This window comes from Acidobacteriota bacterium, assembly GCA_016195325.1.
Classification (GTDB): domain Bacteria; phylum Acidobacteriota; class Polarisedimenticolia; order JACPZX01; family JACPZX01; genus JACPZX01.
On record JACPZX010000023.1, the window covers coordinates 57,672 to 115,342 of the forward strand.

Genomic DNA, 57,671 nt, shown 5'->3' on the forward strand with positions numbered 1-57,671 from the left:
GCCCACCTGGCGCGGGCCGGCGACGAAGACCATCCTCGAGGGGAGATCGGCGGCGACGAGGGGCTCGAGATAGCGTGCTCTGTCCATGTGCGGATCTTGCCACAAAGCAAAAAAAGTCTCAACTTTTTTTGCCTATAGGCAAAATCCGCCAGCCCCCGCCTCCCTCAGTTCACGCAGACGTACCCGAACGTCCCCGTCGTCCCCTTCGCCTGGAACCCGACCGTCCCCGCCGGCACCGCGCGCTTCGGCGTGAGGCTCATGAGCGGCGTGACGAGATCGTCCACGAAGACGTCGAACTTCGTCCCGTCGAAGGTGACCCTCACCGTGTAGAAGACGTTCACGTCGATCGGCTTCTTCGCCTTCGCGATCGCGACGATCGAGCCGCCGACCCTCTCCGCGAGCTTCCACAGGTCGGTCCCCGCCGCGGCCGAGAGCTCCATCGTGTTCTTCTTGTCGGCGAACCAGCCGAGAAGGACGATCTTCGTCTTCGCCGCCTTCGAGGTCTCCATGAGCGCTTCGACCGAGCAGTTGACGCACCCGGCGAAGGCCGGCGCCGCGACGGTCATCGCCTTCTTCGACGACATCCCGACGAGGTTCCCGTTCGACTCGCTCCACGCCGGCTTCACGTACGTCCAGTTCGGATCGAGGACGCCGTCCTCGAAGGCGTCGCCGAAGAGATTGCAGTTCGTGCCGCGGAAGTCCGGGAGGATCGTCACGGTGTAGTCGAGGGACGAGGCGCACGCCGCCGCGTCGGTGGCGGTGACGGTGAAGGTGAAGTCCCCAGTGGTCGTAGGCGTGCCCGAGAGGGCGCCGGTCACCGCGTCGAGCGCGAGCCCGGGAGGTAGGGCGCCGGCCGTCACGGTGTACGAGACGGGCGGGATCGCGGTCGTCGCGAGAATTGTCTGGTCGTACGGCATCCCGCGGGAGCCGTTGGGGAGGATCGGCGGGAAGAGGCCCAAGGAGCCGCAGACCGATGGCGCCACCAGGACCGAGTAGGCGGCGGTTCCGGTGCACATGTTCGCGTCGGTGGCCGCGGCGGTGAAGTCGAAGATGCCGGAGACGAGTGGGGTCCCCGAGATCAGTCCCGAGCCGCCGAGCATGACGCCGGTGGGAAGCGCCCCCCCGGCGACCTGGAAGGCGTACGACGGCGCCCCGCCGGAGGCCATCAGATTCTGGTTGTATGCGGATCCCTCGACACCGTTCGGGATGGTTGTTGGCGTGATCGCGATCGCCGGGCACGCGGCCGGGTTGACGACGAGGAAGAAGTCGCGAGAGACGGAGCACGATCCGTTCGTGGCCGCGAGCGTGAAGCTCGAGATCCCGGGCGCGGACGCGGCGCCGTCGATGAGGCCGATCCCCGAGAGGGCGTTCGGATCGAGGTTCAGCCCCGCCGGGAACGCTCCACCCGTCAGCGAGAAGGTGATCGGCGCGGTCCCGCCGGTCGCCAGGACCATCGTGCTGTAGGGCGTGTTCGCGATCGCGGTCGGGAGGGTGGTCGTCGTGATCGTGAGGCAAGGGTCGACGACGAGGATGTAGCCGAGGAGCCCTGTGCAGAAGTTCTCGTCGGTCGCCTGGACCACGAACGTGTACGTCCCCGGCGCCGTCGGCGTCCCCGCGAGAACGCCGGGGCCGGTGAGGCTGAGGCCCGGCGGGATCGCGCCGCTGACGACGGCGAAGGCGATCGGGCTCGTCCCGCCCGAGGTGACGGCGACGTTCTGGAGATACGCCGTCCCCTCCACGGCCGAGGGGAGGCGCGTCGGCGAGAAGGTGAAGAAGCAGCGCACCTGAAGGGTGTATCCCTGGCTCCTCGTGCAGGCGTCGGCGTCGGTGGCCGTCGCGACGAAGACGAAGGTCCCGGAGACGGTCGGCGTTCCGGCGAGGATCCCCGTGTTCGGATCGAGCGCGAGCCCCGGCGGCAGGACGCCGTCCGTCACGCTGTAGAGATACGGCCCCGTCCCTCCCGAGGCGACGAGGGGCTGGGAGTAGACCTCACCCGGGTTCGCCGCAGGGAGCGTTGACGGCGTGAGGGCGACCGTCGATCCCGAGCAGTTCACGCTGGAGGCGACAGTGATGGTGAGATCGAGAGTCCCTCGGCAGAGGTTGCCGTCGAAGGCCGCGACGGTGAAGTTGCTCCCGCCCGCGCTCGTCGGCACTCCGGACAGCTCGCCGGTGAGCGGGTTGAGCGCGACCCCTGTGGGAGGTGCGCCGCTCACGATTGCGAAGCGGTAGGGGGGAACGCCTCCCGACGGGGCGAGCGTCTCCGTGTAGAAGGCCCCGGCGGTTCCGTCGGGAAGCGTCGTCGGTCCGACCGTCACCGCGGGGCAGCTCGGGAAGACCTCGACGGAGCCCTCGTCGCACGCGGATCCCTGCGGGCGGAGGAGGCCTCTCTGGTCCGTCGCCTCGCACGCCGCGCCCGAAGCTCCGGTGTCGAGCGCCGGGGAGCCGGGGAGCGGCAGCCGGGTGAGATTCCGGCCGCCGTTGTTCTGGAGCGGGCCGAGGACCGGGTCGAGCAGTGTCACGTCGTTTGCGCCGAGTCCGGTGCACCCGTCGGCGTCCTTCACGAGGTTGCTTCCGAGCGAGGTCATCGCCCCCTCGCAGTCGTCGTTCGGACCCGAGGCGGTGTTCCCGGCCATGATGGTGTTCGAGAGGATCACCGCGCTGTTCGGGTCGGCGTTGATGCCGCCACCCCCGACGCCTCCCGTCGAGGAATTCCCGATCAGGGTGACGTTGTTGAGGATGAGCGTCGCCCCCGGGGCGTTGTAGATGCCGCCACCCCCTTCGGTCGAGGAGTTCCCGCTCAGCGTGCAGTTGGTGACGGTCATCGTGCCGGCGTTGAGGACGGCGCCGCCGCGGCTCGTGCCGACCGCCGAGTTCGTCGTGAGCGTGGATGCGTTGAGGGACAGCGTCCCCGCGTTGAAGATGCCGCCCCCTCCGCCCTGGGCCTGGTTGATCGTCATGGTGCACTGGGTCAACGTCAGCGTGCTCCCCGCCTCGTTGTGCACGGCGCCGCCCGCGCGGCCGCTCCCCGGGTCATTGTTCGCATCCCCCTGGGAGAGCCTGAGCCCGATGATCGAGACGTTGCCCGAGAGGACGTGCAGGATGCGCCCGACGCTGCTCTGGATGTCCGTCGTGCCGATGCCGATGATGGTGACGTCGTCGGTGATGTCGAGGTCCCCCGTGAGGCCGAGGTCCTCGTCCGCGCCCGAGATCGTGAGGTTGTACGTCCCCGGCGGCAGGTTGATGACGTCGGGCCCCGGGAGGAAATTCGCCTCCTGGATCGCCTCCCTCAGCGAGCAGGAGTCGCAGACTCCGTCGGGGGTCGGATCCGAGATGTCCGCGTACGTCGTGACGTTGAAGGTCGCCGATCCGGCGAGGGTCGACGAGGCGAGGAGCGCGGCACAAACGACGGCGAGAAGTGTCCTGTTCACGTGGCGTCTCCTTTTCAATTCACCGGCCCGCCGCCCCCCGGGGGAGCCGGCGCCTCGGTGACCGCGCCGTAGTGAGCCTCGTACCGCGCGATGTTCTCGGCTAGGGCGCGGGAGATGCGCTTCATGTGCCCCGGGCTCACGATGACGCGCGCCGAGAGCTTCCCCGCCTCGGGGAGCATGCTGAAGAAGTCGATGAAGAACTCCTCCTGCGTGTGCGACACGATCATGTGGTTCGAGTAGACGCCCCCCACGATGTCGTCGGTGACCTTGATCGGGATCTGCCTCTGCTTGGGCGCTTCGTCGCTCATCGTCGTGCTCCTCCGGTCGGGCGATTCAACGGCCGGGCCGTGTCGGCACGAGCCGCGTCAGCGTCGCGTACGTTCGCGCCGGGAAGTCCGGCGCGCGCCGTGCCTTCATCCGGCGCAGGTCCTCGAACAGCCGGGCGACGTCCTCCGGCGTGTCGACATCGTGCCACATCCCGAGATCGACGTACGGGGTCCCGCTCCTCTTGAGACGCGCGCGCGTCGCCCCGAGGACGCCGTCCGATCCCCACTCGATCCCGCGGAAGATCTCCACGTGGAGGCGCGACATCCCGACGAGGTAGTAGCCGCCGTCGTCGCTCGGCCCGAGGACGACGTCGGCCTCGCGGAGGGCGTCGAAGGCGGCGAGAAGATGATCGGCGGGAAGGGTGGGCGAGTCGCTGCCGAGGAGGACGGCGCGACGGTAGCCCGCGCGGAGCTTTCCCTGCATCGCGAAGGCCATCCTCTCGCCGAGGTCCCCCGACGACTGGGCCTCGACGACGACGCCCGACGGCACGGCGTCGACCGCGGCGCCCGCCGCGACGGGCTCGCTCCACGCGAGGAAGAGATCGGCCGTGCCGCCGACCGCGCGCGCGGATCGCTCGACGACGTCGGCGACGAGGGCCCGGTGGATCTCGCAGGCTTCGTCGGGAGAATAGTCGGGAGAGAGGCGCGTCTTCACGCGCCCCGGCACGGGGACTCGGGCGAAGATCACGAGAGCGTTTTCGGCGTGCGTCACGGTTGACCGACCTCGTCGGCGCGATGATAACATCCGGATTCCCCCCGCCATCCCACGGAGCGATCAGATGACAGAGCCGACGGGTCCCGTCTCGACCGGCGTTCCCGGCGTGCCCGAGCCCTCGCGCGACGAGCCCGCGCCCGGCTTCGCGCGCGAGATGTCGCGCCTCTTCATCATCCCGGCGGCGATCGTCCTCCTGTGCGTGGGAGTCTTCGTCCTCTTCGGCCTCGTCGCGTCGGAGGGGAGGACCGCAGGCGACTACCTCCAGGAGATTCGCCAGGGGGCGGAGGGGCGCAGATGGCAGGCGGCCTACGAGCTGTCGCGCCTCCTCTCGCGGAACCCCGAGGACCAGCGCAAGGCGGGGGTCGGAACCGACATCGCGGCGATCCTCGCGGACCCGAAGACGACCGACCCCCTCGTGAAGCGGTACCTCGTCGTCGCCCTCGAGGCGATCGCGGACCCGGCCACGGCCCCGGCGCTTGAGGGGCTTCTGGCCGACCAGGATCTCGAGGTGCGCCTCTACGCCGCGCGCGCCCTCGGGCGCCTGGGGAGCCCAACGTCTGTGAAGCCGCTCGTCGCCCTTCTCGACAACGAGGAGCCCGCGCTCCGGAAGATCGCCCTCTACTCGCTGGGGCGCGTCGGCGACGGCTCGGCCGTCCCCGCGATGCGCCCGAGGCTCGAGGACAGCGTCGAGGAGGTGCGATGGAACGCCGCCCTCTCCCTCGCCGTCCTCGGCGACGGATCGGGCGCCGTCATCCTGAAGGAGATGCTCGACCCCGCGCATCTCGACAGGGTCGCCGGCATCACCGAGGAGCAGAAGCTCGAGGCGCGCGTCAATGCCCTGCAGGCGGTCCTGAAGCTGAAGGATCCGACGCTGCGCCCCCTCGTGGAGGACGTGAGCCGCAACGACCCGAGCCTTCACGTGCGGGACATCGCGCTGAAGGTTCTCGACAAGTGGAGTTAGGCGTGTCTTTTGTTGACTCCCATCCCGCTTCTGCCTAGAATCCGACCGTTTTTGAAGAGCGCGGATCTGCCGCGCGATCCCTCCCGAAAGACGGCCCGCGTCCTCTCAGGAGATGGTGCCGGGGGAAGGACTGTACCGGGGCGAGAGCCCGCGGTGATGAGCGAAGCCGAGTGAGCGACGAGAAGATCGACAAGGGCGCGGTCGTCACCGCCGGAACGATCACCAAAGGCGCCGATCCAGGTGCGGGCGCCTCGAAGACCGCGGCCTCCGTCCCGACGTCGAAGACCAACCAGCCCGCCGCGCCGTCGGGACCTCAGCCCCACGGCATCACGCGCCGCAGCTTCTTCTCCACGCTCGGCATCGGGTGGGTCGCTTTCAGCGGCGCGATGGGCGCGGGGCTCACCGCGACGGCGCGCTTCATGTTCCCGAACGTCCTCTTCGAGCCGGTGCAGAGCTTCAAGGCGGGCTTCCCGAGCGACTACACCGTCGGCAAGGTCGACGAGCGGTGGAAGGAAGCGTACGGCACGTGGCTCGTCCGAACCGACGACGGCCTGTACGCCCTCTCGACCACCTGCACGCACCTCGGGTGCACGCCGAACTGGCTCCCGGCCGAGAACAAGTTCAAGTGCCCGTGCCACGGGAGCGGCTTCTACCCGTCGGGGATCAACTTCGAGGGGCCCGCGCCGAGACCGCTGGAGCGCTACAAGATCGTCCTCGGCGACGACGGGCAGATCTTCATCGACAAGAACCAGAAGTACCAGCAGGAAAAGGGACAGTGGACCGATCCCGACGCATTCCTCAGGTTCACGGGCTGAGGGGAACGGAAAAAGATGGCCGACGGACCGCCGATCAACACGTCAGAGGTCAAGAAGAAAGACCTCGTCACGTACGTGCGCGAGAGCCAGATCTGGAACTCCATCTTCCGGCATGGCCCTCCCAACAACGACCGGAACCGGGCGCTGGCCGTCATCACGAACGTCTTCCTGCACCTCCACCCGGTGCGCGTCCGGAAATCGGGGCTGAGGCTCAAGTACACCTGGTGCATGGGCGGCGTGACCTTCTTCCTCTTCATCGTGGAGACGATCACCGGCCTCCTCCTCATGTTCTACTACCGGCCGACGGTCGAATACGCCTACGCCGACATCTGGGATCTCAGGGAGCAGGTTCCCCTCGGCGTCATGCGCGAGCTGCACCGCTGGGGCGCGCACGCCATGGTCATCGCCGTCTGGCTTCACATGTTCCGCGTCTTCATGACGGGCTCGTACAAGCCGCCGCGCGAGTTCAACTGGAACGTCGGCGTCATCCTGCTCGTGCTGACGCTGATGCTTTCGTTCACCGGGTACCTCCTGCCGTGGGACCAGCTCGCGATGTGGGCCATCACCGTCGGGTCGAACATGGCCCGCGCGACCCCCTTCTTAGGATACGAGGGGCCGGGGGCGGCGCTCTTATCGCTGGGAGACGTGAGGCTGGTCAACGTGGGGAGCGACGCGCGCTTCGGGCTCCTGGCCGGGCGCTTCGTCGGCGCGGGCGCGCTCCTGCGCTTCTACGTCCTGCACTGCGTGGCGCTCCCGCTCGTCGTGGCGACGCTCATCGCCATTCACTTCTGGCGCGTCCGCAAGGACGGCGGCATCTCGGGACCTCTCTAGATGCAGATTCTGAAGGACCTCATCAACTGGGCCGCAGCGCCTGTCCAGTTCTTCACCCTCAGCACGCTCGCCTTCTTCGCGATGCTCCGCTTCAAGGGGTGGGTGAAGCCGCGGAACGCGACGCTCATCCTGCTCGCGGCGCTGGGGTTCTTCCTCATCAGCATGATCGACCCGAACTTCAGGCTGATCGTGGTGAAGGCCGACAACATCCCCATCGCCTTCATGCTCTTCATCGTGGGCTTTTTCCTCTGGCTCTCCCTCAGGCAGGCCTTCGCCAACGACGAGCGCATCGCGAAGGGACTGCCGCCGGCCGAGGCGGTCGAGACGAAGGACAAGCTGATGGTGTGGCCGCACCTGGTCTACACCGAGTTCATCTGCCTCATCCTCCTGACCGTCGTCCTCATCGTCTGGTCGATCCTCATCCAGGCGCCGATCGAGGAGCCGGCCAACCCGACGAACTCGCCGAACCCCTCCAAGGCGCCGTGGTACTTCCTCGGCCTCCAGGAGATGCTCGTCTACTTCGATCCGTGGATGGCGGGGGTCGTGCTGCCGGGGCTCATCATCGTGGGGCTGATGGCGATCCCGTACATCGACACGAACCCGAAGGGGAACGGGTACTACACCTTCGCCGAGCGGAAGTGGGAGGTCGGGATCTTCCTGTTCGGCTTCATCATCCTCTGGATCCTGCTCGTCGTCGCCGGCACCTTCTTACGCGGGCCCAACTGGAACTTCTTCGGGCCGTACCAGTACTGGGACATCCACAAGGTCGAGCCGCTGGTGAACATCCACCTGTCGGAGATCTTCTGGGTGAGGCTGCTGCACCGGGCTCTGCCGTCGTTCTGGCTGGTGCGCGAGCTGCCCGGCATCCTCATCGCGCTCTTCTACGTGGCCGCGCTGCCGCCGATCCTCGCGCGCACCCTGTTGAAGCGCTTCTACGACAGGCTCGGCTTCGCGCGCTACTCGGTCTTCGTCTTCCTGCTGTTGATGATGATGAGCCTCCCGATCAAGATGTACCTGCGCTGGGCCTTCAACTTCAAGTACCTCGTGAACCTGTCCGAGTTCTTCTTCAACATCTGAGGCATTCAGGGGTCATCCTTGGCCGTCATACACTCTGAGGCTCCTCCGGTTCACCGCCCGTCGCGGCGGAACTTCTGGTTCGCCGTCAGCAGCATCCTGATGCTCGTCGTGACGGTTTGGATGTTCTACGCCGACTACAACCGCGAGTGGAAGAGCTACCAGAGGGAGTTCCGTGCCCTCGACCTGCAGCGCGCGGCGAAGAAGGTCGCCGAGCTCGACGGCCAGTACAAGAACAGCAAGGATCTGGTGAAGCTGGAGTCCGCCCTCGACGCCGCCCGGAAAGACGTCGCCTCGAAGGCGGGCGACATCGACAGGGCGAAGGCCGCCGTCGCCGAGGCCGACCACAAGCACTTCCTCGCGGAGAGCGAGTGGAAGGTCTCGAAGTCGTACTTCGACGCCTTCAAGTTCGAGGTCGAGGAGGCGCGGGAGACGGGGCGCGGCGTCGCGAAGGCCGAGAAGGAGTACACCGAGTCGAAGGAGCGCTACGAGAAGTCGGTCGTGGTCCTCGGTGACGTCGACAAGGAGAAGGACGCCGCCGACCGGAATCTCAGGGCCCTGACCGCGACCTTCGACGACGTCCAGCGCAAGATCACGACGCTCACCGAGACGCGCACGCGCCTCCAGAAAAAGCTCCAGAACTTCGGCCCCAACGCCGCGAACGAGTTCCGCGACCGCCCCGTCGTGGACTTCATGAACCCGTCGATCAGGGTCCAGCAGGTGCAGCTCCCGACCCTGCAGAACGACGTCAACTTCATGAAGATCCCGAAGGTCGATCGATGCACGACCTGCCACCTCGCGGCCACCGAGAAGGGATACGACGACCTCAAGCAGCCCTTCAGGTCGCACTCGCACCTCGAGCTCATCGCCAACACCGCCTCGAAGCACCCGTACGAGAGGTTCGGCTGCACGACCTGCCATTACGGGCTCGACCGCGCCACCTACTTCGAGAGCGCGGTCCACACGCCCGGGAGCGACAAGCAGCGCGAGGAGTGGAGGAAGACCCACCACTGGGAGCAGCCCGAGTTCTCCGACATCCCGATGCTCCCCACGGCGCACACCGAGGGGGCCTGCCTGAAGTGCCACCGGCAGGAGGTGAGGATCGCCGGGGCGCCGCGGCTGAACAAGTCGCTCGACATGCTCGATCGAGCGGGCTGCTTCGGCTGCCACAAGATCGCGGGGACGGAGGGGCTGAGGAAGCCCGGGCCGGATCTGCGCCGGATCGCGTCGAAGGTGACCCCCGAGTGGGCGGCCCAGTGGGTGTCGAACCCGCGCGCCTACCGCCCCACGACCTGGATGCCGAAATTCTTCAACCTCTCGAACACCAGCGCCCCCGACGACCAGGTGCGCAACCGCGTCGAGATCGACGCGATCGTGACGTACCTCTTCAAGCACTCGTCGGCGTACACGCTCGATCCGATCCCCGCGAAGGGGGACGCCTCCCGCGGGCGCGAGACGATGAGCGAGCGCGGATGCCTCGGCTGCCATCGCGTCGGCGAGAACCCGACGGCGCGCGGCGCGTACGGCCGCGACTTCGGCCCGGCCCTCGATCGCGTCGGCGACAAGATGAGCGAGGTGTGGGTCTACAACTGGGTGAAGAACCCGACGCGGTACTTCCCCGAGAGCTACATGCCGGACCTGAGGCTGACCGATCAGGAGGCCGCCGACGTCGCGTCCTATCTCATGACGCTCAAGGGGCCGGCCGGAGCGCCCCTCCCGGCCGTCGATCCGGGGGTCCTCGACTCGGTGACGGTCGAGTACCTCAAGGCGCGCATGACCGAGGCCGACGCGCAGTCGAAGCTCAAGTCGATGTCCACCGAGGACAAGAAGCTCTACCTGGGCGACAAGCTCATCAACCGCTACGGCTGCTTCGGGTGCCACCGCATCGAGGGGTACGACAAGGCTCTCCCGATCGGCACCGAGCTGACGCAGGAGGGGAGCAAGCTCGTCTCGCGCCTCGACTTCGGCTTTGCGAAGATCGAGCGCACGCGGCAGGACTGGTTCTTCCAGAAGCTGAAGGAGCCTCGGATCTTCGACAAGGGGAAGGTCAAGACTCCCCAGGAAAAGCTCAAGATGCCCGACTTCGGCTTCACCGACGAGGAAGGGGAGCAGATGGTGACGCTTCTCCTCGGCCTCGTGAAGGACGAGCCGATCCTCGAGGCGCGCAAGATTCTGAGCGAGCGCGAGGCCGCCATCGAGGACGGAAGGCGCATCGCGCAGCACCGGAACTGTCGCGGCTGCCACATCCTCGAGGGGACGGGCGGCGCGATCCGCGAGACGATCAAGGACGCCGGCTTCTATCCGCCAAACCTGATCGGCGAGGGGGGGAAGGTCCAGAGCGACTGGCTCTTCTCGTTCCTCAAGGGGCCCCAGCCGATAAGGCCGTGGCTGAAGGTGCACATGCCGACCTTCAGCTTCGACGATCGCGAGGCCGCCTCGGTGGCCCGCTACTTCGCCTCGCTCGACGACGCGATCTACCCGTTCGAGACGGCCGCCGGCGCGAGGCCCACGGCCGCGCACCTCGCCGACGGGAAGGCCCTCTTCACGCAGTTCAAGTGCCTCCAGTGCCACGTCGTCGGCGCCCCGGGCGCATCGGTCTCCGCGGCGGAGCTCGCCCCGAACCTCCTCATGGCCCGATCGCGGCTGAGGCGCGACTGGATCCCGAAGTGGCTCACGGATCCGCAGAAACAGTACCCCGGGACGAAGATGCCCAGCTTCTTCTACTCCGACGGCGACCCGCTCATGGAAGACCCCGACACGAAGATCATCGCCATCCGCGACTACCTCTTCACGCTCGGCGAGGAGGGGAGCGGCAGGTCCGGACCCACGGCGAAGTCCGCGAGCAGCTCGAGCCCGACGGCCGCCGCCTCCGGAAGGTAGCGGATGAGCCCGACCGCGCGCGCCCGGCTCGCGCCCCTCCTCGCGACCGTCGCCGCCCTCGCGATCGCCGGGGCCGCAGCCACCGCAAGCCCGGCGGAAGGAGAAGCTCCGGCGTACGCTCCGGCGTACGAAGGAGGGGCGGTGACGGGCGGCGGCACCCTTCTGGGCGTCGTCCGCGGGCCGGCTCCCGCGTTCCCGTACCCCGACGCGATCGTGACGAAGGACGGGACGATCTGCGGCTCGAGGAAGTCGTCCGAGGCGCTGATCCGAGCGGCCGACGGCGCGATCAGGAACGCCGTGGTGTCGATCGAGGGGATCACGAAGGGGAAGCCGATCGATCTGAGCGCGACCGTCTCGCTCGTCAACTCGGGGTGCCGGTTCGTGCCCCACGTCGTCGCGATGAGCGTCGGCCAGAGGATTTCGATCGTCAACGGCGATCCGATCCTCCACAACACGCACGCCTACCTCGACGGCACGCAGACGATCTTCAACATCGCCCTCCCCGTCCAGAACCAGAAGGTGCCGAAGACCATCCGGAAGCCCGGGATCATGTCGGTTCAGTGCGACGCCGGCCACGCCTGGATGACCGGGTGGATTCACGCCTTCGACCACCCCTACTTCGCCGTCACGGACGAGAAGGGATCGTTCAGGATCGACCAGATCCCTCCGGGGAGGTACCGGGTCACCGCCTGGCAGGAAGAGCTCGGGACGCAGACTCAGGAAGTGACGATTGCGGCAGGCGGGGAGTCGACGCTCGCCTTCGACCGCCTCGCGAAGCCGACCCCCTCGCCTTAGCCCCTACCGGGACTCGAGCCCGGCCAACTCACGGCGCACCCGATCGGCGTCCCGGCCGTACGGCTCGATGGCGAGCGCCGACTCGTAGAGGGCTCGCGCCCGCGCACGCCCCTCGGGAGTGCCGCGCCTCTTCGCGAGATCCCCGAGCGCCGCGCGCGCCGGGGCGAACTCGGGGGAGAGGCGCACCGCTTCGGCGAAGACGCTCTGCGCATCGTCCCATCGGCCCGTCGCGACGAGGAGACGCCCGAGGTTGAAACTCGCGACGGCGCTCTTCGGATCGATCGCCACCGCGTTCCGGAGGAGCATCTCGGCCTCGAGCGCGCGACCTCTCCACAGGAGCGTGGCGGCGATCATGACGCGCTCGCGCGCCCCGGAGGCGAGCGGTGCCGGCACGTAAAGGAGCACCCCCGCCGACACCGCCACGACGAGAGGCCACACCGCCGCGGCGGTCCGGCCAGACCTGGCCCTCGCCGCGATCTCGGTGGCGGCGCCGGCGCCGAGCACGACGATCCACCCGGCGGCCGGGAGCCGGAAGCGGTCGGCCACGAAGAAGATCGCGCACGCGCCGTTGTACGCGGCGACGAGGATCGCGAGGACGATGACCCTGCGATCGTGAAACGCGCCGCCAACGACCAGCGCGAGGCCGCAGAGCGCGGCGGGGCCCGCGAGGGCGAAGGGGACCACGGCGGCGGAAAGCGATGGCGAGGCCGGGCGGAAGACCTCGAAGTCGAGGTGGTTCGGCGTCTCTCGTGGCGACCAGAAGAGGGCGACTTTCCGAGCGAGAAGAGCGCCCCACGCCGCCGGATCCGCTTCGATCTCGCGGAGCGTTTCTCCCCACCAGAATTGCGAGACCTCCGATTCGGAGAGCGGCCGCTTCTCCATCGCCTCCGGGTATGCGTGCGCCGCCTCCTTGAGGTCGACGTCGTTCCGGAGCCCCTTCCCGGGAGGAAACTCGAGGTTCCCGCTCGCGCCACGGTGGTTTCCCAGGTACGCGTTCAGCCCCGAGTACGGCGACACCAGGACCATCTCCCCGGAGGCGGCGAGGTTGCGCGCGAGCGAGAGGCCGAGAGGGAGAATCGCCCCGAGGCATAGGAGGGCGGTGGCCCGCCGGCGCTCCTCGAGCGGCGCCAGCCACGCTGCGCCAGCGATCGCGATCGGCAGCACGAGGAAAAAGTGAGGGCGCAGGAGAACCGCGGCGGCGAGAGCTGTTCCGGTGACGAGGCGGCGCGAGGTGCTCGTCGGCGCGCGGACCGCGAGATAGAGGAAGAGACTGGCGAAGAACGCCGCCGCCGTCGCCTCCATCAGATCGGCGGTGAAGAAGACGGCGAGCCCGTACGCCGCCCACGCGAGTCCCGCGACCCAGCCGGCCGCGCGCCCGAAGAGGGCCGCCGCCGTCCGCTTGATGAGGACGGCGCTCGCCGCGTCGAGAAGCGCCTGAAGGAGATAGACGCCGGCGAAGGCCGCGCGTCCGGACATCAGGAAGAAGGGGGCGATCAGGTACGGGTAGAGAGGGCTGCTCGGGTAGGCCAGCCCGGACCCGACGACGTGGCCGGCGGCGATGTCGGCGGCCGTGCGGGCGTAGAAGAGCGAGTCGCTCGTCGGCATGTCGAAGAAGGGGAGGGCCGACATCTCGCGCGCCCAGGCGAGGCGGAGCGCGAGCGCCCCCAGGAGGAGGCAGAGATCGCCGCGCCTGCGGTCAGGCATTCGGCGCGGCGGTGGTCTCGCCCGGCGGCATCGTCGACGGCAGCATGAGGGGCTTCGGGGCGGCGGTCGCGCTCAGGAGCGCGAGCCCGCAGACGGCGAGGAGATGCTCGTAGGCGACGCGGTGCGGATGCCCCGAGAGGAGAATGAAGGCGAGGCCGTAAGCGGTGAGGCGCGTGTCGGGGCGCGCGAAGCACCGGCACGCCGTCAGGACCGTCAGGAAGAGGGCCGTCGCCGCCGCCGCCGTCCTCAGCACCACCGGCAGCGAGAGGGCCGGCCCCACGCCGAGGGCCGCACCGACGCGGCTGAGGGAGGCGGGGTGAACGACCGCGCCGAGGATGAGCGTGAAGGCCGACGCCGCCGAGAAGCCGAATCCCGCCGCCCGCTCGAGAGGTCTCTCGACGCTTTCCATGGCGGGCGCGAAGGCCGGGAAGGCGGCCAGACCCGCGAGGATGAGCAGCCACCGCGCCGCGGCCGCCATCGCGAGGGGAGGGAAGGGGGCGCGGAACGGCGCCATCTGGTTCGCGAGCTCGGCCGCCCCCGAGAGCGCTGCGGTGATCACATGCGCGCCGAGGAGTACCGCGAAGAGCCGCCCCGCCAGGTCGGCCCGGGTCTCGTACAGGCTCGCGAGCATCAGGAGCGAGAGGAAAGCCGTGAGCAGCGCGAAGCCGAGGGCGAAGACCGGGCCGCGGGGGCCGAAGGCCGCCGAGACACCGAGCGCCGCGGCCGCCAGGAGCCCGATCGAGACGAGCGGGTTCATCCCGTGGGGCCACGCCGGCGCGCGGAGCGCGGCGTACGCGATGGCGATGAGCGCCGGCACGAGGAGCGCGAAGCCGATCATGAACATCAGGAGGCCGGCCCTCGAGGTCGAGCCCTGCACGTCGCCCGACCAGGCGCTCGAGAGGCCGGGCGGAAGTGTGAGGAGCCGGTAGAAGATCGCCTCGAGGACCGTGGTGAAGAGGAGGGTGCGAAGCAGGGCCCGAACGAGCGGAATCTCGAGGAACGCGGCGCTCGACATCGCCGGATTATAGATCACGCCCCTGGAGGCGCCTCGTTTGACATGCCGGAGAGCCGGTCGATACGATGAGGCTTTCCCCATCGCGAGGGCCGCCACTCCGCGATCATGAGCACCGACTCCGGCATCCGGATTCCCCTTTCCACCGTCCTCCACTCCGTGGAGATCTTCCACACCCTCGGTGAGGAGGAGCGCCAGGCAATCGCCTCGAGGCTCGAGCGCCGCCGGTTCCGCGTCGGCGAGCCGGTCTTCCGCGAGGGGGAGCCGAGCGACGGGCTCTACGTCGTCCACTCGGGCGAGGTGGCGATCGTCGCGGAGGGGTCGGGGAAGAGGCGGGTCCTGGCCCGGCTCGGCGCCGGCGAATGCTTCGGGGAGATGTCGCTCCTCACCGGCGAGCCGCGATCGACGTCGGTCTACGCGACCCTCGACGCCGATCTCCTCTTCCTCGGCGAATCGGCGTTCGACGATCTCATCCGGCGCTACCCGGTCGTCGCGATGGCGATCGGGCGGACCCTCTCATTGCGGCTGCGCCGCGCCAACCTCCCGCCGCGCGAGGAGTCGCAGTCGCGGATCATCCTCTGCGTCTCGACCGCCGCGTCGGTCGACGCCGAGAGCTTCGCGTCCGGGATGGCCGCGGCCCTCGCCGCCTGCCGGAAGCGGAGCGTCCTCATGATCCGTCTGGGCCCCGGGGCGGCGGTGCAGGGGGCGACGCAGCCGGCGCGGGATCTGCGGCGTGCCCTCCGGGCGGGCGAGACCCCCGATCTCCTCCCGTTCACGGCGCCGCTTGCGGACGGGGTGAGGATTCTCGCCATCTCCCCGGACCCGGCGGATCGCGATCCGCGGGTCCTCGGGCCCCTCCTCGGCGTGGCCCTGGCGCAGTTCGGCGGCGCCGTCGCGGCGGCGGAGAGCGCGGGGGAGCGGGGAGAGGCGGCGGCGATCATCGCCCCGTTCACCGACGAGGCTCTGAGGCAGTGCGACACCGTCCTGGCCCTCGTCGACGGATCGCAGCCGAGCGTGGAGCGGGCCCGCACGATCCTGTCGAAACTCGCGGCCCCGCATCCGGACGGCGCGTCGCCGGCCCGCGTGGTGCTGGCCCGGGGCGCCACGATCGCCGCCGGCGCCGTCTCGGCGATCGAGGACCGGCTTCGCGCGCGCGTCGCGCACCAGGTGCGCCTCGCCGCGGAGTCCCGCGGGCTCGAGCCGGCCGGCCTCATGGCCGTGGCGCGGCGACTCTCCCGCCGCGGCCTCGGCGTCGCGCTCGGCGGCGGCGGGGCGCGGGGCCTCGCCCACATCGGCGTCCTCGACGTCTTCCAGGCCGAAGGGATTCCGATCGACGTCATCGGCGGGACGAGCATCGGCTCCATCATCGCCGCGCTGCACGCCGTCTCGAACCCCGCCGCCGACGTCGCGGCGATCTTCCGGCGCGAGTGGGTGGATCGAAATCCGTTGAACGACTTCACGCTGCCGAAATCGGCCTTCATCCGGGGGCGGCGGGGCGAGCGCGTCCTGAGGCGCGTCCTCGGCGAGGTGCACATCGAGGACCTGGAGCGCCCCTATTTCGCCGTCGCCGCCGACCTCGTGACCGCCGAGGAGGTCGTGCTCGACCGCGGCCCGCTCTGGCTCGCCGTGCGCGCCAGCGGCTCGATCCCGGTCCTCCTCAACCCGGTGAAGATCGACCGGCGGTTTCTCGTGGACGGCGGGGTGATCAACAACGTCCCCGGCGACCACCTCGGCCGGCACGGCGCCGACATCTCGATCGCGATCGACGTGTCGCCTCGCAGGGAGCCGTACTTCGAGAAGCTCCTCGACCGTCCTCTCAAGGCGGGATGGTTCGGCCGGCTCGCGAGGCGAAGCGGTCTCCTGGCCGAGCTGCTCGACTACCCGAGCCTGCTCCGGACGCTGCGGCGCGTCATCGCCATCGAGGGGTACGAGATCATGAAGACGAAGTCGGCGGCCTTCGATCTCTGCATCCAGCCCGCGGTGGAGGGGTTCGATCTCCTCGATTTCAGCCGGATCGATCGCCTGATGGACGCCGGGCGCGAGGCCGCGACGAAGGCGCTGCCGAAGATCCGGCAGCGCCTTGACGGGGCTCCGGAGGCGGTCCGGAAACTGGTCTGAGGCGCGGGAAAACGCCTACTGCGAGTGGCGCGTGCGGGCGTTCGTCACCGATTTCGCGAGGCTCTTGTAGAGCGCTCCGACCCGCGGGTCCCGGGGTGCCGACGAGATCTTCCGATCGAGATCGCGCTTCATCTTCGTGAGAATCTCGGCCACCTTGAGCTTCTGGTGCCGCTTGCCGTCCGAGGTCCACAGCGTGACCGTTCCCGACGCCAGCAGCTCGCGCCCCTCTCGCCCCGCGGGATCGATCTCGCGGAGGACGCGCCGGCCGATCGATTCAGTGATGGGGAGGATCCTGCCGTCGGCGCAGATGAGCGCGGTGTAGCTCTTGTGGATGCGCGCGGGAGCGTCGTCGTGATGTCTCTTCATGGCGCCACCTCGTGGGGGTCCTGCCCTCACGATAGTCCGCCGGGGGAATCGTATCAAACGGGCGGCGTCCCCGATGTCGGGACAATCGGCTTCGTCACGGGGCCGGCGCGGAGGGCGGAGGGAGCTTGCCTTCCGCCCAGTTGACCGCCCGCGCCTCGTACGTCTGCGCCGTCAGCAGCTCGTAGGGGCCGTGAGCGGGATGCGGGGGCACGCCTCGAAAACAGGCCTTGCAGACGTAGCAGACCGAGACGCGCGGCAGGAACTGGTAGAGGATGAAATCGAGGAGAGCCATCACGGCCAGGCTGATGCCGTACGTCCACGGCGTCAAGACGGCGCCGAGCGCCACCATCGCGCACCCCAGCTTCTGATTGAAGTCCTTCCGCCAATAAAGATGCCGGCTGCCGCAGACAGGGCACACCTCGGGGGCCGAGCGGCTGACGGGAGGTCCTCCAAGGAAGGTGACGACCCTCCCGCATCTCGGGCAGGGGGCCGGCCCGACGGGGATCGCCGCCTCGAGAGGCCAGGGGGTTCCGCACTCCGGACAGGGGATGGAGGTGCGAGGGGCAGCTTCCGGGGGCAGCGGTCGCTCCTTGACAGCCCTGAGGGTGTGCCGTACGCTAAATACGACTTAATCGGTCCTGTATCGTTCGAAGCCCGGAGATTCGTGACCCGATGGGCGGGGGCGGGCGTGCCGCCGGTCCGCACCTTGCGGGGACGCGTTCGATGCTGCGACTCACACGAGAAGCCGAGTACGGGCTCCTGGCGATGGCCTACATCGCGACGCGCCCCGACGGCGAGCTGGCTTACCGGCGGGAGATCGCCGAGCACCATAACATACCGCGGGAATTCCTCGCGAAGGTGCTCCAGAAGCTCTCGAAGCAGGGGCTCATCAAGTCGTACCGGGGGATCCGCGGGGGATACCTTCTGGCGCGGATCGCGTCGGAGATCTCGATCGCGGACGTCGTGAGCGCGGTGGACGGGCCGATGGCCCTCGTCGAGTGCGCGAGGCCCGACGGCTCGTGTCCCCAGCAGGATCTCTGCGGATTCCAGAGCGTCCTGTGGGATCTCCAGGACGACATCGTCGGCATGTTGAGGAAGATCACCGTGAAGGACCTGTCCACGAAGCTGACCGCGAGCCGGGAGGGGCTCATCCCGATGTCGTCCGTCATCGCGGGGCCGAGGACGAAGCCGGGCGGCGCCACGTGACGACGCTCCCGAGCTACATGGATCATCACGCGACGACCCCGGTGCTCCCGGAGGTCCTCGACGCGATGCTCCCGTTCCTCAAGGAGGACTTCGGGAACGCGTCGAGCACGACGCACCTCTACGGCAAGCGGGCGTCCGACGCGGTCGAGGCGGCGCGCCGCCACGTCGCGGATCTGTTCTCTGCGTCCCCTTCGGAGATCGTGTTCACCAGCGGCGCGACCGAATCGGACAACCTCGCGATCCGCGGCGCCGCGCGCGCGGCGCGCGCGAAGGGCGACCACATCGTCACCTGCGCCATCGAGCACGAGGCGGTTCTCGAGACCTGCCACGAGCTCGAGAGCGAGGGGTTCCGCGTCACCCGCCTGCCGGTCGACCGGCATGGATGGGTCGACCCGGAGTCGGTGCTCCGGGCGCTGACGCCTCGGACGATCCTCGTCAGCATTCACGCCGCGAACAACGAGATCGGGACCATCGAGCCGATCGCCGACATCGGGCGGATTGCGCGCGAGCGCGGCCTGCTCTTCCACACCGACGCCGCGCAGGCGGCGGGGCGGATCCCCCTCGACGTGGAGGCGATGAGCGTGGATCTCCTCGCCATGTCCGCGCACAAGATGTACGGTCCCAAGGGTGTGGGCGCCCTGTACGTGAGGAAGCGGACTCCCCTCGAGGCGCAGGTGCACGGCGGCGGGCAGGAGAAGAAACGGCGCTCCGGGACGCTGAACGTCCCGGGGATCGTCGGGCTCGGGAAGGCCGCGGAGGTGGCGATGCGCGACATGACCGGGGAGAGCGCGCGCCTCGCGGCCCTGCGCGACGATCTCTGGCGCCGGATCTCGAGCTCGATCGAGGGCGTCACGATGAACGGCCACCCGGTGCACCGGCTCCCCAACAATCTCAACGTCACCGTGAAGCACGCCGAGGGTGAGGCGATGCTGATGGCGCTTCGCGACGCGGCCGCCCTCAGCACGGGATCGGCGTGCGCTTCGGGGGCGATGCGCGGGTCGTACGTGCTCCGCGCGCTCGGCGTGGCGGAGGACGACGCGCACAGCGCGCTCCGGTTCGGGCTCGGGCGATCGAACACCGCCGAACAGATCGAGACGATCGCCGGGCGGTTGCAGAGGGCGGTCGCCCGGCTGCGCGCCCTGTCTCCCTTCCACGAGGGGGCGGAGGCGCGGGGGGGCGCGACGCGTGTCGTCTAGCTACGCCGACTACGGGGAGATCGTGCTCGATCACTACGAGAACCCGCGAAACGTGGGGGAGTTCGAGCAGCCGGACGCCGTGGCGCTCGTCGGGAACCCCGCGTGCGGCGACCAGATGAAGATGTCCCTGAGGATCCGCGACGGAGTGGTCGAGGAGGCGAGGTTCAAGGCGTTCGGATGCGGGGCCGCGATCGCGGCGTCGTCGATGACGACCACGCTGATCCGCGGGATGAAGCTCGAAGATCTCGAAAAGATCACGAACAGAACGGTGGCGGAGGCCCTGGGCGGGCTGCCGCCGGCGAAACTACATTGTTCGGTGCTCGCCGAGGAGGCAATCCGGGAGGCACTGGCGGATTACCGCCGGCGTGCCCCCGGGCGCTTGGCGGCGCCGGACCGTTCGAGGGTCCCGATGGGCCCCGGGTCGACAGACCAGACAGGAGCGGAGCGAAAATGATCCAGGTCACCGAAGTTGCCGCGGAAAAGATCCGTGAGGCGATGCTCGCGGAGGGGAAGGAGAATCTCGCCCTGAGGATTTACGTCGAGGGAGGCGGGTGCTCGGGGCTGCAGTACGGCCTCGTCTTCGAGGACGCCGAGAAGGACGGGGACGCGACGTTCGACATCAACGGCATCCGGGTCCTCGTGGATCGGTTCAGCTCCCCGTACCTCGAGAACATCCAGATCGACTACGCCACGACGCTTCAGGGCGCGGGGTTCAAGATCAACAACCCTCAGGCGACGGGCAGCTGCGGCTGCGGGCACTCGTTCTCGGCGTGAGCCGCCGGATGGTCGGGGCCAGGGGAGAGACGGTGGAGGCCAGGCGATTCACGGTCGTGCAGGCCAACGAGGCCCTGCCGGCCCTGCGCGACATCGTGGGGACGATCCAGGATCGCCTGACGTGGCTCGGGGCGCACAAGCCCGAGTTTCGTTACGCCGTCAGGGAGATGAAGATCCTCCTCGACGCGCCCGTCTCGCCGGACTATTTCGAGAGGCTTCTCGAGATCAAGGCGGCGCTCGGCGAGGTCGACTCGATGGGATGCCAGATCAAGGACGTCCGCGCGGGGCTGGTCGATTTCCCGGCGCGCCTCTACGGGAAGGAGGTCCTTCTCTGCTGGAAGGTCGGCGAGGATTCGGTCGCGTACTACCACGATCTCGAGTCGGGGTACTCCGGCCGCCGGCCGATCCCCGACGAGGCGCGCGGCCCCGAGGGCGCCACCGAGGGGCCGTCGGAGAAGAATCATAGCTAGCCCGGCGGAGATCCCGGGGCGCCGCGAGGCCGAGGCCGAGATCGAGGCCACCGCGCCGCCCGGCTCCGCCCGCCTCCGGGGGAAGATAGCGCTGGTCACGGGCGGTGGCTCCGGCATCGGCCGGGCCGTCGCAGAACTCTTCGCGCGCGAAGGGGCGAGGATCGTCGTCGCCGGGCGCCGCGCCGAGCCGCTCCAGGAGGTCGTTGGCCAGATTCGGCGCGACGGCGGCGTCGCCACGTTCACGCGCGGCGATGTGACCAGGGGCGACCGCGTCGAGCTCCTCGTGCAGGGAGCGATCTACAATTTCGGCGGGCTCGACATCCTGGTGAACGCGGCCGGGGCCCGGGAGCCCGGGACCATCCTCGAGACCGACGAGAAGCGATGGGATCGGATGATCCAGGCCAACCTCAAGGGCCCGTACATGGTCTCGCGGCTGGCCGTGATCCCGATGAGGGCCCGCGGAGGCGGCAGCATCGTCAACGTCGCCTCGTCGGCGGCGATCCACGGGGCGCGGGGCGCCTCCGCGTACGCGGCCGCGAAGGGGGGGCTCGTCGCCTTGACGAAGAGCATGGCGCTCGACTTCGCGCAGGATCGGATCCGCGTCAACGCCGTCTGCCCGGGGCTCGTCGCGTCGCCGTCGTCTCCGGTGGCGCCGCAGGCGGGGGACGGCGGCGCGCTCCCCGAGGCGCCGCTGGGGCGCGCGGGGACTCCCGAGGACGTCGCGCGGCTCGCGCTCTACCTGGCCTCGGACGAATCGGCCTGGGTGACCGGGGCCGTCATCTCCGTGGACGGCGGCCAATCGTCTCGTTGAGCGCGGGGAAGCCGATGGACATCGATCTCGATCTGTTCGACCCCTTCGATCGGCTGATCAAGATATCCGTCCGCGGGAAGGAGACGGAGATCCCCGAGAACAACAGCCTGCTCCGGGGCTTCCAGTACCTGCTGGGCGACGCCATCGCGTCGGGGCGCTTCTGCTGGAACAACGAGTGCGGCAACTGCGAGATCACCTGCCGCGTCCCGGGCGCGGCGGCGGCGAAAAAGCTCCGCGGCTGCCAGGTGGTCGCCGAGGAGGGGATGGAGATCGTCGAGCTCTCTCCCGATCTCGACCTCCTTCTCGGCCGGTAGACGGAGACGACGCCGATGCCGAGAGTCAGCTTTCCTTCGCGGGGGCTGTCGGGAGTGTGCGCGGACGGGGAGTCGATCCTCGAGGCCGTGCGCGCGCTCGGCTACGTCATGGATCACGCCTGCGGCGGGAACGCCCTGTGCGGGACCTGCTGCGTGCGCGTCGTGAGAGGCGCCCCATCGCTCACCCCCGTCGGCCCCGACGAGGCGGACCGGCTTCTCGATCTGGGCCTCGCCGGAACTCACCGCCTGGCCTGCCAGGCGAGAATCCAGGGGGACATCGTTGTCGCTCCCGCGATCTGACGGCCTGCGCGCCGTCTCCTTCGACCTGGGCGGAACGCTCATCAGCGCGTGGCCGGGAGTGGGGGCGATCTACGCCGACGTCTGCCGAGCTCACGACGTGACCGTCTCCGCCGAGGAGTGCCACCGGGGCTTCGAGGCGGCCTGGGCCCGCCGCGCCGCGCTGGCCGTGCCGGGGCGCGACCGTTTCTCCTCGTTCCCGGGCGGCGAGGACGGATGGTGGGGGGGCGTCGTCGCCGAGGTTCTCGCCTCGTGCGGCGTCGATCCGGGCCTCGCTCCGGGCGTCGAGGCGTTCCGCGAGGCCTTCGCCTCGCCCGGCGCCTGGAGGATCTACGACGACGTCCTCGACGCCCTCGACGCTCTCCGGGCCGCGGGGTACCGCCTCGCGATCCTCTCGAACTGGGACAGCCGGATGACGGGGCTCCTGGAGCGCCTCTCGCTGACGCCGCGATTCGACGCGCTGCTGTGCTCGGCGGTCGAGGGGATGGAGAAGCCGCATCCGGAGTTCTTCGCGAGGCTCTCTCGAGAGCTCGGCGTCCCGCCGCCCGAGATTCTCCACATCGGTGACCTCGTGCGGGAGGACTACCTCGGCGCGAGGGCCGCGGGGATGCGCGCGCTCTGGCTCGATCGCCGCGGGGAAGGGGCGCCGAGTGGCGCGGGGGTCGAGCCCGACGACGTCGTCACGTCGATCGGCGAGGTCGCGCGGCGCCTGACGTCGCCGGCGCGCGCGGCGCTCGGGGAGGCCTCGTGACGCCGCGCCGCGCGGCGAAGGTGGTGGGGGCGGACCTCGCCGGGATGGCGCGCGGCATCCGCGAGTTCCTCCGCGCGGCGATCGGCCGCGCCCTCGAAGGGGAGCTCACCCGGACCCCGGGGCGGGTCGCCCGCGCGTGGAACGACGATCTCCTCGCAGGCTATCGCGAGGACCCGGCCGCCATCCTGACCCCCCTTCGATCCGAGAGGAGCCGCGATCTCGTGGCGCTCCGGGGGATCGAGTTCGTCTCGACCTGCTCGCACCACCTGCTTCCCTTCCACGGCACCGTTCACCTCGCGTACCTGCCCGACGGCCGCATCACGGGGATTTCGAGGCTGCCGAAGCTCGTGCGGTGCCTCTCGCGCCGGCTCCAGATACAGGAAGATCTCACCCGCCGGCTCGCCGACGAGCTGGCGCGAGGGCTCCGCCCGCGGGGAGCGGCGTGCGTGATAGAGGCCTCCCACCTGTGCATGTCGGCGCGCGGCGGGCGCGGGTCGTCGGGGACGGTGGTGACGACCGCCTTCACGGGTGTCTACGAGAGCGACGCGCGGGAGCGCTCGCAGATCGTGTCGCTGCTGCTCGGGCGCGCGAGGGACGGGCGCGGCGTCAGAGCGGGCGGCCGGTCCCGAAGAGAAGGTACCGCGAGGCGAGCTCGCCGACGATCACGGCGATGAACCCGATGTAGAGGATTCCCGTCGCCGATTGCGTGGAGTTGATGCGCGCGGTCCGCCACGCCATCGTCGTCAGGAGCGCGGCGCCCAGGATCCCGAAGAGCAGCCGCTGGAGCAGGACGACGATCGAGAGCATCTCGCCGCCCCCCTCGAGGCCCCCCTGGAGCCATGGCGCGATCAACCCCGGGCCGTCATGGGCGAGCCCCCACGCCGCGACGAGCGTCCGGAGCCCCACCGCCGCCATCGAGACGAGGCAGAGCCTCACCAGATGATCGATCGCGAGCCCGGCGATGTTCAGGTAGTAGTGGCCGAGGATCATCGCGATGAGGACGCTCCCGAGGAGCCAGGCCGAGCTCACGGCGTCGAGGACGTAGCGCGCGGCGGTCATCCCCCCGGGAGATGCCGCCCCCTTCGCCAGCGCGGAGGCGTCGAGGACCATGGCGGCGACGGCGCACGACGCAGCGAGCCGGGCGGGTAGACGGGAGCCCTCGACCCTTCCCATGTGCGCGAGGGCCGCCGAGAGGAGCGCGGCGACGATGGCGAGCCCCCACACGGGAGCCGTCGGCGTGCGCCCCGCCGACTGGAACGACGCCCCGACACCGAGCATGAGGACGAACGCGCCGAGGCCGGCCACGAAACGGTTGAACGCCATTCCCGTGGCCCGGGCGGGGACCGGGAGGAGACCCAGGAGGCATCCCGCCCCGAGCTGCAGCAGGAACGTCGCGATCATCGATGTCTCCCGGCCCGCGCCCGCGTTGACGGAGCCGGCACCCGCCACTAGAATCCCGAGCGGGCCGTCGCACTCCGAACGTCGCCGCGTCGACCGCCGGTTCCTCCGAATCGGGTGCCGACTATAGCATGGTGGGCGCGGGGGCCCTGCCGCGGCGGTGACGCCTCAGGGCCGGCCGCGCTGGAGATGGAAATGAGCTTCATCGAGAATCGGTTCACTCCCAACATTCTCACCACGACGATCGACACCATCTTCAACTGGGCGCGGAAGTCCGCGCTGTGGCCGATGTCGTTCGGGCTCGCGTGCTGCGCCATCGAGATGATGGCGGCGGTCGCCTCGCGCTACGACATCGACAGGTTCGGCGCGGGCGTCTACCGCGCGACGCCTCGCCAGTCCGATCTCATGATCGTCGCCGGGACCGTGACCGAGAAGATGGCGCCCGTCGTGAAGCGGCTCTACGACCAGATGCCCGACCCGAAGTGGGTCATCTCGATGGGCGCGTGCGCCACGTGCGGCGGCCCCTTCCCCACCTACAGCACGATGCAGGGGGTCGATCGCGCCGTCCCCGTGGACGTGTACATCCCGGGCTGCCCCCCGCGCCCCGAGGCGCTCCTCCACGGCATCCTGCGGCTCCAGGACAAGATCGACAAGATGACGATCGCGCGCGCGTAGCGCGGGAAGAGAGCGAGAGGCCTCACCCTTGATTGTCGTCAACCGAGAGCAGCCGTTCTGGCATCGCTTCTATCTCACGAGCATCCTCGGCGGGATGTGGATCACGATGCGCCACTTGCTGCGCCGGCGGTTCACGATGAGGTACCCCGAGACGCGGTTCAAGCCTCCCGCGGGGTACCGCGGCATCCCCGCGCTCGTGAAGGATCAGAACGGGCGCGAGAAGTGCGTCGCGTGCTACCTCTGCCAGTTCGTCTGCCCGCCCCGGGCCATCACGATCCGCGCGGGCGAGATGCCCGGGAACTCCATCGAGAAGTACCCGGAGGCGTTCGAGATCAACATGCTCCGCTGCATCTACTGCGGCTACTGCGAGGAGGTCTGCCCGGAGCAGGCGATCTTCCTCGTGAACGACTACGAGTTCGCCGGCGGGGACCGCAAGGAGCTGATCTTCGGCAAGGAAAAGCTGTACCAGCTCGGAGGCGTGAGGCCCGATCCGATCCTCAAGTGGGCCAACAAGTGAGGGGCGCCGCATGCTGACGGGAATCCGGGGAGCGAAGACCTCGACCGGCACGGCCGCCGAGGCCGAGTCGCTCCTCGAGCAGGCTCTCCTCACCACGCGCCTCGACGCGGTCGTCGCCTGGGCGCGGAAGAACTCCCTCTGGCCGATGCCCCTCGGGACGGCCTGCTGCGCGATCGAGATGATGGCGGTGGCGGGCCCGCGGTACGACATCGCGCGCTTCGGATCGGAGAGGCTTTCGTTCTCCCCGAGGCAGGCCGACATGATGATCGTCGCCGGCACCGTGACGAAGAAGATGGCCCCGGCCCTCCGGATGATCTACGACCAGATGCCCGATCCCAAGTGGGTCATCGCGATGGGGGCGTGCGCCTCCTCGGGGGGGATGTTCCACACGTACTCGACGGTGCAGGGGGTCGATCAGATCGTCCCCGTCGACGTCTACGTCTCGGGGTGCCCGCCGAGGCCGGAGGCGCTCCTCTACGGGCTGATGCTCGTCCAGGAGAAGATCCGGACGGGCAAAGTCAAGAGCCCGCAGACGGTCGAGGGATGACGGAGGAGAGCCTCCTCTCCCATCTCGCACGGCGCATTCGACGGAACGGCCCTCTCACCTTCGCCGGGTTCATGGCGGAGGCCCTCTACCATCCCCGGCACGGCCGCTACAGCCTCCCCTCGCCCCCGATGGGGCCCGAGGGGGACTACATCACGAGCCCGGAGGTCGATCCCGCCTTCGGCCGGCTCCTCGCGCGCGCCTTCGCCGAGATGGCCTCGCGGCTCCCGGGAGGCCCCTTCTCGATCGTGGAGCCCGGCCCCGGCAAGGGGACGCTCTGCCGCGACGTTCTCCTCGCCCTCGAGGACGAGGCCCCGGAGCTCGCCGCGCGCACGGCGTACCACCTCGTCGAGGAGAGCGCCGCGCTGAGGCGGCAGCAGGAAGCTCTCCTCGGCGCCGCGGGGCTGTCGGAACGCGTCCGCTGGTCGACGTGGAGCGCGCTCCGCCGCCGGAGCCCGATCCATGGCTGCCTGGTGGCGAACGAGTTCCTCGATGCGCTCCCCGTGCATCTCGTCGAGATGACGGAGGGGCGGCTCCGGGAGATCCACGTCGGCCTGGACGGCGGCGGAGGTCTGATCGAGATCGCGCGCGAGCCGTCGACCCCCGAGCTCGGGGCGACCTTCGAGGATCTCGGCGTGACCCTCGCGGAGGGACAGCGCGCCGAGGTGAACCTCCTGGCCCGCCGCTTCGTCTCGGAGGCCGCGGGGCTTCTCCGGCGCGGCTACGCGGTGGTCATCGACTACGGGCACGAAGCGGCGGATCTCTACTCGGACCGGCACTTTGCCGGAACCCTCGTCGGGTACCGCCGCCATCAGCTCGTCGTCGACCCGCTCGCCGAGCCCGGGGGGCACGACCTGACGTCGCACGTCGACTTCACGTCGATCTCCCGCGCCGCTCTCGCGGCAGGCTGGGAGTCCTTCGCGATGACGACGCAGAGGAAGATGCTCATCGCCCTGGGGCTCGCCGAGATGATCGCCGCTCTGGCGATCGACGCGTCGCCGGACGGCGCGGGCGAGCGAGTGAGGCGGCGGTTCGCGCTCCACTCGCTGATGAGCCCGACGGGGATGGGGGAGACGTTCAAGGTCATGATCCTCGCGCGGGGCGCCGAGCTCGACGGGCTCGCGTGCCTTCGGGACCGCATCCTCGATCGCGACGCGGCGATCCGGAGGGGGGGTGCGGGTTGAAGCCGCGGCCGGCGGACAGTACAGTTGAGATCCTGCGGCAGGACGGAACGACGCGGCCTGGAGGAGCTTTGGACGAGAAGGCGAAGAAGAGCGCGCTCCTGATGATCCCGTACGGCCTCTACGTCGTCGGCGTCACGGACGGCAAGACGACGAGCGCGTTCACGGCGAACTTCGTCTCGCAGTGCTCGTTCCAGCCCCCCCTCCTCATGCTGGGGGTGAATCGCGACGGGCGCGCGCACGCCATCCTCGAGAAGGGGCGCGTCTTCTCGCTCAACCTTCTCGCGAGCGATCAGAAGGACATCGCGGCCGCCTTCTTCAAGTCGCCCGAGGCCGACGGGACCCGCATCGGCTCCTACGAGTTCGTGCGCGGCGAGACGGGGGTGCCGCTCCTGATGGACGCTCCGGCGAGCCTCGAGTGCCGCGTCGTGAGCATCCAGCTGGTCGGGGATCACAGCGTGGTCGTCGGCGAGGTCGTCGGCGCGCTGCAACGGCGCGAGGCGAAGCCTCTCACCATGGAACAGACGGGATGGAAGTATGGGGGATGAGAGGGTGACGGCGGGAATCGAAGGGCTCGCGGGCATCGTGGCGGCGAGCCTCCGATCGGCGACGGGAGCCTCCGACGCGATTCGCAGGACCGTCGAGGCGATCAAGGCGTCGAACCCTCTCTTCCACTGGGCCGGGGTCTACCTCCTCGAGGGAACGATGCTCTCGCTGGCCCACGAGATCGGGCATCCGACGCCGCACCGCCTCATCCCGCTCGACAAGGGGATCTGCGGAGCGGCCGCGCGGGAGGGGGTCACGATCGTCGTCGACGACGTCCACGCCGATCCGCGCTATCTGGCGTGCACCCTGAGGACGCGCTCCGAAATCGTCGTGCCCCTCCGCGCGTCGGGGCGCATCCTCGGCGAGATCGACATCGACAGCGACGAGCCCGCCGCCTTCACGAAGGGGGATCGAGCGGCCCTCGAGAGCGTCTCGGATCTCCTCTCGGCGTTCCTCGACAGGGCGGCATGGACCGACGCGGGGAGCGCCGCGCCGCGTTCGGGGGCCGCGGCCGGGGAGGGGCGTTGAGGTTCGTCCGCTTCGCGGCGCAGGAGGAGATCCCGCCGGGCGGCAAGAAGTCCCTGCGCATCGGGCTCCGGCACATCGTCGTCTTCAACGTCGCGGGGCGCCTCTTCGCGATCGAGGACGCCTGCTCGCACATGAAGGCGCCCCTCTCGGCCGGCCGGCTGAAGGGGATGGAGATCACCTGCATGCGGCACGCCTGGACGTACGACCTCGAGACCGGAAAACGCCTCGGCGGCGAGCCGGGGTGCGTCAGGACCTTCCAGGTCAAGGCCGAGGGAGGAACGATCTTCGTCGATCCGACCGTCGCGGAGCCGGCGGGGGCGGACGAGGGAGAGGGTCTCCCGGATGACGTCCCCCCTCCGGCCTGAGGCGCCTCGCGCCGCCGCGGCCATCCTGGCGGGCGGGCGCGCCACGCGGATGGGCGGCGTCTCCAAGGCGCTCCTTCCCTTCGAGGGGAGCCTCCTCATCGATCGCCAGCTCCGGGTGCTCGCGCCGATCTTCGAGGTCATCCTGATCGCCGCCGCGCCGTCGCACGACCCGGCGCCGTTCCTCGCGCGAGGCCTGACCGTCGTCACCGATCGGCACGAAGGGGAGGGGCCGCTCGCCGGGCTCCACGCGGCGCTCACCGCATCTCCCGCCCCGTGGCTCTTCGCGGTCGCGTGCGACATGCCGTTCCTCGACGCCGATCTCATCGCTTCGCTCTGGGCGCGCGCCGCGCGGATCGGCGAGGCGGACGCGCTGGTCCCGAAAATCCGCGGGAGGGTCGAGCCGCTCCACGCCTTCTACCGGGCCTCCGCGGCCGGCGTCGCCGAGGCGTGCCTCCTCGAGGGATCCCGCGCGATGTCCGACCTCCTCTCGCGCGTGAGGGTCCGGTTCGTCGACGAGGGATCGTTCCCGGCGCTCTCGGCGACCAGGTCGTTCGTGAACCTGAACTCCCCCGGCGACGTGGCGGCGGCGAAGGAGGGTCCATGAGCGTCCGGCCAATCCTCTCGATTGGCGCCCCCGCGAACGGGTCGGGGAAGACTCTTCTCGCGGCCGGGATCCTCGCGGCGCATCCCGGGGCCTTCTCGGCCGTCAAGTTCACCACCGTGTACCGGGACGGGCGGAACTGCCCCCGCACCGAGGTCGAATGCGCGTGCCGGAAGCTGCACGGGCGCTACACGATCCTCTCCGAGAGAGGCGTGATCGAACGGGAGGGGACCGACACGGGGCGTCTCACCCGTGCCGGCGCCTCCCGCGTGCTCTGGGCGCTCGCCGTTCCGGGGGCCCACGCGGAGATGTGGCGCCATCTCGACGCGGAGGTCCTGGCGGGGGGCGAGAGGCTCGTCACCGAGGGGAACCGGATCATCCCCGTGGTCGATCCCGCGCTCGTGGTGATGGTCATCCCCCCGGGCCTCCCCGAGGAGACGTGGAAGAGCGACACGTGGGATCTCGTCGCCCGCGCAGGGGTGGTCGTCGTGAACGCGCGCGGCGAAGGGGCCGCTCCCTGCGGGCCGCTCGTGGCGCGCCTCCGCGATCGGACGCGCGCGGCGATCACCGTGCAGGACGTGTCGATCCCCCTTTCGGCCTGGCCCGACGGGACGCTCGCGCGGCTCGCCTCGCGACTTGTGGACGCGACGGCGTATCCTCCGCCGGTCCGACCCGCAACGAGCTGAGATCCCGACGATGGCCCGAGCGCTAGAGACCCTCCAGATCATCACCTTCCTGTGCGTCGCCGCCGTGGTGACGCTCGGCTACTCCGCCGCCGCGGGGGCGGTTCCCCTCGCGACCCACATCAAGTGGGGGTTCCTCGGGGCGATGGTCCCGGCCTTCACGCACTCCATGACGCTCTTCTACCTGATCGGGAGCAGCGGCAACGTGCGGGAGGCGGTGAGGCCGCACGGCTTCAAGGAGTACCTCCCCGAGATGGCCTCGTTCCACCGCATCCTCTCGCCCTGGCTCACCTTCGCCATCGCGGGCGCGATCGCCTCCGTGATCACCGGAGGAGGGGCGCACACCCGGATCTGGCCGGTCTGGCTCCACCACTCGACCGCGCTCGCCACGCTCGCCCTCAACGCCGTCGCCATGTGGAAAGGGATCCGCGTCATCGCGGCGAACGTGAGGCTCCAGACGCGCCTCGATGCCGCCCTGCGCGAGGCGGAGTCTCGCGGCGGCGCGGCCTCGTGATCCCGCGGAAGAGCTGGCCGCTCGCCGCCGTGGTCGTGGCGGGGGTGACGGCGCTGGCCCTCTGGGGCAAGAGCCTCTACGACGAGCGCTGGCTCCCTCCCGGCCCCCCGGAGGTCGCGGGGCGCGTGTTGATGGAGCGCAAGCGGTGCGTGCGCTGTCACCGGATCTCGGGAACGGGCGGCCAGGCAGGTCCCGACCTCACCGTCGTCGCGCGCCGCCGCAGCCTCGAGTGGATGAGGAGCTACCTCGACGAGCCGCGCGCCGTCGATCCCAACGCGCGCATGCCGAAGCCGAATCTGACCGACGAGCAGCGCGAAGCCCTCCTCGCGTACCTCGAGACGCTCGGCGGCGCAGGCGTCGTCCCGCCGGGCGCCGACAACTAGTCGATCGCGGCGAGAGCCCAGGAGGCGGCCTCGGCCACCGCCGGCTCGGGGTCCGAAGCGGCCTGTGTCAGGGCCGCGATGGCGTGCGGGTCCGGCGCCGATCGTTCCCCCGCGGCGCGCAGGGCATTGCCCAGGTTGATCGCGGCGTTGCGCCTCAGCCCATGGTACGTCGCGCGCTTCATCGCGCTCCCGCGAAAGCGCTCGGTGTACTCCGCGAGGCTCATCGAGAGGACGGAGACGAGATCGAGCGCCGCCTCCGCGTCTTCCTCCGCGGCTCTCCGCGGCGGTGCGACGTCCCGATTCCACGGGCAGGCGGTCTGGCACGCGTCGCAGCCGAAGAGGTGCGCCCCCGCGGCCTCGCGGTGCTCGCGGGGGAACTCCCCTCGCATCTCGATCGTGTGGTACGAGAGGCAAAGGCGGCTGTCGACGACCTTCGGCTCGACGATCGCCCCGGTGGGGCACGCCTCGATGCACAGCGAGCACTGGCCGCACTCGTCGAGGGCCGGTGCGTCCGGCGGCAGCTCGAGATCGGTCAGGACCACCGCGAGGAAGAAGTAGGAGCCGCTCTCCCTGTTGAGCACGAGCGCGTTCTTCCCGATCCACCCGACCCCCGACTGCGCGGCCCAGAGCCGCTCGAGGATCGCCCCGGTGTCCACGTACTCGGCAGCGCGCGCGTCGTACCGGGTGCGGAGAAACGTCGCGAGATTCGACGCCATCGCGCCGACGCGGAGATGGTAGTCGTTCCCTCTCGCGTACCGCGCCACCTCTCCCGAAAGCGGATTGGCCGGCGCGTCAGGGCCCGCGTCGTAACGGACCGCCCCGACGAGGATCGATCGCGCGTCGCGGAGAAGCAGGGAAGGTCTCCGTCGTTCGGCGGCCCCCCGCACGAGATAGTCCATCCCGCCGTGGTGGCCGCGCGCCACCCATTCGTCGAATCGGGCGACCTGCGCCGGCGGCGTCGCGGCCGAGACGCCCAGGTGGTCGAATCCCAGCTCGCGGGCCCTCTCGGCGATCTCCGCGCGCGCGGCGGCGGGGTTCAGAGGCGGGGCTTGACGTCGTCCGGCAGCCGGACACCGTGAAAATTGATCGCGCGGCGGCGGGTCTGGTCCGAGAGCGTGTCGGCGATCCGTCCCTCGAGATCGATCTCGCCGCGCTCGAAGGCGCCGAAGTGGAACTCGCAGAAGCCGAGGAGATAGGGGGGATCGAGACAGTAGGCGGCGCCGCCGAACGACGTGATGAACTTGCAATGCGGGGCCTCGGCGGCGGGGCCGGCCGGAGCCGCCTCGGTGTCCTCGAGCCATGGAGCCTTGAACGCCATGCGTCCTCCGTGTCGTGCGGGCCTCGATCTAGCCTCGCCGGCGCGGCGCCGTCAAGGACCTCTTCCCGGAGAGCTCCACTCCCGCCGGGCAGTCGGCAAGGAGCGGGCACTCCGCGCACCGAGGCTTCCGGGCGTCGCAGATCGCCCGGCCGTGGGTGATCATCCGCGTCCCGAAGGGGATCCACTCCGACGCGGGAACGACCTCCATCAGGTCGCGCTCGATCTTCACCGGGTCGTCGTGAGCCGTCAGGCCGAGGCGGCGCGAGAGCCGGTGGACGTGCGTGTCGACGACGATCCCGGAGACGATGCCGAACGACTCTCCGAGGACGAGGTTCGCCGTCTTCCTTCCCACGCCCGGGAGCGCGATCAGCTCCTCCATCGAGGACGGGACCTTCCCGCCGTGATCCCGGACGAGCGCCGCCGCCAACCCCTGGATCGAGCGCGCCTTGCTCCGGAAGAAGCCGGTCGAGCGGACGGCCTCCTCGATCTCCTCGCGCGCCGCCCCGGCGTAGTCGGCGGCCGTCGGGTACCTTCGGAAGAGATCCTTCGTGACGAGGTTCACCCGCGCGTCCGTGCACTGCGCCGACAGCACCGTCGCGACGAGGCACTCGAGCGGGTTTCCGAAGTTCAGGGCGCACCGCGCGTCGGGGTACGCCGCGATCAGGGCGCCGACCACGCGGGCGACGCGCGCCCGCTCCCTGGATGTGGCGCCGCTCACGCCCGGCCCCGACGGCGATCCCGCGCCGCGGCGATCTCCTCCCACGGCCGCGCGTTGAGGATGTCCTCCGCCCGGAGCCATCCCCGGCGCGCGGTGTCGATCCCGTACTCGACGTCGCCGATCCCCGAGACGTCATGCGCGTCGGGATTGATCGCGACGGGGACGCCGGCGTCGCGCGCCTGGCGAGCGCGGGCGGGCTCGAGATCGAGCCGGTGCGGGTTGGCGTTGATCTCGATCGCGGCCCCCGAGCGCGCGGCGGCGGCGATCACCGCGTCGAGATCGACCGCGAAGGCCTTGCGTCCGAGAAGGAGCCGTCCGGTCGGATGGCCGAGGATCGTGAGGAAGGGGTTCTCGACCGCCCGCACGACGCGCCGGGTCATGTCGGCCAGCGGCATCGCGAACCCGCTGTGCACGGAGCCGATGACGAAGTCGAACGCGCCGAGGACCGCGTCGGGATAGTCGAGCGAGCCATCCGGCAGGATGTCGCTCTCGATGCCGTGGAGGATGCGGGTCGACGGGAACTTCGGGCGCAGCGCGTCGATCTCCTCGCGCTGGCGCGCCACGTCGGGCTCCTTCAACCCCCGGGCGTAGGCCGCGGTCCGGCTGTGGTCGGAGATCCCCACGTAGGCGTACCCGGCCTCCGCGGCGGCGCGGATCATCTCCTCGAGGCTTCCGCGCCCGTCGCTCCACGTGCTGTGGACGTGGAAGATGCCGCGAAGGTCGCGGCGCTCCACGAGGCGGGGGAGAGCGCCCGACTCGGCCGCCTCGATCTCGCCCGCCCCCTCGCGAATCTCCGGAGGGATGAACGGAAGATCGAGCGCGCGGAACAGATCCTCCTCCGTGTCGCAGCGGACGCTCCCCGCGCCTCCCGCGCTCGCGGCGGATCGCGCCAGCCCCGAGGGTGTCAGCGTCATGCGGAATCGATCCGAGGAGGCCCGGGCCGCGAGCGCCGTGTTGTGCGCGCGCGAGCCGGTGAAGTAATGCAGGGCGCACGCGAAGGAGGCGTCGCTCACGACCCGAAGCCGGACGGCGAAGCCGCCGCCCATCCGGACCGAGGCCTGGTCGCTTCCGGCCTCGACGACCCCCTCGACCCCGGGGGCGGAGGCGAAGGCGGCCGCGACGGAGCTCGCGTCCGCCGCCGCGGCGACGAGATCGAGGTTGGCGATGACGTCGCACCGCCGCCGCACGCTCCCCGCGATGGCCGCCCGCGAGACGCCGGGCAGCGCCTCGACGAGCGCGAGGATCTCCCGGGCGCGGGCCGTCGCCTCGCTGAGGAGGAATCTTCCCTGCTGGCGCCTCAGGAACTCGATCCCCTCGAGGACCTTCGCCTGCGTCCTCTCGCCGAACCCGGTGAGCGAAGCCAGCCGGTTCTCCCGGCAGGCGTACTCGAGGGCCGCCAGCGAGTCGACGCCGAGCTGCTCGTGGAGCGCGCGGACCTTCTTCGGGCCGAGCCCGGGGACGCCGAGGACGTCGAGAAGCCCCGAGGGGACCTCGCGCCGCAGCTCGTCGTGGTAGGGGAGGGCGCCCGTCGTCACGAGCGTGCCGATCTTCTCCTCGAGCGCCTGGCCGATCCCCCTGAGCTTGCCGAGATCGCCGCGGGCCACGAGGGCGGCGAGGTCCTCGTTCAGCGAGAGGATCGTGCGGGCGGCGTTCGAGAAAGCCCGCGCCTTGAACGGGTTCTCCCCCTTGAGCTCCAGGAGGAGGGCGATCTCGTCGAGAATCCCGGCGACGCGCGCGCGATCCAACGCGAAAGCCTTCAGCCGGCGTGTGCGGCCGGGGCGGGCTCTGCGACCTCGTCGACCGGATCGATCGGGTTCATGACGAGGCCGGTGAGCACCTTCGGGTAGAAGTACGTCGACTTCTGGGGCATCTGCAGCCCGCCGCCCGCGACCGCCATCAGGTGCTCCTTCGCCGTGGGATTGAGGAGCAGCGCGACCTGGGCCTCGCCGGCGTCGACCCACGCCAGGGCGCGGTCGATGTCGTCGGTGTAGCGCAGAGGTCCCCCCTCCTCGCGCTGGCGCTCCAGCGAGAGGCCGAGCGACTTCTCGAGGAGGAGGTGATGGAGGACGGAGACGTCGAGGTGGCGGAGCGGCTCGGCGAGCGACTCGAGGTGGCGCGCGCGATCCAGCGACTCCTTCACGAGCAGGATCTGGAACGCCCCCGGCCCGGTGTAGGCGGCGTAGACGTTGCGCCCGCCGCGGGCCGCCTCGCGAAGCTTCCGGCGGATCTGATCCGCGCGCGGGTCGAACCCCTCGAAGGAAAACTCCTTCACGTCGAAGAACTCGCGCGACTTCTTGAGGAGGTGCGCCCGGTCGAGCCCTTCGACGTCCCGCACCGCGCGATGGTACGGGAGAATCGTCACGCCGGCCGAGTCCATGCTCGTGAGGTAGCACATGACGTAATCGTACGATCGCGTTCCGGGAGCCGATCGATCCTCGGCGCGGAGCTTGTCCCGGAGCGCCCGCGAGGCCTCGTAGCGGTGGTGCCCGTCGGCGATCCACATCGTCCGATCGCGCAGTCCCTCCGTGATCGACCGGATCATCCCCCGATCGGTGAGGCGCCACAGCTTCGCCTCGGTCCCCGCGTCGTCGACGGCCCAGCGCTCCGGCGGCCGCTCTCCGAACGCCTCGACCGAGCGCCCGATCGTCCCCTCGGGATCCGAGTAGAGGATGAAGATCTGGCTGAGATGCATGCGCGTCGCGTGGAGCAGCTCGGTGCGATCCGCCCTGGGGGCGTCCATCGTGCGCTCGTGGGGGAGGATCGTCTTCGAGTCGCCGTCCTCGATCCGGACGCGCGCGACGAGCCCGAACCGCGTGCGCTCGCCCTGCCCCTTCACGGAGTACCTCTGCGAGACGACGTAGAAGCAGGGCGTCTCGTCCCGGACGAGCACGCCGTCCTTCTGCCATTGAGAGAGCAGCCGCGCCGCGTTCCGGTACTTGTCGAACTCCCCCTCGGGGCGGGGGAGGATCAGGTGCGCGACGTTGTGGGGATGCCTGCGGCGGTACTCCTCGTCCTTCTCAGCCGAGATGACGTCGTAGGGCGGGGCGACGACCGGTTTGAGATCCGGCACGCGCAAAGGGCTGTAGAGAAGCCCCCGGAAGGGAATGACGGTGGCCATGGCCTCGTGTCTCTGGCGTGTGCGTGGAGTGCATGTTCGTCGGGTGAGCCGCGGTGATTCTCGCAGAGGGGGGGCACCTCGGTCAAGTCACCGGGGGTCACGGGTGGTGGTCACGGGACGACGGATGTGCCGAAGACGGAGGCCAGGATGGCCAGATCGATCCCGTCGACGGCGCCGTCGGCGTTGAGATCCGCTGGGGCCCGGTAGCGCGGCTCGCCGGCGAAGCTGCCGAAGGCGGCGACGATCGCCGCCAGATCGTCGGCGTCGACGGCCCCCGATCCGTTCACGTCCGCCCGCCGCCGGTCGGGGGCGATCACGAGGGCGGAGGCGAGAGTGGCCGACTGGCCGTCGGGGTTCGTGAGCGTCAGCGCGCGGGAGGTCGCCGGCGCTCCGGGGTCGACGTCGACGAGGGCCGTCACGGAGTCCGCGGCAGGGGTCTTCACGGATCGGAACGAGACGCCCGGGCCCGCGTCGAGCGTGATCGGATCCCGGAACCCCGCCCCGCGAAGCTCGACGGCACCCCCCGACGCCCCCTGCCCGAGCGCCGCCGCGGCGACGGAGCTCAGCCGGGGGGCCGGGAAGCACGCTTCGGGCTCCGTCACGTCGACGTCGTCGATGTACCAGCCGAACCCCACCCCTCCGCCGAGGACGTCGCTCCGGAGCCTGAAGCCGAGCCGGATCGTCGTCCCCGCGAACGGCGAGAGATCGAAGACCGCCTTCCTCCACGCGCCGGTCCTCCCCGCGTAGACCCCGGACCCCGGAGCGATGGGAGGGTTGGAGTCGCGGTCGATCGTGTTCGGGTAGCCGCCGACGGGCTTGATGTACACGGGCGACGTGCTGGTGGGCGTTTCGACCTCGACCCACGCGCCGTCGTCCTCCGCGTTCGGGGAGCCGATCGCGAAGATGTCGTAGTAGTGCCAGAAGGTGAGCGTCGCCGAGGAGGCCTGTCGGAGGTCGATCTCCGGCGAGATGAGCGTCTGATCCGATCCCGCCTCGTACTGCCCGGTGAGATCGGTTCCCCACACGAGCGCGCCGGAGAAGGCCCCGGGGGGGCCGACGGTCGGCACGCCCCGGCGCCACTCCGAGAGTTTTCCCGTCGGGACCCATCCCGGGTCGGCCGCCTCCATGTCGTCGTGGAAGATCGCGCGCCGGCGCGTCGTCTCGGTGGCGAGGCGGGGATCGGTCGACGGGATCTCGCTGCGGTTTCCAGAGTCGTCCGCGGACGCGAGGGAGAGGACGGCCGGGGTGCACTCCGGCAGGCCTGGAAACGTCGCCGTGTGCTCCGTCGTGAGGGTGACGTCCGAGACGCTCTCGGGCACCGCCCCCGACGGCGCGACGGTCGCCTCGCTGGTGGAGGGCTCGTCGGTGGCCCACTCGAGCCGGATCGTGGTCCCGTCGTCCTCGCGCGTCGTCCTCACGCGCGAGATCTTGGGCGGCCGGCAGTCCGCGATCGATGCGGACGCGGTCACGGCGCGCGGCGCCCCCGTGCCGTCGTCGGCGTCCTGGTACGTCACGGTGAGCGTGTCCCCCTCGCCGACCGCGAGGGAACCGGACGCCGGCGCGGGGGCGAGGTCGATCCGCCCCTCGAAGATCCCGGACGCCTCCGTCGTCTCGAAGAGCACGAGGGGGAACGACGCCGAGGCGGCGGAGACCTGCACGACCGCCGCCTCGCGGAGCGCCGGGTTCGAGTTCAGGTCGGTGTCGGCGAGGAGGACGCCGGCCGACGTGGGCCCGCAGGCGTACGCCTCGCGGTCCAGCTCCAGGCGGCCGGCCCGGCATCCCGCGAGAGCCGTGACGGTGATCTCGTCGAGGTACCATCCGGGAGCGGCCGCCGGCGTCCCGTTGTCCACGATCGCCCGGAATCGGACGCGCGTGGGCCCTCCCGCGAACGGCGAGAGATCGAACTTCGACTCCACGTAACCGAGGCTCAAATTCGTGAACGCGGGCGTGGCGGCCTCGCTCCGATCCGTGTGGACGGCCCCCGGGTAGCCGGCGGTCGGCGCGATCGGCATCCACTGGTTCCTGAACCACACCTCCACGGTCCCGCCGTCTCCGCCGGTGTCACGGGTGAACTCGTAGTCGTGGTGGATGGTCAGCGTGGCGGCGCTCGCGTCGTCGAGGTTGAACCACGGGGAGACGAGCCAGCTCTCCGTCCGCTGCCGCTCCCTATCCTTGAGATAGTTTCCCGCGAGGTTGGTCGCGGCCACCGCCGAGCCGCGGTACGCGACGAAGGGGCCTGAGAGGGGGCGCCCGACCTGCCAGAGGTCGTGAACGCCGGCGTGGGTCCATCCGGGAGCGCCGGATTCGAATCCTTCGGAGAGGACCGTGACGTCCCTCGGAGCGTCGAGCGCGTACAGCCCGCCCCCGTCGTCGGTGGATCTGTTCCCCCCGCGATCCGCCGAGGCCACCTGAACCCGGTACACGCCGCACGGGGCGAGCCCCGAGACCGTGACCGCGTGGTGCGCCGTGAGGCCGGCGGAGCTGAAGACGGCCCCGCCCGGCTGCAGCATCACGTCGCTCGTCGACGGCTCGTCCGTGTCCCACTCGACGACGGCCGAGCTCGAGGTGAGCGCGCGGCTCCGCACCGAGGAGATCACGGGGGGGGTGCAGTCGATGACGCGCGTGCGGTCGGTTGCGGCGGCGGGGGCGCCGGTGCCGTCGTCCGCGTCGAGGTACGTCGCCGTGACGACGTCCCCCTCCCGGACCCTGATCTGTCCCGGCCCCCCCGCGGGGCCGAACGGAGCCACGCCGAAGAACGCGCCGCTGTGCGGCGCCGTCTCGACGAGCGCGACGTCGAGCGGGTCGGGGTCGCTCGGGGAGACGACCCGCGCCGTCGCGGTGTCCGGCGCGTTCGGATCCGCGTCGAGATCGGTGTCCCAGAGCCTCACCTCGATGGGCGCGCCACCGCAGTCGCGGCCCGGTGCGTCCAGGCGCAGCCGCCCCCGGCGGCACGCCGCCGCGCCGACGACGCGCACGTCGTCGAGATACCAGCCGGCCCCCGGCACGTTCAGCGCGTCGATGCTGTCCTGGTAGAGATGGAAGCGGATCCGGACGTGATGCCCCGCGAACGCGTCGAGACGGAACGTGGCCTGCTCCCACGCCGGCGTGGTCCCGGCGTAGACGCGGCTCGCGAACGGGATGTCGCTGTTGTTGGCGATGATGTCCGGGTACCCTCCCTCGGGGGTCACGTACGTCCACGTCGCGCCGCCGTCGATCGACACCTCCACCCACCCTCCGTCGTCGAGACCCTGGCCGGGATCGCTGGTGAAGATGTCGTACCAGTGCATGAACGTGAGCGTGGCGGCGTCGAGCCCGACGAGATCGACGTCCGGGCTCACGAGGTACTCGTCGGCGCCGCGCTCGTAGGGGCCGGTCAGATCGATCCCCCAGGCGTGCGTGCCGCTGAAGGCCCCGCCGGGCCCGTCCACAGGGAGCCCCGCGGCCCATTCGTCGAAGATCCCGCCGTGCGACCAGCCCGACGTCCCCGACTCGAGATCGTCGAAGAAGACCTCGCTCGTTCTCCCCGCCGCTTCGTGGAACGGCGCGCCGCCGTCGTCCGCTTCGGCCGCGTTTCCCCGCGCGTCGACGGAGGCGACCCGGAAGTACACCGTCGTGCAGGGAGCGAGGCCCGAGATCGGGATCTCGTGGTGCCGCGTGGCGGGGGCGCCCGCGGCGCTGAGGCCGAGCGTGGGGTCGGGCCCGTACGTGACCGTCGAGGAGGCGGGCTCGTCGGTCTCCCACGCGAGCCGCAGGCTCCCGAACCCGAGGGTGAAAAGCCGCACGCCCGAGATGATCGGGGGCGTGCAGTCGTCCACCGGAATCTCCCGCCGAATCGTCTCGGCCACCCCGCCTCCGGCGTCGAGATCGACGTAGGTCACGGTCACCGTGTCGCCGGCGGCCACGTGCAGCCGGCCGGGGACGAACCCGCCGGAGAGAGGAAGATCTCCGACGAACCTCCCGGACGCCGGGGACGTCTCGGTCAGCGTCAACATGAGCGGGGACGGATCCGCGGGTGAGGAGGCGAGGACCGTCACCCGGCCGGCGAGCTTTCGATCCAAGTCGGCGTTGCCGTCCTCGACCGTCACGACCGGGGTCTGTCCGCAGCCCACCGGCGTCGCCGGGGCGATCGTCAGCGCGGCCCGGTTGCACGCCGTCACTCCCGGCGGGACGCCGATGGCCTCGTTGCTGAAACCGCTCTCGTTTCCGTAGACGTCCACCGCGCTCAGCGCGAGGAACCTCGGCACGCACGGCGAGAGGGAGGAGAGGAGCGTCTCCTGCTCGCGCACCTCCGCGCGCACCGGGGAGGCCCCCTCCGCGGCTCCCTGCCCCGAGTAGGCCGGGCCCGGGGCGTCCGAGTCGTAGTGGACCCTGATCTCGCCCAGGTCGGCGTCGGCGGGATCGCTCCAGCGCAACCGGAGCCGTCCGACCCCGTCGGGCTCCGCGACGAGCTGCGACGGAGGCGCGGGGGGCGTGCAGTCGGGAACCTCCGCGGACACGTCCACGGAATGGCTCGTGCCGTCCCCCTGATCCTGATCGGTGTACCTGACGGTGAAGCTGTCACCCGGCGCCACGCTCAGCTTCCCGGGCGCCGCCGTCCCGCTGAGCGACACCGCCCCCGCGAACATCGCCGTGTCGGGCCCCGTCTCGTTGAGCAGGATGCCGACGGATCCGTCCGGGCCGGTGACGACGGCGGAGGCCACCTCCCTGTGCATCGGGTCCTGGTCCAGGTCCGAGTCGCTGAGCGTCACGCGCGCGACCTGCGAGCAGCCGTACGCGGGTGCGTCGAGAATCAGCGTCCCTCGATGGCAGGGCGCCACGGCCGACACGGTGACGTCGTCGACGTACCAGCCGGCTCCCGGCGGCCTGGTGGAGGCCGGATCGCGCCACAGCCTGAAGCGGATCCGGACCGTGTTCCCCTCGAAGGGGGAGAGGTCGAACGTTTCGCCCAGCCAGCCGAGCGACGACGCCGCGAAGACGCCCGATCCGGGGGGGAGATACGGGTTGTCGGGCCCCTGCGCGACCGGATAGCCGCGGACCGGAGAGATGGCGCTCCACGTCGCTCCGTCGTCGATGCTCAGCTCGAGCCAGGCGCCATCCTGAGGCGACCCCGCGGCCCCGTCGAACGGGAGGTCGTAGGAATGGTTGAAGGTGAGCCGCGGCGCCGTCAGATCGCGGAGATCGATCGGCGGCGACTCGAGGAAGGCGTCCGCCTTCGCGGAGTAGGGGGACGCGAGGCGCGTGGCCCACGCGCGGGTCCCCGAGAAGGCGTGCCCGGGGCCCGAGTGCGGGGCGCCGAGCTCCCACTCGTCGTGCGCTCCTCCGTGGGTCCAGCGCCCCGCCCCCGACTCGAAGTCGTCCGAGAAGAGCGTGATGCGCTTGTCCGCCGCCGTCGAGAAGGTGAGCGTTCCCGACGCCGGGAAGATCCCCGTGCTCCCCGCGGCGTCGGACGACGCGACGTGGAACCGGTACGAGGAGCACGGCTGAAGGCGATCGACCACGACGCGGTGATCGAGGACCGGAGTCGGGTCCGACGCGAAGACGCCCCGGTCGCCGACGACCACCGAATCGGCGGCGCGATCGGTCCGCCAGGCGACCACGACGTGATCGGTGCCGGCCTTCTCGACGCGGACGCCGTCGATGAGGGGGATCGAGCACCGCACGACGGCCGTCGCCGTCGCGCGCGCGGGCCCTCCCGCCCCCGCGTCGGCGTCGTCGTACGCGAGCGTGAACGTCTCGCCGTCCGCGACCTCGAGGGCGCCGTCACGCGCCGCGGCCCCCGATCGAATCGGGATCCCCCCCCGGAACACGCCGCTCCCGGGGGGATCCTCGTCGAGCACGATCTGCTCGGGCGCCGGCTCGGTCGCGCTCGTCGCGGACGCGCTCACGCGCCCTTCGCCCGCGAGATCCGCGTCGGCGACGACCACGTCGGCGACGGCGCCGCACGCGTACGCGTCGGAGCCGAGGCTGATCTCGCCGCGGCGCGTCACCGAGGCCACGTTGTCGAGGTAGAGGGCGAAGTCCTGATCCGTGACGCCGGGCGCGGATGGCACGCCGTCTCCGGTGAGCGACGTCGCGACGACGCGGACGAAGAAGCTCCGGCGCAGGCCGGGAGCGAGCCGGACCACCTCGGTGTTGTCGCGCTCGTCAGCGGACCCCGCGGAGAGGCTGTTTCCCGAGGCGTCGAAGTTGTTTCCGAGCCACGTGACCCCGTCCGAGGCGACCTCGAGATCCAGGTCGTTGACCCACGAGTCGCCCGCCGGAGTCCCGGGGGCGTCGGTCCAGCTCAGGGCGATCGTGACGGGCTGGTTCGCGTCCGCGGCGCGGAACGGCCCCTTGACGACCGTCTGCCCCGAAGACGTCAGGAGGTCGGCCTGATCGAAGGCCTCGCGGTGGCGGCGCCCCACGAGCCCCGAGACGTTCACGCGCCCCCACCCCTGATCGGTCCCCGGCCGGTGCGGATTGAGCCCTCCGCCCCCTGCGGGAGAGCCGCCGAGATCTTTCGCGGACGCGACGAGCATCGATCGGACCATCGCCGGGCTCGGCGTCCGGCCGAAAGCTTTCCTGTAGTCCTCGACCGCCAGCACGGCGGCGCCGCTCACGTGCGCGGTCCCCTGGCTCGACCCGCCTGTCCAGGTGTACAGGCGCTGCGACGCCGGGCGGTAAGTGTCGCAGAGCCCGAGGCCGGTGTAGAGAGGGGACTGGGAGACGAGGGAGAAGATGTGGGAGGCCGGCGCGACGAGGTCCGGCTTCAACCGCCCGTCGGTCGTGGGCCCCCGGCCGCTCGTGCGTCGGACCTGGTCGGCGTCGTCCGCCTCGTCGGGGCCGAAGCCGCATCCGTCGGTTCCGTCGGGGCGGAACGATTCGGTGCCGCCGACGCCCACGACGTTCTTCGCGAGCCCGGGAGAGTCGATCGTGAAGGGACCCAGGTTCCCCCGGTTCCCCACCGAGGCGATGACGATCATCGGCTGGTCGCCGTTCGTCGGATCGCCATCGACGTCGCGGACCAGGCCGTCGAACTCGCGGGCGAGGAGATCGTAGTTCGCGCCGCCCGTCCCCCACGAGTTGTTGCTGATGCGCGCGCCCCGCCGCCACGCGTCCTCGAGGATCTCGGAGAGCGATCGCGTCAGGGCTCCGTTCCCCGCGCAGTCGAAGATGCGGGACGACCCGACGCGCGCCGTCGGCGCGACGCCGAGCCCAAGCTCGTAACCGTCGCTGTCGCTGAGCCGGACCGAAAGGGGCGGGTCGCCCGCGATGATCCCCGCGAGGTGCGTCCCGTGCCCGACGCAGTCGTCGAGCATCCCCTCCCCGGTCTCGTCGCGCGCGAAGGCCAGGCGGCCCGCCAGCGCGGGATGGGAGGCGCCGAGGCCGCCGGTGTCGATCCCGGTGTCGACGATCTGGACGATGGTCGACGAGAGATCGTCCAGGCCGTGGAAGGCGAGCCACGCGCGGTACTGCGGCGAGAGCGGCCGTCCCCCCGCCACGAGCCCGGCGGTGATCAGCGAGGGGATCTCGTCGTGCCGGACCGGGGCGCGGTACGGCTCGGCCCAGACCAGCTCGGGCCACGCGGCGATCTCGTCGAGCGCGCCCCTTGCGATCGTCAGCGTCACCGCGAGCATCCCGGGGACGCGGGGGGAGGCGATCGGGAACGACGTGGCGCGGTCCCTCGCGGCGGCGGCGGCCGCGGCTCCGGCGGGCGAGTCCGGAAAGGCGAGCGTCACGTCGATCGGACCTTCGAGGCCGTCGAGTTCGGGGCTGACGCGATCGCGAGGCGGGAGAATCCCGGCGAAGTCGACGGGCGCCGGCAGGAGACGAATCTTCCGCGCGGCGGCGTCGGGCAGCCAGACGACGTACGCGTCGCCGGGAAGGGCCATCAGCACGCGCGACCCGGGGAGCGATCTCACCGCGTCGATCCACTCCCCTCGCACGGGTCGTGAGAACCGCACGAGGTGGAGGCCCGCCGCCGGCGACGCCGCGGCGAAGGAGTCGCGCGTCACCGTCCGCCGCCTCAGGTGGACCCCGTCGGCCAGGCGTCTTCGCACGTGGAGACCCTTCGCGCGCAGCGCGGCGGCGCCGGGATCGGCGGCGAACTCGGCGACGACGTACGAGTCGAGCTCGTCGACGACGCGCATGCCGGAGCGCGACAGCTCCGCGGCGCTCTGGGCCCACGATCCGTCCTTGTCGATGAGGAGCCGAACCGGCCCGGCGTGCGTCGGCCGGGATGCGGCGCGCGCGGAGTGGAAGAGCGCGGCGGCCGCGGCGCACGCGACGACGAGAAGCCATGTCAGCCGCGCACCCCGACCCTCGTGCCGTCTCATGCTACGGGGCTCCCGCGCCGGGGGCGGAGCGGATCTTCAGCGTCGAGCCGTTGAATCGCGACGGGATCTCGGCGCCTCCGGGGGAGGTCAGACCGGCGCGGTCGAACGCGAGCGCCGTGTCCCCGGCGGCGAGGGCGCGGAAGGTGAGGCGGCAGACCACTCCCGCGCCCCCCGCGCCCCCGGGGCCGAGACGGGCCAGGCCCACCAGGATCCGTTCACCGGAGGAGGCGGGCCGAGCGAGGAAGCGGGTGGTGGCGTGGTTTCTGTGGAACCACCCCCCCTCGGCGAAGCCGTCGGGGACCGGAACGACCAGCGCGGGGTCGAAGACCAGATGGAAGAAGATGGCGGAGACGTTCGAGGCATCGTGCGCCACGACCTCCACGGTGAACGCATCTCCCGCGCGAACCCGCTTCGGGCGGATGCGGGCGGTGATCGTCGTCGTGCTCAAGCTCCGGGAAGGGGCGGCTCCCTCGTCGAGGGAGGCCTCCGCTCCGCCGGTGGAGGGGTGGGAAGGGACGGGGGGGCCGGCGCCGGAAGGGGTGACGCAGACCATCGTCGCGCAGATCATCAGCGCGAACAATCGCAGGGGAGCTGCACGGCATGGCATCTACGTATTCGACACGCCTGACGAGGCGCCCGTTGCCCTTCCCGGAGAGCAGCGTAGCATCGAGGATCTCGAGCCGTCAAAAGGGTTTGCCGGCTCGATCAGGGGCTGGGAGCGGAACCCCGCAGCTCGGCGAACTCCTTCTCGGCGGTGAGGGATCCCATCTCGGGGTCCGAGCCGATCCAGTCGAGCTTCGAATACCCCTGGGCGACCGCCTGGCGGAGCCATTCGAGCGCGCGCGATCTCTCTCCCGAGATGGCGCAGGCCCGCGCCGCCTCGAGGAACGAGGCGACGTCCCCGTGCCGGCGGATGGCGGCGGCGTCCCGCTCGAGCGCCGGCATCACCATCGCCGCGGACTTTCCGCCGTCGGCGACGGCCTTCGCGGCGCGCGCCCAGTGAACGTAGAGCCCGGCCTTCGTGCCTGCCGATCGCGGGCCGAAATCGACGAGGGCGCCGCGCCTCAACACCTCCGCCGCGTCGGCCGGGAGACCGTACTCGCTGTAGACCGCGGCGAGCCCGGTGAAGAGGCTGAGCCCCGGCCGCGGGAGGCCGAGAGCCTGCTCCATCAGCCCCACCGCCTCGTTCTGGCGCCCGGCCTTGAGCTCGAGGCGAGCCAGCGCCTCGTAGGCGGAGGACGCCAGGCTCTCGCTCGTCACCCCGCCGTACGACGCGTCCGGGAAGTCGGAGGTGACGCTCCGGTACAGCGCCGCGGCCTCCGCGGCCCGCCCCATCCGGTCCGCGCAGAGAGCCTTCAGGTAGACGACGGTCCCCTGGCCGAGACCCCGTCGCGTCTTGAACTCCGCCCTCGCGAGCCCGGCCTGCGCCTCGGAGTACTTGCCGCGGGAGATGAGCGACGCCGCCATGCGCACGAGGATGGCCGGACCTTGCTCCGGGAACTGATCGCCGACCTGCCGGTAGATCTGGGCGGCGTAGTCCCTCCGTCCCATCCGATCGCAGACGAGGGCGATCTGGAGGAGCGCCCCCGGGAACGTCGGGGCGAGGAGATTGGCGCGGCGAAACGCCAGGAGGGCCTCCTCGAGGTGCCCGAGATCGAGCTGCGCGAGCCCCTCCATCTGATACGTCTGATAGCGCGCTGGGACGCCGTTGCGGAGCTCCGCGAGGACGCGCAGGGCCTCGGGCGCGTCCCCTCGCGCGATGAGCGTCTGCGCGTACGCTTCGTGAACCCACGGGGGGCTCGAGTCCGCCTTGAGTCCCCATGCGCGATCGGCCTCGTCGAACTCCGCCGCGCGGTCTGCGGCGATCATCGAGGCGAGCGCGAGCGCGGCGTGCGCGCGGGCGTCGTCCGGCGATCCGATCACCGCCTTGCGGGCGAGATCCACCGCCTGGTCGATGCGGGCGTCGTCGGCGTCCCATCGGCGCAGGAACCGGATGGCCGTCGCGCGCGCGAGGCCGGCCAGGACGACGCCGTCCGTCGGATCCATCGCCCGGGCGGACTCGAGAAGCGTGACCGCCGCGTCGACCTGGGCCTTCTCCGGCTCGTCGAGGAGCCTCTCGGCCCTGAGCGCCATCTCGCGGCTGGTCAGGATGCGGGCCGGGCCGCCATCCGCCGGGGCGGGCTCGTCGGGGCTGACCACGCGCTCCGGCGGCGCCCCCGGGGCTGTGGCCTCGGGGGATGCGATCGGCGCCGCCTCGAGGAGCACGGAGGCGGCGAGGGTGGCGGCAACGAGGAGACATCCGGCGGTAACGGTCACGTCGCGGAGATTAGTCACCCGGCCGGGAATCCACAAGATACGGCGCGAGATCGATCGGCGTCCCGCGCGGGGCGTCGAGGACCCGGGCTCCCGGGGCAACGCGCGCGGCGCGCTCCGCGAACTCGGCGGCCGAGCCGCGCGCGCGATAGAGCAGCCGGGACAGCCTCTCGAAGCGCATCTCGGCGTGGATCGGGATCGCGACCGCGATTCCGAGCGCGGCGGCCGCCTCGGCGGCCTCGGCGGGGGTCATCGTGAGGCGCACTCCCGCGAGCGCGGTGCCGCTGACGGGAAGGCACCCCGCGTTGGGCCGGCATCGCTCGCGGATCTCGCCGAAGCCGGCGTGACGGGCGGTGTCCCCGGCGTGGAGCAGGCGCAGCCCCGCCATCTCGACCAGGAACGAGATCTCGCGCGCCGCGTTCGGGGCGCGCGCGGGGAGGGCCTGGATGCGGCACGCTCCGGAGGCCGCGCTCTCCCACGGCGCGAGGACCGACGCGTCGGCGAAGCCGAGGCGGCGCACCGCCCTCGCCTGCGATCGCGTCGCGACGAGGACGAGCGCCCTCTTCGAGGGGAGCCGCGCCAGCCCCTCCGCATCGAAGTGATCCTCGTGCGCGTGGGTCATGGCGATGACGTCGATGCGGCCCAGATCCTGAGGCTCGAGCCCCGGCGCGGGCATCCGAATCCCGAACATGCGGGACGTGCGCGCGCGGCGCGCGAAGAACCCGAAGCACGGGTCGATCAGAACGCGCGCCCCCGCCCCCTCGACGAGGACGCACGCGTGGAGGATCCGGGTCAGGGCGGGAATTGTTGACACCTCCTCTCCCCGCTCGGTACGCTCCCGGGCGATGAGACTCTGCTGGTTCTGCGGCACCGAGGCGCGCGCCGAAGGGAAGATCGCGCGGAAGGATACCTGCCCGAAGTGCAGGATGTCCGTCAAGTGCTGCAAGAACTGCCGCTTCTTCGAGACGTCGGCGCCGAGGCAGTGCTGCGAGCCCGCGGCCGAGTTCGTCGGCGACAAGGAAGGGGCGAACTTCTGCGAGTATTTCGACTTCCAGGAGCGCTCCGGCCGACCTGACGGGAATCAGGGCGAGAAAGCCCGGAGCCGGTTCGATTCGCTGTTCAAGAAGTAGCTTCAGGGAGGAGCCCTCGATGCGCCGATTCGGAATCGCCGTCCTGCTCTTCGTTCTCGCCGGGGGCGCGCCGCTCTTCGCGCACATGGGGCCGCCCGACAAGCCCGCCGCCGCGCCGCCCCAGGCGGGGGCGCTGAAGGTCGAGCCGGTGGGGGAGGGGGCGTACTGCCTCTACGGGCAGGGGGGGAACATCGGCATCTTCGTGTCGAAGGACGCCGTCTTCATGGTCGACACGCAGTTCGATCAGCTCGCCCCGGCGATCGACGCGGAGATCAAGAAGCTGTCGCCGGCCGCGATCCGGTACGTCGTCAACACCCATCACCACTTCGATCACACCGGCGGCAACCGGTACTTCGCGAAGGTCGCCGAGATCGTCGGCCACGAGAACGTCCGGACCCACCTCTTCATGGGCCCCCCCTTCGCTCAGGCGACCTACCCCGGACGGATCAAGGAGCTCGAGTCGCTCCTGTCGTCGGGACGGCCGATGGATCCCGCGTACAAGAAGGTTCTCGAGGGGCGGACGCAGCTCTACAAGGCCATGCTCGGCGCGGCGGAGGGGTTCAAGCCCGAGGAGGTCGCCGCTCCGACGATCACATACAGGGACTCGATCAAGCTCTACCTCGGTGACGAGGAAATCCAGATCTTCCACGTCGCGCCGGGGCACACCGACGGCGACTCGATCGTCTATTTCCCGAAGCGGAAGGTCGTGCACATGGGCGACGTCTTCGTCAACGCGACGTACCCGTTCATCGACATCGACGGCGGCGGCTCGTCGCAGGGGTGGCTCAAGACGCTCGACCGCGTCCTCGAGACGCTGCCGCCGGACACGCGCGTCATCCCAGGCCACGGGGAGGCGGCCGGGATCGTCGAGCTGAAGCGATTCCGCGCGTACATGAATGACCTCCGGGCGGCGGTCGCGTCGGCGATAGGCGCAGGCAAGACGCTCGAGGAGGCGGTGCGGGACATCCGGCTCGAGGGGTACGCCGACATGAAGGCGAGCTTCATGTCCCTTCCGCAGAACGTCGACCAGGTCTGGCAGGAGATGGGCGGGAAGAAGTAGGTGGTTCCGACTTTTACTCTTGACGCGATGCCACCGTCGCGGTACACAATGATCCCTGCCACCGTCTCTCCCTGCGCCAGACCAGCCTCGGCCCGCGCTGCTCGAGAAAGAGGTCCTCACTTGAAGCGTTCAACGTGGATACTCTTCGCGCTTCTGCTCCTCTGCGTCACCGGAGCCGCTCGGGCCGAGAGGCCGGCCCGCAACCTCGTCAAGTTCTCCGGCTCCCTGAGCGATGCCGACGGACGGCCCCTCAGCGGCGACTACGCGCTCGTCTTCCAGATCTTCGACGGCGCGCGCGGGGGCTCTCCCGTCTGGGAGGAGAAGCACTCGCTCACGCTTCAGGGCGGACGCTACACGGTCCTTCTCGGCGGCCTCACGCCGATGACGCTCGGGGCGGATGCCGACTACGTCCTGTTCGTGCAGCCCGAGGGGATGGACGAGTCGATGGAGCGGTACCGCCTCGCCGTCGCGGTGAGAGATCCTCACGGCGATCCAGGCACGAGCGCGGGCGAGCGCGGCGTTTACCGATTGAGCGGCGGAGGGAAGGCGACGCTCCGGGGTTCCGCCGGCGCGGCGGAGCCCGATGTCGACGTCTCGGCGGCCGCGTCTCTCAAGAAGCCGAAGCCCATCCGGACGATCTCGTCGTCGGACGGAAGCCTCGTCCTCAACCCGTCGAACGGCACCGTGAACCCGCTCGACCCTCTCGCGACGGTCGATGTGAAGATCAACCCGAGCTTCGCGGGCCCAACCGGGCCCACAGGCGGCACGGGGCCGCAGGGCCCGACCGGGGCCAACGGTCCTCCGGGAGGGCCGACCGGCCCCACCGGTCCGACCGGAGTGCAGGGGCTCGAAGGACTCGTCGGCGCGAGCGGCCCCATCGGCCCGACGGGCCTGACGGGTCTCCTCGGCCCGACCGGCGTGACGGGCCCTTCCGGACCCCTTGGTCCCGCCGGCGGTCCAACGGGCGCGACGGGAGTGCAGGGGCTGCAGGGGATCCAGGGACTCGCCGGGCCGAGCGGCCCGACGGGCGTGCAGGGCATCGCGGGTCCCAACGGCCCGACGGGAAATCAGGGGCTCCAGGGAATTCAAGGAATCGCGGGCCCGTCTGGCCCGAGCGGTCCTCAGGGGATTCAAGGAAAGGACGGCATCCAGGGACTGACCGGCGTCACGGGCCCGACGGGGCCCTTCGGAGCCACTGGGATTACGGGGCCGACCGGCGCGATTGGCGGCTCTCTCGCCTGCGTGACGCTCTCGGTCAACCAGGACGTCCTGCCGGGCAATTCGTTCTCGATGGTCTCACCGACCTGCGACACCGCCAGCGGCTTCACCCTCACCGGGGGCGGGTTCAACCAGGGGGGCGTCGGGAGCCCATTCCCCATCTGGCAGAGCGCCCCGGGAAACGGCGATTTCTGGAGGTGCCGTGGGTGGAATGAGAGCGCGACGTCGGGGACCGCGACGATCACGTGCTCCGCCCGCTGCTGCAGGGTCCAGTAACCGGCCCGCGCGATCTAAACTGCGCCGATGGTCCGGCCGCGTGATCTCACTCCGCTGAAGCGTCGGCGCCTTTGACGCGAGGCGCCTCTCTCACCGCCCGGGGAGTCCTCGCGTGCGTCCTTCTCTTCCAGATCTGGCTCCTCGCGCCGGAGCTTGCGCTCGTCCCCACCCCTCTCAACGACGACGCGCTCCACATTCCGGCGTCGCTGAAAGCGCGGGATCTCCTGCGCGTCGATCCCGCAGGGGCCCTCGACCCGTGGTTCTCGTACTGGTCGCTCGGCTACCCGCTCTGGCACGCCTATCAGCCGCTGCCGCACCTCATCACCGGCGCGCTCGGCCTCGCCGTCCCGGACGGGGAGTTCCCCGCGCTGTACGGCGCGTTGAAGTTCTCCCTCCTCCTCGCGTTCCCTCTCTGCGTCTTCGCCGGCGCGCGATGGATCGGATTCACGCGGGGTGAAGCCGCGGCCGCGGCGGCGATCGCGCCGCTCCTCTCGACCGAATCGCTTTACGGCCTCGAGTACGGCTCGTACGTCTGGCGGGGCTCAGGACTTTACACGCAGCTCTGGGCGATGGATCTGCTGCCGCTCGCGATCGGCGCGGGGGTCCGGGCGATCCGCGGGCGCGCCTCCAGGCTCCCGGCGGCGATTCTCCTCGGCCTCACGATCCTCAGCCACGCGATCTACGCCTACGTCGCCGCCGCGTCGCTCGCGATCGCGGCGGCGGTCGTGAGGCGCGAGGTGGGCCTCGTCCGCGCCCTCGCGCGCGTGGCGGTCGTCGTGGCGGTCGCCGCGATCCTCACCGCCTTCTTCACCGTCCCGATGCTTCTGGACGGCGACGCGATCAACCACAGCCGGTGGGAGTCGGCCTTCAAATGGGACTCCTTCGGCCACGAGTGGGTCCTCGGCCGGCTGCTGGGCGGCGAGCTGCTCGATCACGGGCGCTTCCCCGTCGTGACGATGCTCGCGGGCGCCGGGCTCCTTCGCGCCGCGGCGCGGCGCGCGTCCGCCGCCCTGCGGTTCGCGGCGGCGGGGTTCATGGCCTGGGTCGCGCTGTACTTCGGCCGGCCGACCTGGGGCGTGCTGCTGCGTCTCGCCGGGATTCCGCTCGACTTGCACCTTCACCGCCTGATCGGCGGCCTCCATCTGTTCGCGATTCTCCTCGCGGGCTCAGCTCTCGCCGCGCTCATGACCTGGGTCCGTGAGAGGCGGCCGGGACGCGCGGGGGCGATGGCCGCGGCGTCGGTGGGTCTGATCGCGCTCGCCCCCGCCGCGACGGAGCGCCACGCGTTCGTCCGTGAAGGGGACGGCTGGGCGGCCTCGAGCGAGCGCGCGATCGCCGCCGAGAGGAATGACCTCGAGGGGCTCGCGACGCATCTCGCCGAGCTTCAGGGCCGCGCGCCCGGACGGATCTACCCCGGGCTCGCCGCCGGCTGGGGGAAGGAGTTCAAGACTGGAAGCGTTCCGATCTACGCGCGCCTGAGCCTCGGCCGGTTCGACGCGCTCGCGTTCCTCTACCACTCGATGTCTCGGTCCGGCGACACCATGGTCCTCTTCGACGAGACGCGGCCGGCCGAGTACGGCGTCTTCGACGTACGCTACGCGGTCTACGACGCGAGCCATCCGGCTCCCGACTTCCTGAAGCCCGTGGCGACCCACGGCCGGTTCCGGATCTTCGAGGGGCCCTCGTCCGGCCGCATCGGCGCCGGGACCGTCGCCTGCCGGATCGCGGGCGGAAGCGAGGGAGTCTACGACTGGTCGTCCGCATGGTTGAAGAGCGGGCTGCCGGAGATCCGCGAGTACGGCGTCTTCGTCGAAAGGCCGGAAGGGGATGGGGCGCCCGTCGTCCGTCGTGGGGATCCCTTCCCGGCGATCCGGCTGCCCCTGACGGTTCCGTCGATGACGGTGGGCGGCATCCGCCGCGTGGGGGACGACTGGAGCGCGGAGGTCGATCTCGCGAGCCGCGGCGTCGTCGTGCTCAAGGAGTCGTACCATCCGGGGTGGCGCGTCGACGTCGACGGCCGGCGCGGGGAGACGGTGATGGTGACCCCCGGCTTCGTCGGCGTCGAGGTCGCGGCGGGGCGGCACACGGTCTCCTTCCGTTACAGGGCCTCACCCGCCAAGTGGGCTCTCCTCGCGCTGACGGCGGCGGGGGTGCCGCTCCTCGTCGCGGGAGCGGCGCTCTCGCGCCGGCGATGTCCTTCGCCGTTCCCTTCCCCTCCGGAGTCCGCGGCGCCGCCGCGCGAGTGGGCGGGCGTCCTCCTCCGGGCCCTCTTCGTCGGGGTGGTCCTCGTCGGCGCCCTCCCGCTCCTCCAGGGGAAGCTCCTCGCGGGGCACGACGCGCTCGAGTACCCGCCGCGGCTCGTCGAGTTCCACGAGAACGTGAGCCACGGCATCCTCCTCCCGGCCTGGGCCCCCGATCTGGGAAATGGTTTCGGCCAGCCCCTGTTCCTCTTCAGCCCTCCTCTTTACTACTGGGCCGCGGAGGTCTTCCACCTCGCAGGCTCGGGGCTCGCCCTCTCGATCGGCCTGGGCGCTCTCGCCTTCTACCTGCTGGCCGGAGCGGGGGCCTATCTCGCGGGACGCGAGGCGTGGGGCCGCCGCGGCGGAGTGATCTCCGCCGCGGCCTTTCTCATGGCGCCGCACGTCCTCCTCGATCTCTACGTCCGCGGAAACTTCGCCGAGCTCGCCGCGGTCGCGTGCTTCCCCTGGGTGGCCTTCTCGCTGCTTCGACTGCGCGGCCGCGCCGGGCTCGCCGCCGGAGTTCCATTCCTGGCCGTGTCCGTTTCGGCGGTCGCCCTCTCTCACGTCGGCGCTCTGGTCATCGTGCTCCTGTGGCTGGGCGCGGCGGGGGCGGGCCTCGCCCTCGTCGATCGCGATCCGCGCCTCGTGGCGCGCGCCGCGCTCGGGGGGCTGCTCGGCCTCGGGCTCGCGGGGTTCTTCCTCGTCCCGTGCCGGGCGCTCCTCGATCGGACGAAGGCGGACCTCCTCCGCTCCGACGCCCTCGCGTTCGACCAGCACTTCGTCGAGCCGGCCCAGCTCCTCGCCTCGCCGTGGGGGTACGGGCTCTCGGTTCCGGGGGCCGGCGACGGCATGAGCTTCTCGCTCGGATGGGCTCACCTCTCGCTCGCCGCGATCGGCGGTGCGGGGTTGCTGCTCTCGCGGCGCGTCCGGCCGGGACTCTTCGTCGTCCTGGTGGCGACCGCGGTCGGCTTTGCCCTCTTCACGACGTCCCTCGCGTCGCCGATCTGGCGCGCGCTGACGCCGCTGCAGTATCTCGCGTATCCCTGGCGGTGCCTCTCCGCCGCGTCCCTGAGCCTCTCCCTCGCGGCGGGGGTCCTCGGGAGGATCGAGATGCCGCGCGCGCCCGGGCGTCTGCTCGCCGCCGCCGCGGTCGCGGCGCTCCTCCTCTGGGGGTACGGGAAGGCGCGGCCGCGCGACGTCCTGACGTTCGACGACGACTACTACGCGCCGGCGCGCATCGCCTCGCTCGGGATCAACACGACGACGCGGGAGGAGTACGAGCCGCGGACGGTGGTCCGTCGCCCGCCGCACGCGGAGTCCGGGCTCGAGTCGACGTCCGGGGGGCCCATCTTCGTCCTCAAGAGCTCGGGAACGCCGTGGCATCGACGGTTTCGCATCACCGCCGACGCGGAGGCGACGATTGCGGTGAACGTCTTCGCGTTTCCCGGCTGGAGCGCGACGCTCGACGGGGCGCCGCTCGCGACCCACGCCGAGCCGGAGACCGGGCGCCTGGTCATCGCGCTCCCTGAGGGAGCGCACGATCTCTCGATCGCGTACGGCTGGACCGGCGCCCGATGGGCGGGCACCGGCGTCAGCGTCGCCTCCATCGGCGCCCTCGCGGTGATGGGCGCCGTCGCCGCACGCCGCCGCAGGGAGGCGAAAGCGTGAGGCTACGCGGCGGTGCCGTCGCGGGAATTGCATCGCTCGTCGTCGCTCTCGGCGCCCTCGCCGCCGCGCCGGCACTCTGCGCCGAGCGCGAGCCGTCCCCGGCGGGGGTCGCGGTCGGGGAGTCGGACCCGTGCGCGCTCGGCGGGCGGAGCGACGACGAGCCCCTCGCGGCCCTCGTCACCGTGCATCCCGAGCGCGAAGGCGGGGCGGACGCCTTCGGAGCGGCCGCCGCGTGCGCCCGGGGGCGGCACCTTCAGCTCGACGTCCGGCTCGCCCCCCCCTCCGACTGGCAGCGCGCCGCGGATCCGTACGGCGCGCTGAAGCCGTGGCTCGACGCGCTCGACCGGTTTTTTCAGCGGCACGTCGCGTCCATCCACGTGGTCGAGCTCGGCGAGCGCCCCGACGAAACGTTCGAGCCGAGGGCCTACGCGTACCTGGTCGAGAAGGTTTCGACGATGCTTCGCTCGCTCGACCCGCGCGTGCGCCTGGTGGTCGGCGCGCTCTCGCCGGCCCACGCCCCGTGGCTCCGGGAGATCCCCCCCTCGCGGCTCGATCCGTACGTGACGGGGTTCGCCCTGTCGGATCCGGTCGATCTCGAGGCGACCCGCGCCTCGCTCGCGGCGGACTATCCGGCGGCCGCGCTCTGGCTCCACGCGGCGGCCGGAGCGACGGCCGAGGCATTCCTCGCCCGGATGGCGTCGGCGAGCGCCGCCGGCGTGAAGATCGTGTGGGCGGAATCCGGAGGCGCGGGGGCGCGGATGGCCGGGGCCCTCGCTCTCGCTCTGCCATCCCGCTTCGTGGCCGACGCGCATCCCGCCGCGATGAGCGCGGACGGCGTGGCGGGGGCGGGCCTCCTGGGCGCGCTCCTCGACCCTCTCGGCCCCGAGAGGGGGCTGCTCCTCGCGCCCCCGCCCGCCGCCGCGCGGGAGGAGCCCCTCCAGATCGTCATCGGGGTCGGGGGAATCCGGCAGGCGCGCGCGTTCGATCTTTCTCTCGGGCGCGAGCTGATAGTCCCCGGGCTTCGCCCGGGAGATCGGGGGGGCGAGACCCGGCTCACGATCGAGCCGACGCCCGGCCCGATCCTCGTCCGCTATCTCGCGGACGAGCCGGCCCGAGGCGCCCTCGAGTCGGTCGGGGTGACGGCGCAGGGAGAGATGAGCGCCGCGGAGATCGTGGCGCGCATGAGGGCGGTGGAGGCGGCCCAGGGGCGCCGGCTCCGGAGCTACATGGCGAGGGCGACCCTCTCGTTCCACTACCGCGCCGAGGCGCTCCAGGAGGCGTTCGACTACGCGTCGGTCAACCGTTTCTACTGGCGCGACGGCGTGGGGGAGTACGAGGAGACGGACCTCTTCATCAACGGCGCGCGCTGGCGCGGCACGCCGCCGAGCCTTCCTTTCGTGCAGCCCGAGATGGTGAAGGAGGTTCCGCTCGACATCCGGCTCGACGCCTCGTACGCCTACCGCCTCGAGGGACACGAGCGTCTCGCGGGCGCGCCGTGCTACGTCGTCTCGTTCGAGCCCGTCGGCACCGCTCCCTCGCTCTACTCGGGAAGCGTCTGGGTCGACGAGACGTCGTTCGCGCGGCGGCGGATCCGCCTCGTCCAGCATGGGCTGAAAGAGCCGATCACCAGCACCTCCGACGAGATCGACTACGCGCCGGTGGGGGGGGAGGGGGGGGAGTCCTGGCTCCCGAAGAACGGCTATCGCCAGATGGTCCTCACGGTCCTCGGCCACAGCGTCGTCGTCGAGAGGCGCGCCGCGTACGAGGAGATCCGCGTGAACCCCGACGGCTTCGACCAGGCGCGCGCCGACGCCTTCGCGTCTTCGCATCCGATCGTGCGCGACGACGCCGGAGGGATGGCGGTCCTCAGGAAGCAGCCCGATGGATCGCGCACGGCGCAGAGGGAGTCGCTGGAGAACACCGCCATCTTCGGCGGGATCGGATTCGATCCGCGGCCCCACATCGGCGTTCCGTTCGTGGGGCTCAACTACTTCAACTTCGACTGGCGCGGCACGGGAACGCAGCTCGACGTCGCCTTCGCCGGCATCCTCCTCGACACCGTCTGGACCGATCCCCGGTTCCTCGGGAGCCACTGGGAGCTCTCGCTCGAGGGGAGGTTCATCGGCATCTCCGCCGCCTCGCGCCGCCCCACCGACTCCGGCTTCCAGGGCCGGGAGGATCTGAAGATCTTCGAGCAGGTCGGCTTCCTCACGCTCGCGCACCCTCTCACGACCTTCAGCCGCATCGAGCTGCAGACGGAGCTGTCGTGGGACGCGTACCTGAGATCGAAGCACACGGACGGAGCGATGGTCCTCCCGGCCGACGGCTTCACGCTCACCGAGGCGGCGCGATGGAAGTACTCCCGCGCGGGGTACATCCTGTCGCTGTGGGCCTCGGAGAGCGCGAGATCCCGATGGGCGGACTGGGGATTGCCGCCGGGCGCCTCGGGTGTCCCGGGCGATCGCGGCGTGGCCGGCGACGATCGCTTCATGAAGTGGGGTCTCGACGCGATCAAGGCGTACTACCCGACGCGGCTGCAGAAGGTGAGCCTCGGCGTCTCGGCCCAGGCGGGCTCCGCCCTCGATCGGTTCTCGCGCTTCGAGATCGGAGAGTTCGGCCGCGTGGGCGCCATCCGCATCCGCGGCTACAACGGCGCGGGCATCACCTTCGACCGCGGGGTGACCGGAAAGGTCACGTACCAGTTCACGCTGGCCGGAAACGTGAGCGTCGAGCTCGGCGTCGAGGGGGCGGTGCTCGAGAACCAGGAGGACTTCACGACCCGCAGCGCGGGCGATCGCGAGACGATCGCGGGCGGCGGGTTCGGTGTCTCGTTCAACGGGCCGTGGGGAACCCTCGTCAGCGTTCGCAGCGGATGGGCGCTGCAGTCGTCGCTCCCGATCCACGGCAGCAGCGCCTCGTCGCGCCTCGTGCTCATCAAGACGTTCGGCCGGTGGCCGTTCCGCAGGCAGGCCGCACCCGATCCGGCGGCGGCGGCGACCCCCTGAGCCGGTGGGCCCCGGTGGTATCATCGCGTGATGGATGAAGACAGGGAGCGAACGCGCGACGAGCGATCGAGTGAGGCCTGGCGCGCCCTCGAGGAAGGGGACGTCGAGTCGGCGCTCGCCACGGCGCGCGCTCTCCTCCACGAGGACCCGGAGGACGGCGAGGCGCATTACCTCGCGGGCTCCGCGCTGATGGACGGGGACGATCTGGCCGCGGCCGAGCCGCATCTGAGGCGCGCGATCGAGCTCAACCCGGGGAACCTCGACGCGCGCGCCGCCCTCGCCCAGATGCTCTACGAGATCTGCCGGTTCGCCGACGCGCGCGCCGAGGTGGCGATGCTCCTCGAGGGGGATCCCGAGGATCCCCAGGCGCACCACCTCGCCGCCCTCCTCGCGGAGAGGCGCGGCGAGCTGGCCGCGGCCGAGGAGTCGGAGCGCATGGCGCACCGGCTCGCCCCCGACGCGTACCCGCTGCCGCCCAGGTTCACCGCCGCGGAGTTCGACGCGTCGGTCGAC

Annotated in this window: 51 protein-coding genes (2 of these 51 cut by a window edge); 34 read left to right on the forward strand and 17 right to left on the reverse strand. The window is 70.7% G+C overall.

Annotated elements, in window-relative coordinates; translation table 11 throughout:
* The 4 genes from HY049_05370 to HY049_05385 all read right to left on the reverse strand — a co-directional run.
* Positions 1-87: the start of an ATP-binding protein gene (locus HY049_05370; GenBank protein ID MBI3448330.1), read on the reverse strand. 1,086 nt of this gene lie to the left of the window's left edge; the window shows 87 of its 1,173 coding nt (coding positions 1-87); it begins with the start codon at positions 85-87; its stop codon lies beyond the left edge, outside the window.
* Positions 88-164: 77 nt separating this feature from the next.
* Entirely contained in the window at positions 165-3,428 is a 3,264-nt protein-coding gene (locus HY049_05375; protein MBI3448331.1) for a putative Ig domain-containing protein, read from the reverse strand.
* Between the two features lie 14 nt (positions 3,429-3,442).
* The gene (locus tag HY049_05380; GenBank protein ID MBI3448332.1) at positions 3,443-3,736 is read right to left on the reverse strand and encodes a DUF3467 domain-containing protein; all 294 of its coding nucleotides are present in this window, start codon (positions 3,734-3,736) and stop codon (positions 3,443-3,445) included.
* A gap of 25 nt (positions 3,737-3,761) precedes the next feature.
* The gene (locus tag HY049_05385; protein ID MBI3448333.1) at positions 3,762-4,466 is read right to left on the reverse strand and encodes a TIGR04282 family arsenosugar biosynthesis glycosyltransferase; all 705 of its coding nucleotides are present in this window, start codon (positions 4,464-4,466) and stop codon (positions 3,762-3,764) included.
* A 67-nt stretch (positions 4,467-4,533) separates the two neighbouring features.
* Between HY049_05385 and HY049_05390 the strand changes: the two genes are divergently transcribed.
* The 6 genes from HY049_05390 to HY049_05415 all read left to right on the forward strand — a co-directional run bounded on the left by HY049_05390 (position 4,534) and on the right by HY049_05415 (position 11,825).
* Positions 4,534-5,430, forward strand: a complete 897-nt coding sequence (locus HY049_05390) for a HEAT repeat domain-containing protein (protein MBI3448334.1) — start codon at positions 4,534-4,536, stop codon at positions 5,428-5,430.
* A 386-nt stretch (positions 5,431-5,816) separates the two neighbouring features.
* The gene (locus tag HY049_05395) at positions 5,817-6,245 is read left to right on the forward strand and encodes a ubiquinol-cytochrome c reductase iron-sulfur subunit (protein MBI3448335.1); all 429 of its coding nucleotides are present in this window, start codon (positions 5,817-5,819) and stop codon (positions 6,243-6,245) included.
* A gap of 15 nt (positions 6,246-6,260) precedes the next feature.
* Positions 6,261-7,076 carry a cytochrome b N-terminal domain-containing protein gene (locus HY049_05400; GenBank protein MBI3448336.1) on the forward strand — a complete coding sequence of 272 codons (816 nt, stop codon included), beginning with the start codon at positions 6,261-6,263 and terminating at the stop codon, positions 7,074-7,076.
* 162 nt (positions 7,077-7,238) lie between these two features.
* Positions 7,239-8,153, forward strand: coding sequence for a cytochrome C (locus HY049_05405; GenBank protein MBI3448337.1), 915 nt, complete (start codon positions 7,239-7,241; stop codon positions 8,151-8,153).
* An 18-nt stretch (positions 8,154-8,171) separates the two neighbouring features.
* A complete protein-coding gene (locus HY049_05410; GenBank protein MBI3448338.1) occupies positions 8,172-11,030 on the forward strand; it encodes a c-type cytochrome in 2,859 nt (952 codons plus the stop codon).
* Between the two features lie 3 nt (positions 11,031-11,033).
* Positions 11,034-11,825 (forward strand): carboxypeptidase regulatory-like domain-containing protein, encoded by a 792-nt coding sequence (locus tag HY049_05415; protein MBI3448339.1) that lies wholly within the window; start codon positions 11,034-11,036, stop codon positions 11,823-11,825.
* A 3-nt stretch (positions 11,826-11,828) separates the two neighbouring features.
* On the opposite strand, the gene HY049_05420 is transcribed toward HY049_05415, so the two are convergent.
* On the reverse strand, positions 11,829-13,529 hold the full coding sequence (locus tag HY049_05420; GenBank protein ID MBI3448340.1) for a glycosyltransferase family 39 protein: 1,701 nt from the start codon (positions 13,527-13,529) through the stop codon (positions 11,829-11,831).
* Positions 13,522-14,562, reverse strand: a complete 1,041-nt coding sequence (locus tag HY049_05425; GenBank protein MBI3448341.1) for a hypothetical protein — start codon at positions 14,560-14,562, stop codon at positions 13,522-13,524. Before HY049_05425 ends, HY049_05420 begins: the two co-directional genes overlap by 8 nt.
* Positions 14,563-14,649: 87 nt before the next feature.
* Here HY049_05425 and HY049_05430 point away from each other — a divergent pair, with 87 nt between their 5' ends.
* Complete coding sequence (locus HY049_05430) at positions 14,650-16,659, forward strand: patatin-like phospholipase family protein (protein MBI3448342.1); 2,010 nt, start codon at positions 14,650-14,652, stop codon at positions 16,657-16,659.
* A 15-nt stretch (positions 16,660-16,674) separates the two neighbouring features.
* Here HY049_05430 and HY049_05435 read toward each other — a convergent pair whose 3' ends face one another.
* Together HY049_05435 and HY049_05440 are read right to left on the reverse strand one after the other, a co-directional pair.
* On the reverse strand, positions 16,675-17,025 hold the full coding sequence (locus HY049_05435; GenBank protein ID MBI3448343.1) for a hypothetical protein: 351 nt from the start codon (positions 17,023-17,025) through the stop codon (positions 16,675-16,677).
* Between the two features lie 94 nt (positions 17,026-17,119).
* Positions 17,120-17,374 (reverse strand): hypothetical protein, encoded by a 255-nt coding sequence (locus HY049_05440; protein MBI3448344.1) that lies wholly within the window; start codon positions 17,372-17,374, stop codon positions 17,120-17,122.
* Between the two features lie 374 nt (positions 17,375-17,748).
* On the opposite strand from HY049_05440, the gene HY049_05445 reads away from it, so the two are divergent.
* The 10 genes from HY049_05445 (at position 17,749) to HY049_05490 (ending at position 23,518) form a co-directional block, all read left to right on the forward strand.
* A complete protein-coding gene (locus tag HY049_05445; GenBank protein ID MBI3448345.1) occupies positions 17,749-18,231 on the forward strand; it encodes an Rrf2 family transcriptional regulator in 483 nt (160 codons plus the stop codon).
* Between the two features lie 17 nt (positions 18,232-18,248).
* Complete coding sequence (locus tag HY049_05450) at positions 18,249-19,427, forward strand: cysteine desulfurase (protein MBI3448346.1); 1,179 nt, start codon at positions 18,249-18,251, stop codon at positions 19,425-19,427.
* On the forward strand, positions 19,417-19,881 hold the full coding sequence (locus HY049_05455; GenBank protein ID MBI3448347.1) for an iron-sulfur cluster assembly scaffold protein: 465 nt from the start codon (positions 19,417-19,419) through the stop codon (positions 19,879-19,881). Before HY049_05450 ends, HY049_05455 begins: the two co-directional genes overlap by 11 nt.
* Positions 19,878-20,201: an iron-sulfur cluster insertion protein ErpA gene (gene erpA / locus HY049_05460; GenBank protein ID MBI3448348.1), complete on the forward strand. Its 324-nt coding sequence runs from the start codon at positions 19,878-19,880 to the stop codon at positions 20,199-20,201. The genes HY049_05455 and erpA overlap by 4 nt, the downstream gene beginning before the upstream one ends.
* A gap of 32 nt (positions 20,202-20,233) precedes the next feature.
* Entirely contained in the window at positions 20,234-20,671 is a 438-nt protein-coding gene (locus HY049_05465) for a DUF2203 domain-containing protein (GenBank protein MBI3448349.1), read from the forward strand.
* 253 nt (positions 20,672-20,924) lie between these two features.
* On the forward strand, positions 20,925-21,482 hold the full coding sequence (locus HY049_05470) for an SDR family oxidoreductase (GenBank protein MBI3448350.1): 558 nt from the start codon (positions 20,925-20,927) through the stop codon (positions 21,480-21,482).
* A gap of 14 nt (positions 21,483-21,496) precedes the next feature.
* A complete protein-coding gene (locus tag HY049_05475) occupies positions 21,497-21,796 on the forward strand; it encodes a hypothetical protein (protein MBI3448351.1) in 300 nt (99 codons plus the stop codon).
* A gap of 15 nt (positions 21,797-21,811) precedes the next feature.
* Positions 21,812-22,096, forward strand: coding sequence for a (2Fe-2S)-binding protein (locus HY049_05480; GenBank protein ID MBI3448352.1), 285 nt, complete (start codon positions 21,812-21,814; stop codon positions 22,094-22,096).
* Positions 22,077-22,844 carry an HAD-IA family hydrolase gene (locus tag HY049_05485; protein ID MBI3448353.1) on the forward strand — a complete coding sequence of 256 codons (768 nt, stop codon included), beginning with the start codon at positions 22,077-22,079 and terminating at the stop codon, positions 22,842-22,844. Before HY049_05480 ends, HY049_05485 begins: the two co-directional genes overlap by 20 nt.
* On the forward strand, positions 22,841-23,518 hold the full coding sequence (locus tag HY049_05490) for a GTP cyclohydrolase I (GenBank protein ID MBI3448354.1): 678 nt from the start codon (positions 22,841-22,843) through the stop codon (positions 23,516-23,518). The genes HY049_05485 and HY049_05490 overlap by 4 nt, the downstream gene beginning before the upstream one ends.
* Here the strand turns inward: HY049_05490 and HY049_05495 are convergent.
* Positions 23,451-24,245: a hypothetical protein gene (locus tag HY049_05495; GenBank protein ID MBI3448355.1), complete on the reverse strand. Its 795-nt coding sequence runs from the start codon at positions 24,243-24,245 to the stop codon at positions 23,451-23,453. The two genes, HY049_05490 and HY049_05495, sit on opposite strands and share 68 nt — an antisense overlap.
* Before the next feature lie 192 nt (positions 24,246-24,437).
* Here HY049_05495 and HY049_05500 point away from each other — a divergent pair, with 192 nt between their 5' ends.
* The 11 genes from HY049_05500 to HY049_05550 all read left to right on the forward strand — a co-directional run bounded on the left by HY049_05500 (position 24,438) and on the right by HY049_05550 (position 30,779).
* A complete protein-coding gene (locus HY049_05500) occupies positions 24,438-24,917 on the forward strand; it encodes an NADH-quinone oxidoreductase subunit B (protein ID MBI3448356.1) in 480 nt (159 codons plus the stop codon).
* A 94-nt stretch (positions 24,918-25,011) separates the two neighbouring features.
* A complete protein-coding gene (locus HY049_05505; protein MBI3448357.1) occupies positions 25,012-25,434 on the forward strand; it encodes an NADH-quinone oxidoreductase subunit I in 423 nt (140 codons plus the stop codon).
* 10 nt (positions 25,435-25,444) lie between these two features.
* The gene (locus HY049_05510; GenBank protein MBI3448358.1) at positions 25,445-25,981 is read left to right on the forward strand and encodes an NADH-quinone oxidoreductase subunit B; all 537 of its coding nucleotides are present in this window, start codon (positions 25,445-25,447) and stop codon (positions 25,979-25,981) included.
* On the forward strand, positions 25,978-27,162 hold the full coding sequence (locus HY049_05515; GenBank protein ID MBI3448359.1) for an SAM-dependent methyltransferase: 1,185 nt from the start codon (positions 25,978-25,980) through the stop codon (positions 27,160-27,162). Before HY049_05510 ends, HY049_05515 begins: the two co-directional genes overlap by 4 nt.
* 101 nt (positions 27,163-27,263) lie before the next feature.
* On the forward strand, positions 27,264-27,707 hold the full coding sequence (locus tag HY049_05520; protein ID MBI3448360.1) for a flavin reductase: 444 nt from the start codon (positions 27,264-27,266) through the stop codon (positions 27,705-27,707).
* Between the two features lie 4 nt (positions 27,708-27,711).
* Positions 27,712-28,233 (forward strand): GAF domain-containing protein, encoded by a 522-nt coding sequence (locus tag HY049_05525; GenBank protein MBI3448361.1) that lies wholly within the window; start codon positions 27,712-27,714, stop codon positions 28,231-28,233.
* Complete coding sequence (locus HY049_05530; protein ID MBI3448362.1) at positions 28,173-28,598, forward strand: Rieske 2Fe-2S domain-containing protein; 426 nt, start codon at positions 28,173-28,175, stop codon at positions 28,596-28,598. The genes HY049_05525 and HY049_05530 overlap by 61 nt, the downstream gene beginning before the upstream one ends.
* Positions 28,576-29,202 carry a molybdenum cofactor guanylyltransferase gene (locus HY049_05535; GenBank protein ID MBI3448363.1) on the forward strand — a complete coding sequence of 209 codons (627 nt, stop codon included), beginning with the start codon at positions 28,576-28,578 and terminating at the stop codon, positions 29,200-29,202. Before HY049_05530 ends, HY049_05535 begins: the two co-directional genes overlap by 23 nt.
* Positions 29,199-29,885, forward strand: a complete 687-nt coding sequence (locus tag HY049_05540) for a hypothetical protein (protein ID MBI3448364.1) — start codon at positions 29,199-29,201, stop codon at positions 29,883-29,885. The genes HY049_05535 and HY049_05540 overlap by 4 nt, the downstream gene beginning before the upstream one ends.
* A gap of 10 nt (positions 29,886-29,895) precedes the next feature.
* Entirely contained in the window at positions 29,896-30,396 is a 501-nt protein-coding gene (locus tag HY049_05545) for a hypothetical protein (protein MBI3448365.1), read from the forward strand.
* Positions 30,393-30,779 carry a cytochrome c gene (locus tag HY049_05550; protein ID MBI3448366.1) on the forward strand — a complete coding sequence of 129 codons (387 nt, stop codon included), beginning with the start codon at positions 30,393-30,395 and terminating at the stop codon, positions 30,777-30,779. Before HY049_05545 ends, HY049_05550 begins: the two co-directional genes overlap by 4 nt.
* Here HY049_05550 and queG read toward each other — a convergent pair.
* From queG to HY049_05590, 8 genes are all read right to left on the reverse strand, one after another.
* Positions 30,776-32,026 (reverse strand): tRNA epoxyqueuosine(34) reductase QueG, encoded by a 1,251-nt coding sequence (gene queG / locus HY049_05555; protein MBI3448367.1) that lies wholly within the window; start codon positions 32,024-32,026, stop codon positions 30,776-30,778. The genes HY049_05550 and queG overlap by 4 nt on opposite strands.
* 99 nt (positions 32,027-32,125) lie before the next feature.
* Entirely contained in the window at positions 32,126-32,896 is a 771-nt protein-coding gene (nth, locus tag HY049_05560) for an endonuclease III (protein MBI3448368.1), read from the reverse strand.
* Positions 32,812-34,560 (reverse strand): DNA polymerase/3'-5' exonuclease PolX, encoded by a 1,749-nt coding sequence (polX, locus tag HY049_05565; GenBank protein MBI3448369.1) that lies wholly within the window; start codon positions 34,558-34,560, stop codon positions 32,812-32,814. The genes nth and polX overlap by 85 nt, the downstream gene beginning before the upstream one ends.
* 11 nt (positions 34,561-34,571) lie before the next feature.
* The gene (locus tag HY049_05570) at positions 34,572-35,933 is read right to left on the reverse strand and encodes a DUF1015 domain-containing protein (GenBank protein ID MBI3448370.1); all 1,362 of its coding nucleotides are present in this window, start codon (positions 35,931-35,933) and stop codon (positions 34,572-34,574) included.
* Between the two features lie 110 nt (positions 35,934-36,043).
* Entirely contained in the window at positions 36,044-44,248 is an 8,205-nt protein-coding gene (locus tag HY049_05575) for a S8 family serine peptidase (GenBank protein MBI3448371.1), read from the reverse strand.
* Position 44,249: 1 nt separating this feature from the next.
* The gene (locus tag HY049_05580; GenBank protein ID MBI3448372.1) at positions 44,250-44,855 is read right to left on the reverse strand and encodes a hypothetical protein; all 606 of its coding nucleotides are present in this window, start codon (positions 44,853-44,855) and stop codon (positions 44,250-44,252) included.
* 98 nt (positions 44,856-44,953) lie between these two features.
* Complete coding sequence (locus tag HY049_05585; GenBank protein MBI3448373.1) at positions 44,954-46,582, reverse strand: hypothetical protein; 1,629 nt, start codon at positions 46,580-46,582, stop codon at positions 44,954-44,956.
* Positions 46,575-47,375: an MBL fold metallo-hydrolase gene (locus HY049_05590; protein ID MBI3448374.1), complete on the reverse strand. Its 801-nt coding sequence runs from the start codon at positions 47,373-47,375 to the stop codon at positions 46,575-46,577. Before HY049_05590 ends, HY049_05585 begins: the two co-directional genes overlap by 8 nt.
* 31 nt (positions 47,376-47,406) lie before the next feature.
* Between HY049_05590 and HY049_05595 the strand changes: the two genes are divergently transcribed.
* The 6 genes from HY049_05595 to HY049_05620 form a co-directional block, all read left to right on the forward strand.
* Positions 47,407-47,691 carry a hypothetical protein gene (locus tag HY049_05595; protein ID MBI3448375.1) on the forward strand — a complete coding sequence of 95 codons (285 nt, stop codon included), beginning with the start codon at positions 47,407-47,409 and terminating at the stop codon, positions 47,689-47,691.
* A gap of 19 nt (positions 47,692-47,710) precedes the next feature.
* Positions 47,711-48,751 (forward strand): MBL fold metallo-hydrolase, encoded by a 1,041-nt coding sequence (locus tag HY049_05600; protein MBI3448376.1) that lies wholly within the window; start codon positions 47,711-47,713, stop codon positions 48,749-48,751.
* A 444-nt stretch (positions 48,752-49,195) separates the two neighbouring features.
* Positions 49,196-50,245: a collagen-like protein gene (locus tag HY049_05605; protein ID MBI3448377.1), complete on the forward strand. Its 1,050-nt coding sequence runs from the start codon at positions 49,196-49,198 to the stop codon at positions 50,243-50,245.
* Positions 50,246-50,316: 71 nt separating this feature from the next.
* Positions 50,317-54,153, forward strand: coding sequence for a hypothetical protein (locus HY049_05610; protein ID MBI3448378.1), 3,837 nt, complete (start codon positions 50,317-50,319; stop codon positions 54,151-54,153).
* Positions 54,150-57,158 carry a hypothetical protein gene (locus HY049_05615; GenBank protein ID MBI3448379.1) on the forward strand — a complete coding sequence of 1,003 codons (3,009 nt, stop codon included), beginning with the start codon at positions 54,150-54,152 and terminating at the stop codon, positions 57,156-57,158. Before HY049_05610 ends, HY049_05615 begins: the two co-directional genes overlap by 4 nt.
* Positions 57,159-57,188: 30 nt before the next feature.
* Positions 57,189-57,671, forward strand: the 5' portion of a protein-coding gene (locus HY049_05620) for a metallopeptidase family protein (GenBank protein MBI3448380.1). The gene runs 333 nt beyond the window's last position; the window shows 483 of its 816 coding nt (coding positions 1-483); its start codon is at positions 57,189-57,191; its stop codon lies off the right edge, out of view.

Coding starts and splice junctions, on each gene's coding strand:
- HY049_05380 (MBI3448332.1), bottom strand. CDS start 3,736: ATGAGCGACGAAGCGCCCAAGCAGAGGCAGATCCCGATCAAGGTCACC.
- HY049_05390 (MBI3448334.1), top strand. CDS start 4,534: ATGACAGAGCCGACGGGTCCCGTCTCGACCGGCGTTCCCGGCGTGCCC.
- HY049_05395 (MBI3448335.1), top strand. CDS start 5,817: ATGGGCGCGGGGCTCACCGCGACGGCGCGCTTCATGTTCCCGAACGTC.
- HY049_05400 (MBI3448336.1), top strand. CDS start 6,261: ATGGCCGACGGACCGCCGATCAACACGTCAGAGGTCAAGAAGAAAGAC.
- HY049_05405 (MBI3448337.1), top strand. CDS start 7,239: ATGATCGACCCGAACTTCAGGCTGATCGTGGTGAAGGCCGACAACATC.
- HY049_05415 (MBI3448339.1), top strand. CDS start 11,034: ATGAGCCCGACCGCGCGCGCCCGGCTCGCGCCCCTCCTCGCGACCGTC.
- HY049_05420 (MBI3448340.1), bottom strand. CDS start 13,529: ATGCCTGACCGCAGGCGCGGCGATCTCTGCCTCCTCCTGGGGGCGCTC.
- HY049_05430 (MBI3448342.1), top strand. CDS start 14,650: ATGAGCACCGACTCCGGCATCCGGATTCCCCTTTCCACCGTCCTCCAC.
- HY049_05435 (MBI3448343.1), bottom strand. CDS start 17,025: ATGAAGAGACATCACGACGACGCTCCCGCGCGCATCCACAAGAGCTAC.
- HY049_05440 (MBI3448344.1), bottom strand. CDS start 17,374: ATGGTGGCGCTCGGCGCCGTCTTGACGCCGTGGACGTACGGCATCAGC.
- HY049_05445 (MBI3448345.1), top strand. CDS start 17,749: ATGCTGCGACTCACACGAGAAGCCGAGTACGGGCTCCTGGCGATGGCC.
- HY049_05450 (MBI3448346.1), top strand. CDS start 18,249: ATGGATCATCACGCGACGACCCCGGTGCTCCCGGAGGTCCTCGACGCG.
- erpA (MBI3448348.1), top strand. CDS start 19,878: ATGATCCAGGTCACCGAAGTTGCCGCGGAAAAGATCCGTGAGGCGATG.
- HY049_05475 (MBI3448351.1), top strand. CDS start 21,497: ATGGACATCGATCTCGATCTGTTCGACCCCTTCGATCGGCTGATCAAG.
- HY049_05480 (MBI3448352.1), top strand. CDS start 21,812: ATGCCGAGAGTCAGCTTTCCTTCGCGGGGGCTGTCGGGAGTGTGCGCG.
- HY049_05495 (MBI3448355.1), bottom strand. CDS start 24,245: ATGATCGCGACGTTCCTGCTGCAGCTCGGGGCGGGATGCCTCCTGGGT.
- HY049_05500 (MBI3448356.1), top strand. CDS start 24,438: ATGAGCTTCATCGAGAATCGGTTCACTCCCAACATTCTCACCACGACG.
- HY049_05505 (MBI3448357.1), top strand. CDS start 25,012: ATGTGGATCACGATGCGCCACTTGCTGCGCCGGCGGTTCACGATGAGG.
- HY049_05510 (MBI3448358.1), top strand. CDS start 25,445: ATGCTGACGGGAATCCGGGGAGCGAAGACCTCGACCGGCACGGCCGCC.
- HY049_05515 (MBI3448359.1), top strand. CDS start 25,978: ATGACGGAGGAGAGCCTCCTCTCCCATCTCGCACGGCGCATTCGACGG.
- HY049_05520 (MBI3448360.1), top strand. CDS start 27,264: ATGATCCCGTACGGCCTCTACGTCGTCGGCGTCACGGACGGCAAGACG.
- HY049_05530 (MBI3448362.1), top strand. CDS start 28,173: ATGGACCGACGCGGGGAGCGCCGCGCCGCGTTCGGGGGCCGCGGCCGG.
- HY049_05535 (MBI3448363.1), top strand. CDS start 28,576: ATGACGTCCCCCCTCCGGCCTGAGGCGCCTCGCGCCGCCGCGGCCATC.
- HY049_05540 (MBI3448364.1), top strand. CDS start 29,199: ATGAGCGTCCGGCCAATCCTCTCGATTGGCGCCCCCGCGAACGGGTCG.
- HY049_05545 (MBI3448365.1), top strand. CDS start 29,896: ATGGCCCGAGCGCTAGAGACCCTCCAGATCATCACCTTCCTGTGCGTC.
- nth (MBI3448368.1), bottom strand. CDS start 32,896: ATGGCTCCGGGCGGAGGACATCCTCAACGCGCGGCCGTGGGAGGAGAT.
- HY049_05570 (MBI3448370.1), bottom strand. CDS start 35,933: ATGGCCACCGTCATTCCCTTCCGGGGGCTTCTCTACAGCCCTTTGCGC.
- HY049_05575 (MBI3448371.1), bottom strand. CDS start 44,248: ATGAGACGGCACGAGGGTCGGGGTGCGCGGCTGACATGGCTTCTCGTC.
- HY049_05580 (MBI3448372.1), bottom strand. CDS start 44,855: ATGCCATGCCGTGCAGCTCCCCTGCGATTGTTCGCGCTGATGATCTGC.
- HY049_05595 (MBI3448375.1), top strand. CDS start 47,407: ATGAGACTCTGCTGGTTCTGCGGCACCGAGGCGCGCGCCGAAGGGAAG.
- HY049_05600 (MBI3448376.1), top strand. CDS start 47,711: ATGCGCCGATTCGGAATCGCCGTCCTGCTCTTCGTTCTCGCCGGGGGC.
- HY049_05605 (MBI3448377.1), top strand. CDS start 49,196: ATGGAGCGGTACCGCCTCGCCGTCGCGGTGAGAGATCCTCACGGCGAT.